This is a genomic window from Rhizobium sp. SL86, from assembly GCF_026672545.1.
GTDB lineage: Bacteria > Pseudomonadota > Alphaproteobacteria > Rhizobiales > Rhizobiaceae > Neorhizobium.
On sequence record NZ_JAPPRJ010000002.1, the window covers coordinates 902,936 to 959,960 of the forward strand.

At 63.2% G+C, this 57,025-nt stretch carries 51 protein-coding genes (2 of these 51 cut by a window edge); 17 read left to right on the plus strand and 34 right to left on the minus strand.

Annotation, left to right across the window (positions count from 1 at the left end; genetic code table 11):
• The 7 genes from OU993_RS16320 to OU993_RS16350 form a co-directional block, all read right to left on the minus strand.
• Positions 1-873 carry the beginning of an ABC transporter ATP-binding protein gene (locus tag OU993_RS16320; protein WP_268159155.1) on the minus strand. It extends 936 nt beyond the left edge of the window, so 873 of the gene's 1,809 nt are visible here — the first part of the coding sequence; it begins with the start codon at positions 871-873; its stop codon lies off the left edge, out of view.
• Entirely contained in the window at positions 870-1,628 is a 759-nt protein-coding gene (locus tag OU993_RS16325) for a DUF1028 domain-containing protein (RefSeq protein WP_268159157.1), read from the minus strand. Before OU993_RS16325 ends, OU993_RS16320 begins: the two co-directional genes overlap by 4 nt.
• Positions 1,629-1,631: 3 nt before the next feature.
• Positions 1,632-3,416, minus strand: a complete 1,785-nt coding sequence (locus OU993_RS16330; protein WP_268159159.1) for a gamma-glutamyltransferase family protein — start codon at positions 3,414-3,416, stop codon at positions 1,632-1,634.
• A gap of 24 nt (positions 3,417-3,440) precedes the next feature.
• Positions 3,441-4,310 carry an ABC transporter permease gene (locus OU993_RS16335; RefSeq protein WP_268159160.1) on the minus strand — a complete coding sequence of 290 codons (870 nt, stop codon included), beginning with the start codon at positions 4,308-4,310 and terminating at the stop codon, positions 3,441-3,443.
• A complete protein-coding gene (locus tag OU993_RS16340; RefSeq protein WP_268159162.1) occupies positions 4,307-5,254 on the minus strand; it encodes an ABC transporter permease in 948 nt (315 codons plus the stop codon). The genes OU993_RS16335 and OU993_RS16340 overlap by 4 nt, the downstream gene beginning before the upstream one ends.
• A gap of 68 nt (positions 5,255-5,322) precedes the next feature.
• Positions 5,323-6,834: an ABC transporter substrate-binding protein gene (locus OU993_RS16345; protein WP_268159164.1), complete on the minus strand. Its 1,512-nt coding sequence runs from the start codon at positions 6,832-6,834 to the stop codon at positions 5,323-5,325.
• A gap of 93 nt (positions 6,835-6,927) precedes the next feature.
• Positions 6,928-7,671, minus strand: a complete 744-nt coding sequence (locus OU993_RS16350) for a FadR/GntR family transcriptional regulator (protein ID WP_268159166.1) — start codon at positions 7,669-7,671, stop codon at positions 6,928-6,930.
• A gap of 265 nt (positions 7,672-7,936) precedes the next feature.
• Here OU993_RS16350 and OU993_RS16355 point away from each other — a divergent pair, with 265 nt between their 5' ends.
• Positions 7,937-9,199, plus strand: a complete 1,263-nt coding sequence (locus OU993_RS16355; RefSeq protein ID WP_268159168.1) for an adenylate/guanylate cyclase domain-containing protein — start codon at positions 7,937-7,939, stop codon at positions 9,197-9,199.
• On the opposite strand, the gene OU993_RS16360 is transcribed toward OU993_RS16355, so the two are convergent.
• The 13 genes from OU993_RS16360 to ltnD form a co-directional block, all read right to left on the minus strand.
• Positions 9,139-9,762 (minus strand): biliverdin-producing heme oxygenase, encoded by a 624-nt coding sequence (locus tag OU993_RS16360; protein ID WP_268159174.1) that lies wholly within the window; start codon positions 9,760-9,762, stop codon positions 9,139-9,141. The genes OU993_RS16355 and OU993_RS16360 overlap by 61 nt on opposite strands.
• 67 nt (positions 9,763-9,829) lie before the next feature.
• Positions 9,830-10,576: an SDR family NAD(P)-dependent oxidoreductase gene (locus OU993_RS16365; protein WP_268159175.1), complete on the minus strand. Its 747-nt coding sequence runs from the start codon at positions 10,574-10,576 to the stop codon at positions 9,830-9,832.
• Between the two features lie 4 nt (positions 10,577-10,580).
• Complete coding sequence (locus OU993_RS16370; RefSeq protein ID WP_268159177.1) at positions 10,581-11,480, minus strand: carbohydrate ABC transporter permease; 900 nt, start codon at positions 11,478-11,480, stop codon at positions 10,581-10,583.
• A 13-nt stretch (positions 11,481-11,493) separates the two neighbouring features.
• Positions 11,494-12,432 carry a carbohydrate ABC transporter permease gene (locus OU993_RS16375; protein ID WP_442792989.1) on the minus strand — a complete coding sequence of 313 codons (939 nt, stop codon included), beginning with the start codon at positions 12,430-12,432 and terminating at the stop codon, positions 11,494-11,496.
• An 84-nt stretch (positions 12,433-12,516) separates the two neighbouring features.
• On the minus strand, positions 12,517-13,827 hold the full coding sequence (locus OU993_RS16380; RefSeq protein ID WP_268159179.1) for an ABC transporter substrate-binding protein: 1,311 nt from the start codon (positions 13,825-13,827) through the stop codon (positions 12,517-12,519).
• Between the two features lie 133 nt (positions 13,828-13,960).
• Positions 13,961-15,028: an ABC transporter ATP-binding protein gene (locus tag OU993_RS16385; protein ID WP_268159181.1), complete on the minus strand. Its 1,068-nt coding sequence runs from the start codon at positions 15,026-15,028 to the stop codon at positions 13,961-13,963.
• 105 nt (positions 15,029-15,133) lie between these two features.
• Positions 15,134-15,907, minus strand: a complete 774-nt coding sequence (locus OU993_RS16390) for an SDR family oxidoreductase (RefSeq protein WP_268159183.1) — start codon at positions 15,905-15,907, stop codon at positions 15,134-15,136.
• Positions 15,904-16,890: a D-erythronate dehydrogenase gene (gene denD, locus OU993_RS16395; RefSeq protein ID WP_268159185.1), complete on the minus strand. Its 987-nt coding sequence runs from the start codon at positions 16,888-16,890 to the stop codon at positions 15,904-15,906. Before denD ends, OU993_RS16390 begins: the two co-directional genes overlap by 4 nt.
• 49 nt (positions 16,891-16,939) lie before the next feature.
• Positions 16,940-17,710, minus strand: a complete 771-nt coding sequence (locus OU993_RS16400) for a FadR/GntR family transcriptional regulator (protein WP_268159186.1) — start codon at positions 17,708-17,710, stop codon at positions 16,940-16,942.
• Between the two features lie 143 nt (positions 17,711-17,853).
• Complete coding sequence (locus tag OU993_RS16405) at positions 17,854-18,618, minus strand: hydroxypyruvate isomerase family protein (protein ID WP_268159187.1); 765 nt, start codon at positions 18,616-18,618, stop codon at positions 17,854-17,856.
• Between the two features lies 1 nt (position 18,619).
• Complete coding sequence (gene otnC / locus OU993_RS16410) at positions 18,620-19,270, minus strand: 3-oxo-tetronate 4-phosphate decarboxylase (protein WP_268159190.1); 651 nt, start codon at positions 19,268-19,270, stop codon at positions 18,620-18,622.
• Positions 19,267-20,541: a 3-oxo-tetronate kinase gene (gene otnK, locus OU993_RS16415; RefSeq protein ID WP_268159192.1), complete on the minus strand. Its 1,275-nt coding sequence runs from the start codon at positions 20,539-20,541 to the stop codon at positions 19,267-19,269. Before otnK ends, otnC begins: the two co-directional genes overlap by 4 nt.
• A 3-nt stretch (positions 20,542-20,544) precedes the next feature.
• Entirely contained in the window at positions 20,545-21,447 is a 903-nt protein-coding gene (ltnD, locus tag OU993_RS16420) for an L-threonate dehydrogenase (protein WP_442792973.1), read from the minus strand.
• A gap of 147 nt (positions 21,448-21,594) precedes the next feature.
• On the opposite strand from ltnD, the gene OU993_RS16425 reads away from it, so the two are divergent.
• The 9 genes from OU993_RS16425 to OU993_RS16465 all read left to right on the plus strand — a co-directional run bounded on the left by OU993_RS16425 (position 21,595) and on the right by OU993_RS16465 (position 32,084).
• Positions 21,595-22,593 carry a LacI family DNA-binding transcriptional regulator gene (locus OU993_RS16425; protein ID WP_268159195.1) on the plus strand — a complete coding sequence of 333 codons (999 nt, stop codon included), beginning with the start codon at positions 21,595-21,597 and terminating at the stop codon, positions 22,591-22,593.
• 150 nt (positions 22,594-22,743) lie between these two features.
• Positions 22,744-23,697, plus strand: coding sequence for a sugar-binding transcriptional regulator (locus tag OU993_RS16430; protein WP_268159197.1), 954 nt, complete (start codon positions 22,744-22,746; stop codon positions 23,695-23,697).
• A 148-nt stretch (positions 23,698-23,845) separates the two neighbouring features.
• Positions 23,846-25,165 carry an ABC transporter substrate-binding protein gene (locus OU993_RS16435; protein ID WP_268159199.1) on the plus strand — a complete coding sequence of 440 codons (1,320 nt, stop codon included), beginning with the start codon at positions 23,846-23,848 and terminating at the stop codon, positions 25,163-25,165.
• A gap of 259 nt (positions 25,166-25,424) precedes the next feature.
• Positions 25,425-26,297, plus strand: coding sequence for a carbohydrate ABC transporter permease (locus OU993_RS16440; protein WP_268159201.1), 873 nt, complete (start codon positions 25,425-25,427; stop codon positions 26,295-26,297).
• A 4-nt stretch (positions 26,298-26,301) separates the two neighbouring features.
• Positions 26,302-27,132 carry a carbohydrate ABC transporter permease gene (locus OU993_RS16445; RefSeq protein ID WP_268159202.1) on the plus strand — a complete coding sequence of 277 codons (831 nt, stop codon included), beginning with the start codon at positions 26,302-26,304 and terminating at the stop codon, positions 27,130-27,132.
• Positions 27,133-27,155: 23 nt separating this feature from the next.
• Positions 27,156-28,172, plus strand: coding sequence for an ABC transporter ATP-binding protein (locus tag OU993_RS16450; protein ID WP_268159203.1), 1,017 nt, complete (start codon positions 27,156-27,158; stop codon positions 28,170-28,172).
• Positions 28,173-28,246: 74 nt separating this feature from the next.
• Positions 28,247-29,728: a mannitol dehydrogenase family protein gene (locus OU993_RS16455; protein WP_268159205.1), complete on the plus strand. Its 1,482-nt coding sequence runs from the start codon at positions 28,247-28,249 to the stop codon at positions 29,726-29,728.
• 9 nt (positions 29,729-29,737) lie between these two features.
• A complete protein-coding gene (locus tag OU993_RS16460) occupies positions 29,738-30,448 on the plus strand; it encodes an HAD family hydrolase (RefSeq protein WP_268159206.1) in 711 nt (236 codons plus the stop codon).
• A 55-nt stretch (positions 30,449-30,503) separates the two neighbouring features.
• Complete coding sequence (locus OU993_RS16465; RefSeq protein WP_268159207.1) at positions 30,504-32,084, plus strand: FGGY-family carbohydrate kinase; 1,581 nt, start codon at positions 30,504-30,506, stop codon at positions 32,082-32,084.
• A gap of 22 nt (positions 32,085-32,106) precedes the next feature.
• Here the strand turns inward: OU993_RS16465 and OU993_RS16470 are convergent, their stop codons facing one another.
• Complete coding sequence (locus OU993_RS16470; RefSeq protein WP_268159209.1) at positions 32,107-34,188, minus strand: putative bifunctional diguanylate cyclase/phosphodiesterase; 2,082 nt, start codon at positions 34,186-34,188, stop codon at positions 32,107-32,109.
• A 301-nt stretch (positions 34,189-34,489) separates the two neighbouring features.
• On the opposite strand from OU993_RS16470, the gene OU993_RS16475 reads away from it, so the two are divergent.
• The 7 genes from OU993_RS16475 (at position 34,490) to OU993_RS16505 (ending at position 42,126) form a co-directional block, all read left to right on the plus strand.
• Positions 34,490-35,569: a LacI family DNA-binding transcriptional regulator gene (locus OU993_RS16475; RefSeq protein ID WP_268159210.1), complete on the plus strand. Its 1,080-nt coding sequence runs from the start codon at positions 34,490-34,492 to the stop codon at positions 35,567-35,569.
• Positions 35,566-36,588, plus strand: a complete 1,023-nt coding sequence (locus tag OU993_RS16480; protein WP_268159212.1) for an ABC transporter substrate-binding protein — start codon at positions 35,566-35,568, stop codon at positions 36,586-36,588. The genes OU993_RS16475 and OU993_RS16480 overlap by 4 nt, the downstream gene beginning before the upstream one ends.
• A gap of 209 nt (positions 36,589-36,797) precedes the next feature.
• Positions 36,798-37,628, plus strand: coding sequence for an ABC transporter permease (locus OU993_RS16485; protein WP_268159213.1), 831 nt, complete (start codon positions 36,798-36,800; stop codon positions 37,626-37,628).
• Positions 37,625-38,404 carry an ABC transporter permease gene (locus tag OU993_RS16490; RefSeq protein WP_268159215.1) on the plus strand — a complete coding sequence of 260 codons (780 nt, stop codon included), beginning with the start codon at positions 37,625-37,627 and terminating at the stop codon, positions 38,402-38,404. The genes OU993_RS16485 and OU993_RS16490 overlap by 4 nt, the downstream gene beginning before the upstream one ends.
• The gene (locus OU993_RS16495; protein WP_268159217.1) at positions 38,397-39,422 is read left to right on the plus strand and encodes an ABC transporter ATP-binding protein; all 1,026 of its coding nucleotides are present in this window, start codon (positions 38,397-38,399) and stop codon (positions 39,420-39,422) included. Before OU993_RS16490 ends, OU993_RS16495 begins: the two co-directional genes overlap by 8 nt.
• 5 nt (positions 39,423-39,427) lie before the next feature.
• A complete protein-coding gene (locus OU993_RS16500) occupies positions 39,428-40,351 on the plus strand; it encodes a nucleoside hydrolase (RefSeq protein WP_268159219.1) in 924 nt (307 codons plus the stop codon).
• On the plus strand, positions 40,348-42,126 hold the full coding sequence (locus OU993_RS16505; RefSeq protein ID WP_268159221.1) for an adenine deaminase: 1,779 nt from the start codon (positions 40,348-40,350) through the stop codon (positions 42,124-42,126). The genes OU993_RS16500 and OU993_RS16505 overlap by 4 nt, the downstream gene beginning before the upstream one ends.
• On the opposite strand, the gene OU993_RS16510 is transcribed toward OU993_RS16505, so the two are convergent.
• The 13 genes from OU993_RS16510 to OU993_RS16570 all read right to left on the minus strand — a co-directional run.
• Entirely contained in the window at positions 42,127-43,164 is a 1,038-nt protein-coding gene (locus tag OU993_RS16510) for an enoyl-CoA hydratase/isomerase family protein (protein WP_268159223.1), read from the minus strand. It abuts the gene before it with no gap.
• Positions 43,165-43,186: 22 nt separating this feature from the next.
• On the minus strand, positions 43,187-43,975 hold the full coding sequence (locus OU993_RS16515; RefSeq protein WP_268159225.1) for a crotonase/enoyl-CoA hydratase family protein: 789 nt from the start codon (positions 43,973-43,975) through the stop codon (positions 43,187-43,189).
• The gene (locus OU993_RS16520; protein ID WP_268159226.1) at positions 43,972-44,829 is read right to left on the minus strand and encodes a hydroxymethylglutaryl-CoA lyase; all 858 of its coding nucleotides are present in this window, start codon (positions 44,827-44,829) and stop codon (positions 43,972-43,974) included. Before OU993_RS16520 ends, OU993_RS16515 begins: the two co-directional genes overlap by 4 nt.
• Positions 44,822-46,774, minus strand: a complete 1,953-nt coding sequence (locus tag OU993_RS16525; protein ID WP_268159228.1) for an acetyl/propionyl/methylcrotonyl-CoA carboxylase subunit alpha — start codon at positions 46,772-46,774, stop codon at positions 44,822-44,824. The genes OU993_RS16520 and OU993_RS16525 overlap by 8 nt, the downstream gene beginning before the upstream one ends.
• A 21-nt stretch (positions 46,775-46,795) precedes the next feature.
• Positions 46,796-48,400 carry a carboxyl transferase domain-containing protein gene (locus OU993_RS16530; RefSeq protein ID WP_268159230.1) on the minus strand — a complete coding sequence of 535 codons (1,605 nt, stop codon included), beginning with the start codon at positions 48,398-48,400 and terminating at the stop codon, positions 46,796-46,798.
• A 42-nt stretch (positions 48,401-48,442) separates the two neighbouring features.
• Positions 48,443-49,606, minus strand: coding sequence for an isovaleryl-CoA dehydrogenase (locus OU993_RS16535; RefSeq protein WP_268159231.1), 1,164 nt, complete (start codon positions 49,604-49,606; stop codon positions 48,443-48,445).
• 10 nt (positions 49,607-49,616) lie between these two features.
• A complete protein-coding gene (locus OU993_RS16540) occupies positions 49,617-50,384 on the minus strand; it encodes a 3-hydroxyacyl-CoA dehydrogenase (RefSeq protein ID WP_268159233.1) in 768 nt (255 codons plus the stop codon).
• A gap of 3 nt (positions 50,385-50,387) precedes the next feature.
• Positions 50,388-51,161 carry an enoyl-CoA hydratase gene (locus OU993_RS16545; protein ID WP_268159234.1) on the minus strand — a complete coding sequence of 258 codons (774 nt, stop codon included), beginning with the start codon at positions 51,159-51,161 and terminating at the stop codon, positions 50,388-50,390.
• A gap of 24 nt (positions 51,162-51,185) precedes the next feature.
• Positions 51,186-52,328, minus strand: coding sequence for an acyl-CoA dehydrogenase family protein (locus OU993_RS16550; RefSeq protein WP_268159236.1), 1,143 nt, complete (start codon positions 52,326-52,328; stop codon positions 51,186-51,188).
• A gap of 4 nt (positions 52,329-52,332) precedes the next feature.
• Entirely contained in the window at positions 52,333-53,517 is a 1,185-nt protein-coding gene (locus tag OU993_RS16555) for an acetyl-CoA C-acyltransferase (RefSeq protein WP_442792990.1), read from the minus strand.
• Positions 53,518-53,646: 129 nt separating this feature from the next.
• Positions 53,647-54,816 (minus strand): phenylacetate--CoA ligase family protein, encoded by a 1,170-nt coding sequence (locus OU993_RS16560; RefSeq protein ID WP_268159240.1) that lies wholly within the window; start codon positions 54,814-54,816, stop codon positions 53,647-53,649.
• A gap of 26 nt (positions 54,817-54,842) precedes the next feature.
• A complete protein-coding gene (locus OU993_RS16565) occupies positions 54,843-55,667 on the minus strand; it encodes an ABC transporter ATP-binding protein (protein ID WP_268159242.1) in 825 nt (274 codons plus the stop codon).
• A 75-nt stretch (positions 55,668-55,742) separates the two neighbouring features.
• A protein-coding gene (locus OU993_RS16570; protein ID WP_268159244.1) for an ABC transporter substrate-binding protein crosses the window boundary here: on the minus strand, positions 55,743-57,025 show its 3' portion. The gene runs 4 nt beyond the window's last position; the window shows 1,283 of its 1,287 coding nt (coding positions 5-1,287); the start codon falls outside the window, past its right edge; it ends in the stop codon at positions 55,743-55,745.

A 57,025-nucleotide genomic window follows, 5' to 3' on the forward strand; every position in this document is an offset into this window, starting at 1 on the left:
CGACGCTGCCGGCTGGACAGTGATGCCGGTTGCCGTGTCGACGACCGGAAACCGAAGCGGGTTCTCCTCACCCGCCATTGAGCCGAGTTTCGGCACGGCCGACAGGAGTGCGCGCGTATAGGGATGCGCGCCCCTATGAAAGATCTCCTCCGTCAGGCCGGCCTCCACCGCATCGCCGCGGAACATCACGACGGTGCGGTCGGCGATTTCGGCGACGACGCCCATGTCGTGGGTGATGAAGAGAACAGCCATGTTCTCCTCTTCCTGCAGGCTCTTGATGAGTTCGAGGATCTGGCCCTGGATGGTGACATCGAGCGCCGTGGTCGGTTCGTCGGCGATCAGCAGTTTCGGGCGCGAGGCAAGCGCCATGGCGATCATCACGCGCTGGCGCATGCCGCCGGAAAACTGGTGCGGATATTCATCGAAGCGGCTGGCGGCATTCGGGATACGCACACGCTCCAGCATGCGGATCGTCTCGGCACGCGCCTCTGACTGGCTCATCCCCTTGTGGCGGGTCAGGACCTCGGAGATCTGCCGACCGATCGTAAAGATCGGGTTGAGGCTCGTCATCGGCTCCTGGAAGATCATCGCGACCTCATTGCCGCGCACGCCCCGCATCTCCTTTTCCGAAAGCGCCAGAAGGTTGCGGCCGTTGAGGCGGATATCGCCCTCGATCCGGCTGCTGCCTTCGGCAAGCAGGCGCATGATCGAAAGCGACGTGACACTCTTACCGGAACCGGATTCGCCGACGATGGCGACCGTTTCGCCGGCCGCCACGTCAAAGGAGACGTTGCGGACGACGGATTTCCAACCGCCATCAGCGCGGAAGGACGTGGTGAGGTTGCGGACGGAGAGGACGGGCATATCTGTCATGTCGGGATCCACGGCGTGGCGAAGGAGGCACTCTTGCGACCGCTGGCGATGCGCTCGGCCTCCAGGCTGGCGATTTTCTTGTCAATCTCGCGGCGGTCGATCAGCCCATGCGGATTGGCGCGCGTCGGCATGGTTTCCGCGACATGCAGGTATCGCTCCTGCGCCACCTGATAAAGCCGCCACAGTTCCTGCAGCGGGTCGGTGTGGTCATCGGCGCGAATGTTGAGCCAGGCGTAATCCTGGTCGCGGTAGATCACGAGTGCCGCCGACTGCTTGCCGCGCTTGTCGCCGCCGGCGGCTTCTCCGGCTTCCATTGCCGCCAGAAGCCGCTCTGCGAACGGCGCTTTCAACAGGCTTTTGTAGGTCGCGAGCGTTTCTTCCAGAACCTGCGGACCGGCGAGCATATTGCCGGCGACCGATACCTGGTCATCAATCAGATGGCCGGCCCAGTCGATGCATTTGGCGCCGGTGAAGGCGGCATTGCGGCCATTCGCATCGATCAGATGCATCTGCCGCTGCTCGGCGCCGTCATCGCGGGCGGTCAGGGCGTTGATGATCTCGTCCGGCGCCCTGCCCTCACCCAGCATAACCAGCCCATCGACACCATAAAGCGGACTGACAAAAGCCTGGGTGGCAACAGCACCGACGCCGCCGCGCATGTAAGGAACGGCGGAGCCGACAGCAAAGAACCGGCTGGCGACTGCGATGGCCAGATGGCCGGTGTCGGGATCACGGGCGACGATGGACCAGGTCATGGATCAGCGCCCCACCGCATAGGCCTGCATCAGGCGTGGGGTGGCTGCGGCCCGGAGCAGGCCGTCCGCGTCACGCCGCGCTGCCGTCAGGCGCCCGACGGTCCAATTGTCCGCCACCGTCACCTGATGGCCGCGGCGGCGCAGATCCGCAATGGTTGCCTCGCCGAAGCTCGCTTCTACCATGATATGGCCGGGCTCCGACGTGCGCGGATAAAACGACCCGGGGAAATGCGTCGTGTGGAACAGCGGCGCGTCGATGGCCGCCTGCAGGTTCTTGCCGTGATGCACATACCGCAGGAAGAAGGGCAGCTGCCACTGGTCCTGCTGGTCGCCGCCCGGCGTGCCGAAGGCCAGAGTGGGTCGGCCCTGGTAGAGCGCCAGCGACGGCGTGAGCGTGGTACGCGGACGTTTTCCAGGTGCGAGCGACGTCGGCAGCCCGTCCTTCAGCCAGAACATCTGCGCACGGGAATTGAGCGCAAAGCCGAGCCCCGGCACCACCGGCGAGGACTGCAGCCAGCCGCCGGACGGCGTGGTCGAAACCATGTTGCCCCAGCGGTCGATGACATCGATATGGACGGTATCGCCCTTCTTTTCGGTCAAATGCGCCATGGTCGGCTCATAGACGGAGCCCTTGCCGGAAAACTCGGCAAGCATGGCCATCGTCGCATCGACCTGGCGCTCGTAGCCCGGAATGGTGCCGGGCCGCAGCTCCATCGAGGCGTCCGCGCCGATCAGCTTGCGGCGCTCGGCATTGTAGCTTTCAGACAGCAGGATCTCGGTCGGGATCTGGCCGAATTCCGGATCGCCGTAATAGACCTCGCGGTCGGCATAGGCGAGTTTCATCGCCTCGACGACATGGTGGATGAAATCGGGGCCGGCCTGATCCATGGCGCCGAGATCGAAACCCTTCAAGAGCGCCAGGGATTGCAGGAGGACCGGCCCCTGACCCCAGGCGGGCGTCTTGGCAACAGTCCAGTCGTGGTAGTCGAAGGTCTGCGGCGCCTCGATGGTGGCGCTCCAGTTCGCCATGTCCTCGGCGGTCAGCACGCCCTTGTGGCGCAGGCCGCTCGCGTCCATCACCTCTGCGGTCTTGAGGTAGCGGTCAATCGCCTCGGCAACAAAGCCGCGATAGAATTCATCGCGCGCAGCCTGCACCTGGTTGTCGCGGCCGGTGGCGGCTTCCGCCTCGGCAATGATGCGTTTCCAGGTTTCGGCCAGAACCGGATTGCGGAAGTTGGAATGCGGTTCCGGCGCAGCGCCGCCCGGCAGCCAGGTCTCGTGCGAGGTCGGCCATTCCCGGGCGAAGAAATCCGCGAGCCCCTTGATGGTGGCAGAAACCCGCGGCAGTACCGGATGCCCATGCTCGGCATAATAGATGGCCGGTTCCAGAACCTCGCGCACCGACATCGTGCCGTAGTCGCGCAGCATCAGCATCCAGCCGTCGAAGGCGCCGGGGATGACGGTGGAGAGAAGCCCGTCGCCGGGGATCAGCTTCAGGCCCTCAGCGGTGTAGCGCTCGATGGTGGCGCCGGCGGGCGCCGGCCCCTGGGCACAGATCACCTCCACCTTGTCGGTCTTTTTCGAATAGATGATCGCCGGCATGTCGCCGCCGGGACCGCACAGATGCGGTTCCACGACCTGCAGAACGAACCCGGTGGCAACGGCTGCATCAAAGGCGTTGCCGCCCTTTTCGAGGATGCTCATGCCAACGGCAGAGGCGATCCAGTGGGTGGAGGTGACGACGCCGAAAGTGCCAAGAATTTCGGGACGTGTGGTGAAGTCAGTCATGGGGCAGGCCTTTGTCAAATCAGTCTAGTGTTCGCGCGGATCGAGCGCATCGCGCAGGCCGTCGCCGAGAAGGTTGAATCCGATCACCACAAGGAAGATCGCTGCACCCGGCCACATGGCCATCCAGGGTGCCTGGGAGAGGAAATTCTTCGCCACGTTGAGCATGGAACCCCAGCTGGCGGCCGGCGGTTGCTGTCCGAGGCCGAGAAAGGAGAGGCTGGCTTCCGCGATGATGGCGGTCGCCACGGTCAGCGTCGCCTGGACGATGATCGGTGCCGTGACATTTGGCAGGATGTAGCGGACCATGATGTCGAGATGGCCGAGCCCGACCGAGCGGGCACCTTCGACATAGTCCTCCTGTTTGACCGCAAGCACCTGGCCGCGCGTCAGCCGCACGAAGATCGGCATGGCGGACAGTCCGATGGCGATCATCGCATTGGTGAGGCTTGGCCCCAGAAAGGCAGCCAGTGCGATCGCCATGATCAGGAAGGGCATGGCGAGAAGCGCCTCGGTGATGCGCGAGATGACGAGATCCACCCAGCCACCGAAATAACCGGCGAGGATGCCGAAGGGAACGCCGATAATGATGGCGATCGCCACGGAGAAGATGCCGGCCATCAGGGAAGCCTGCGCCCCCCAGATCATCCGCGAGAGAATGTCGCGGCCGAGATCATCGGTTCCCAGCCAATGGGCGGCGGACGGCGCCTTGCGGATCGCCGACCAGCTGGTCGCCACCGGATCCGGGATCGGCAGGATCGGCGCGGCAACCGCCAGCAGGGTAAAAAAGAGGATGATGGCAAGTCCGGCGAGCGCGCTGCGGCTCTTTTTCAGCTTGCCCCAGGCGCGGCTTTTTTCGCGCTTTTCAACGCCTGCGGTCTGTTCGATGACAGTCATAGGCTGGCCCTCAGACGCGGGTTGAGGAGAACATAGAGGATATCGGCAATCAGGTTCATCAGGATGAAGCCGACCGCCGTGCACATGACGACGCCCTGTACCACCGCATAATCCCGGTTGAAGACGGCATCGACGATCAGCTTGCCGAAGCCCGGAATGGTAAAGATCTGCTCGGTGAGAACCGCACCGGCCAGAAGCTCGCCGAACAGAAGCGCACTCAACGTCACGACCGGGAGCAGCGCGTTGCGGAAACTGTGGCTGAGGATGACTTCGCGGGGAGAAAGCCCCTTGGCACGGGCCGTGCGGATATAATCCGCCGACAGCACGCTCAGCATCGCCGAACGGGTATGGCGCATCAAGGTGGCGGCAAGGGCGGTGCCGAGCACGAAGGACGGCATGATCATGGTCTGCAGCGAGCGCACCGGATCGACGAAGATCGACTCGTAACCGGAGGCCGGCAGCCAGCCAAGATTGACCGACACCAGCAAGATCAACATGATCCCGAGCCAGAAATTGGGCACTGAGAGCCCTGAGAGCGCCACGATGCTCGCGACATAATCCAGCACCGTGTTCTTCTTGACCGCGGCCAGGATGCCCATCGGCACACCGATCACGAAGGCGAAGATCATCGACATGATGGCAAGCTGGATGGTGACCGGGAGCTTTTCACCGATCAGTTCCAGCACCGGCTGATTGGTGCGCAGCGAAATGCCGAGATCGCCCTTGAGCACGCCGCCCAGCCAGTTCACGTACTGGATCGGGATCGGATCGTTGAGGCGGTATTTTTCCCGCAGCATTTCGAGGACCGCAGGGTCGCGCTCCTCGCCGGCCATGGCCAGCACGGGATCGCCGGGCAAGAGCTTCTGCAGCGAAAAGACGAAGATCGAGATGATCAAAAGCGTCGGGATCGCGACCAGCAGACGCTTTCCGATGAATACAGGCATTGCGCCATCCTTTTCGGGGACTGAGCGAGGAGGCGCCGCAGGCCGAACTCTGCGGCGCCCGGACGGCGTCAGCCGCCCTTCTTCATTCCAACCAGGCGGATCATGCCATCCGGCGATGGTACAAAGCCGGTGACCGACTTGTTGAGCGCCCAGATCCAGGACTGATGGCCGAGATAGATGATCGGCATGTCGTCGTTGAGGATCACGCTTGCCGCGTCATACTTCTGCTTGCGGACCGCATCATCCGTCGAGGCGCGCGCTTCGTTGAGCAGCTTGTCGACGTTCGGGTTGCAGTACTTTGTGTCGTTGATGCCGCCCTTGCAGGTAATGAACTGATGGATGTTCCCATCCGGGTCGACACGGCCGGACCAGTCGGAGCGGCTGAGCTGGTAGTTGCCGCGCGTCTGTTCATCCAGCAGAGTGGCAAATTCCGTCGATTTCAGGCTGACATCGAAACCGGCTTCGGCCACCATCGACTGGACGATCTGCATCATCTGCTGGGCGACCGGGTTGTTGGGGATCTGCATCTCGACCGGCACGCGATCAAAACCGGCTTCCTTCACCAGCGCCTTTGCCTTTTCGACATCACGCGCCGGAACGGGGATCGCCTTGTTGAACCACGGGCTGTTCGGCGGGAAGGGCTGGTTGCCGCCGACGGCCGTGCCTTCATAGACGATCTGGTTCAGCGCATCGCGGTCGATGGCGAGCGAGAAGGCCTGGCGCAGGCGCTTGTCCTTGCCGAAGGGGTTGTCCGCCCGCGGACCGTTGGCGATATTGGCGTAAAGCGCCATATAACCAATGTTGACGACCGCTTCATATTTCAGCTTGGAATCCGACTTCACCGCGTCCGCATCGGTGGCGGCGAGCCGCTCGATCATGTCGAGATCGCCGGAGCGCAGGTTGGCGAGACGCACCGTCGAATCCGGGATCGGCAGGTACGTCACCTTGTCGATGAAGACATTGTCCTTGTTCCAGTAGTCATTGAACTTCTCAAGCACGATGCGATCCTGCTGGACGCGTTCGACGAACTTGAACGGGCCGGCGCAGACGGGCTTCGAGCCGAAATTCGCGCCGAGTTCCTTGGCGGCCTTCGGCGAGACGATCATGCCGGCGCGGTCGGAGAGCTGCGCCAGAAGCGTTACGTCCGGCTTCTTCAGCGTGAAGGTGACTTCCAGCGGACCGGTGGCCTCAACTTTTTCGACCGATGACAATTCGCTCTTGCGGCGCGATTCCGCCATCGTCATGTTGCGTTCGATCGTCGCGACGACGGCTGCCGCATCCATGGTGGTTTCATCGTGGAACTTGACGCCGTCCCTCAACGTCATCGTCAGCTTTAGCCCATCATCGGACCATTTCCAGGCGGTTGCCAGCTGCGGCACGATCTTCAGCTCGGGCGAGACATCGACCAGCTTATCGCACATGGCCGTATAGACGATACGGCCGACGAAGGTACGCGACTGGGCGGGATCAAGCACATCGGCATCATCCTGCAGGCCGATCTTCAGATCGGCCGCCAGGGCGGGCATGGCGGCGAGCGCGCCAAAGGCAAGCGCCGTGGTGAGGCGCAGCAAACGGTTCATGATCATTCTCCTCTGATCTTTGGGTTTTCGTTGACGGGTGCCGGCTTGTGACCTCCGGCTTTCCCTGACGGGCACGAATGCCCGTCCGCATCGTCAGGCCGGTTGGACGTCCTCCTCCGGCATCGCTGTGATCTGCGGGCCATCATGCGAGGTCTCGCGGATCAGCCGTTCCTGCAACATCAGCAGGTGACGGCGCATGGCTTCGGCGGCACGTGCGGGATCGCGCGCAGCAATGGCATCGATGATGTCTTCATGCTGGGCGTAAGCGACGGAAACGCCGTTGCCGCTTCGTGCGCGTTCGCGGATCGCCTGCCAGGCCTCGTCCTGCCGCACATGGTTGATGACATCGAAAATGGTAAGAAACAGCTGGTTGCGGGCACTCTGGGCGATCTGGCGGTGCAACGCGCCATCCCACAATTCGCGTGCATCCGCATCGACACTCTCGCGAATCTTGCGGGCCAGCTCGCGCATGCGAACCAATTCAGACGGCTTGGCCCGCAGAGCGGCAAGCTGCGCGAGCTGCGGCTCGATGCGAAGGCGCACCTCCATGATTTCCATAAAATCCGTGCCGGCAACAATCGCGCCAACATCAGCCGCAAGGCCGCCGGGACGCTGCCCCAGAAAGGTTCCAGCACCCTGCCGGCGCCAGACTTCGCCCTCGGCCTCCAGAACTTCCAGCGCCCGGCGAACGGCACGACGACCGACACCGAGACGCTCGGCCAGCTCCCGCTCCGTCGGCAGCTTGCCATCGGCGCCGAAGCCGCCCTTGCGCAGCATCTCGCGCAGCTTTTCGAGCGCGTAATTGGCATTGTCCGGGTGGGTGGCGTCAGGAACCATAAGCGAACCAATGTGAATATTGGTTCATCTTTTCCGCAAAAACCGACACTGTCAAGCTGAAGTGATGAGCAATTTTTGCGCTGCACAAAAGTTATGCACATGCCGTCTTCGCGCCCGCCCGATTGCCGTCCATGTGGGCGGCGTCTTGAGCCGAGCAGGATCCGGTCGCAGGTGCATTGCAACCACACGCGCGAAGACACATCTAAGGCGCTAGCGCAGCTGAGAGGTGGCGCGAAGGGGGGGGGGGGGACGAAGGAGAGGCACCATGGACGACAGCACATATCCGCCCGAGAACACTCTGCAGTCGGTCTTCGATGCAATCCGGCACTGGCTGATCGAGGAGACGCACGAACAGCGGTATATCGACAATATTCTGGTCGACCTCTGCGAACGCCTGCGGGCGAATGGCGTGCGGCTTGGCCGATGCTCGCTGCATTTCCGCATCAACCACCCGCAATGGCTGGGTGCCCGGCTTCTCTGGCAATCCGGCCTGGCGGAAGCCGATATCGAAATGTTCGAACATGGCATCGAGGACACCCAGTCGTACCGGTCGAGCCCGATGTATGACATCATGAACGGCGCGGCCGAGGTGCGGGAGAAACTTGAAGGGCCGACGGATGCCCTAGCCTACCCGATCCTGGTCGATCTGCGCGCGGAGGGTTTTTCCGAATACATCGCCTGGCCGATGCGGCACACGCTCGGCAAGATCCATATCGTGACCTTTGCCAGCGATGCACCGGACGGTTTTTCCGACGAGGAGGTGCTGGGGCTGAAATCGCTCGTGCCGCTGCTGTCCCTGATTACCGAGGTGCGCATCAAGAACGTACTGGCGCGCACCCTGTTGCAGACCTATGTCGGCCCGCATGCGGGCGAAAAAATCCTCGCCGGAGCTACGCGGCGCGGCAGCGGCGTGACGCTCTCTGCCGTCGTGATGATCTTCGACGTGCGCGATTTCACCGCAATCTCGGATCTGTGGCCGCGCGACGATGTGATCGAGATGCTGAACCAGTGTTTTGACGCACTTGCCGATCCGATCGAGAGCCATGGCGGTGAGATCCTGAAATTCATGGGCGACGGGCTCTTGGCGGTGTTTCCGATGGAAAACGAAAAGGCGCCGGCCGAAGCCTTCGACGCGATCGTCGAAGTCGAACGGGCGATGACGAAGCTCAACGCGCAGCGGCGCGCGGGCAGCCAACCCGAGCTCGGGTATGGCGTCGGCGTGCATTGCGGCGACGTCATGTACGGCAATATCGGCTCGACGAAGCGGCTGGACTTCACCGTCATCGGCCCGACGGTCAACATCGCCTCGCGGCTGGAAGCCCTGACAAAGACCGTGCATCAACCGGTATTGCTGTCGGAAGCCTTTGTGCGCTCCGGCGGTTTTGAAGACCGGGTGGCACGGGCGGGCAGTTTTCCGCTGAGAGGCCTGTCTCAATCGATCGATGTCTTCACACCGATCGGGCTCACTCAGATACCGCGAGCAGAGGTGGCCGGGAGCCCGGCGGCCGAGGCTTCCATCTCCACCTGAACCCGGACGAAGGCGAAGGCCTTTTTCGCACCGTCAACGACCACCTCTTCGTCCGTCGGTGCAAGATCTGCGGCATCGAGGGCCGCAGTAAACTGACGCCAATGCAAAGCCCTACCTTCCGGATGGCCCGCCAGATGGCGGGCGCCGAAGCTTTCGCCAAGATCGAGCGATTTCTGCGCCGCCTTGAACAGAAAGGCCGCGCCGAGATTGGAGCCTTCCGCCACGTAGAGCCAGCCGAGCGCTTCTGCAGGCTCGACCGAAATGGTGCCGGGCGCCTCTGGCTTTGCAAAGCCCAAGTCGGTCAGATCGGCCTCGATTAACGAGAGACGGCAACGCGCGGCAAGATCCGGGAACAAGCGGGCGAGGCCCTCATCGGCATAAAGCGGTGCGATCCTGACGTGGAAGGCCCACTGGATCCGCAGAAACCGGGCATAATGATCGCGGCTGCGGAAGGGATCGAGCGCCATGATCGCCTGGTCCAGCTGTTCATGCACCTGCCGGGTCTCTGCCTTCAGGCGCGCCGCGCGATCGGTTGCGGGGTGAACGGCGGCGGGCATCGGCATGGCTTCTTCTTCAATGACTGGACCTTCGGGCGACCACAGATAGAGCGGCCGCCCGGCGGCGTCCAGATCAGTAGGTCGCCCGTCCTCCGGAGAGATCGAAGACGGCGTCGGTGGTAAAACTGTTTTCTGCCGAAACGAGCCAGGCGACCATGGAGGCGGCCTCCTCCACCTTCAGAAAGCGGCCGCGCGGAATTTTCCCGCGCATATAGTCGATGAATTCCTGCGACAGCTGTTCGAGGATGCGGGTCTGGGCGGTCGCCGGCGTGATGCAGTTGACGGCGATGTCGAAACCGGCCAGTTCCTTGCCGAGCGACTTGGTGAGCCCGATGACGCCCGCCTTGGAGGCCGAATAGGCGGAGGCGTTCGGATTGCCTTCCTTGCCGGCGATCGAGGCGATGTTGACGATTCGGCCGTAATTCTCAGCCTTCATGCCGGGCACCACCACGCGGTTCACATGGAAGGTACCGATCAGGTTGATGTCGATGATCTGGCGGAACATGGCGATGTCATAGGTGTCGAGCGGTGCGGCCGGCCCCGCAATGCCCGCAGAGTTGACAAGGATCGACACCGGCCCGCTCTCGGCGACCGTTGCCGCATAAGCGGCTTCCACGGCGGCATAATCGGTGATGTCGACCGCCGCAACGCGGGCGGCCTCGCCGAGCGCCGAACGCGCCTCCTCCAGCAGGGCTGCATTCATGTCCCACAGGGTGACGGTGGCGCCGGATTCGACGAACCGTTTTGCCATGGCAAAACCGAGGCCTTGCGCGCCGCCGGTGACGACGGCGTGCTGACCCGACAGATCATAGTGATTCATATTGCTATTCCTTCACCGCACCCGTCATCGACGAGACGTAATAATCCACAAAGAACGAGTAGAGGATGACCACCGGCAGCGAGCCGAAGAGAGCGCCGGCCATCAGCGATCCCCATTCGAAAATGTCGCCGCGCACCAGTTCGGTCAGCACGCCGACGGGAACGGTCTTGTTCTCCGACGACTGGATGAAGGTGAGCGCATAGATGAACTCGTTCCAGGACAGCGTGAAGGCAAAGATGCCGGCGGAAATCAGGCCCGGAACCGCGAGCGGCAGGATGATCTTCGTCAGAATCTGCAGCCGGCTTGCGCCATCCACCAGCGCGCTTTCCTCAAGCTCGAAGGGGATCGAGCGGAAATAGCCCATCAGCAGCCAGGTGCAGAAGGGAATGAGGAAGGTCGGATAGGTGAAGATCAACGCCATGCGGCTGTCATAGATGCCGATCTTGAAGACGATGAAGGCGAGCGGAATGAAGAGGATCGACGGCGGCACCAGATAGGCGAGGAAGATCAGAAGGCCGACCGAGCGAGACCCGGTGAAGCGGATACGCTCGATGGCATAGGCGCCGAGCACGGAGGCAAACAGCGACAGGAAGGTCGAGGCGACCGCCACCAGCATCGTGTTCCACAGCCAGCCCGCATAAGAGGTTTCGAACAGCAGGTACTTGATGTGGTCGAGCGTGGCGCCCACCACCCAGAACGGGCTGTAGTTGTCGTAATCCGTCAGCTGGGAATTCGGCTTCACCGCGGTGATCGCCATCCAGTAGAAGGGAAACAAAAGCACGAAGACGAAGACCGCCATCGGCAGGTAGATCGTCACCACCTGGCGCGGCAGGCTGTTGAGATAGGACATGCCCTGGCTGTCATCGGTCAGGACGGAAGGATCGGTTTTGATCTTCGAGGTCATGGTCGTCTCCATCTCAATCCCCTCCGCCCTGCTGCCACTTGCGGCGCTGCAGCCCGAAGAAGGAGAACATGATTGCGGCGAGCAGGAAGGGGATCATGGCAACGGCAATCGCGGCACCTTCGCCCAACTGGCCGCCGGGAATGGCGCGCTGGAAGGAAAGGGTCGCCATCAGATGTGTGGCATTGACCGGCCCGCCCTTGGTCAGGACGTAGATCAGCTGGAAATCGGTGAAGGTGAACAGCACCGAAAAGGTCATGACGACGGCGATGATCGGGGTGAGCATCGGCAGCGTCACGTAGCGGAACCGCTGCCAGCTGGTGGCGCCGTCGAGCGAGGCGGCTTCCTGCAGCGAGGCCGGAATGGTCTGCAGGCCGGCGAGCAGCGAGATTGCCACGAAGGGAATACCGCGCCAGACATTGGCGGCGATGACGGAGGCGCGCGCCGTGTTCGGGTCGCCGAGGAAATTGATCGGCGTATCGATCAGGCCCATCTGGATCAGTGACCAGGAGACGATCGAAAACTGCGAATCGTAGATCCACCAGAAGGCGAGCGCCGATAGCACGGTCGGAACGACCCAGGGGAGAAGCACGATGGCGCGGAAGAAGGACTTGAACGGCAGATGCTGGTTGAGCAGCAGCGCCAGCCAGAGGCCGAGTGCGAACTTCGCCACCGAGGCGACCGTCGTGTAGAGGATGGTGTTGAACACCGAGAGCCAGAAGACCTGATCGCTCCACAGGAAACCGTAGTTCTCCAGCCCGACAAACACACCATCGCGGCCGATCGTCGTATCGGTAAAGCCGAGCCAGACGCCAAGCCCGAGCGGATAGGTGAGGAAACACAAAAGGAAGACGGCTGCCGGCAGCATGAACAGAAAGCCGAGCACGTCGCGGTTGTTGGTCAGCCGGGACCAGAGCGACCGCTCCGGCAGGGCAGAATCCGTCATGGGTGTCATCGTCATGGACATCCGAACTCCAAGAATGAAGGGCCTGAAGGGGTTGCGCGAGCATTTGCCCGCGCAACCCTGATTGCGGCGATGTCAGACGCGGTAGTAGCGGTTGGCGCGCTTTTCCGCCTGGGCCATCGCATCTTCCGGCGTGGCAGCACCGGTCACGGCGGCGGCGAACATGTCGACGAGCACGTAATCGGCCATCACGGCGGCAGAGGCATAACCCAGCGGGCCGGCATACCCGTTCGGACGCAGAGTCTCGGAGGCTTTTGCATAGGGCGCGTGGATCGGGTTTTCCGTCCAGATCGGGTTGCTGGCAAACGCCTTCAGCGGCTGGCAGCAATAGGCGCTCGACCCCTTGATCCAGGCATTCATCTGGTCGGCTTCCATCATGAACTTGATGTAGGCCTTGGCGGCTTCCGGATATTTCGTATGCTTGAAGAGCAGCAGAGAACTGGTCTGGTGCAGTTCGATGCTCTTGCCCACCGGGCCGACGGGGAAGTTGGTGCTGCGCATGTCGGCCGCGATTTCCGCCAGCTTCGGATCATTCTTCGCCGCATAGTAGATCGAGACGCCGTTGGCCGTCAGCGACACCTGGCCGGCGAGGAACGCGCGGTTGTTGTTGATGTCGAGCCAGCTTTCGGTGCCCGGAATGAAGGTGGCGTAGAGTTCCTTGGCGTATTTGATGGCGGCCAGCGTTTCCGGCGAATTGATCGTCACCTTGCCGCTTTCATCCACCATCTTGCCGCCATGGCTCCAGAGCAGCCAGTGGGCGTAGTTGTTGCCATCGCCCACGGCCTTGCCATGCGGGAAGCCGGCCGGCGTGCCCTTGGCCTTCATCGCCTTGGCAAGTTCCAGGAAACCCGCCGTATCCTTCGGGAATTCGCTGAAACCGGCGGCCTTCATGTGGCTGTCACGGTAGACGACGGCATTGCCAATCGCCGTCAGCGGCATGGCAATGAACTTGCCTTCGCGGGTCGCATAACCCTTCACGCCGTCATAAAAGCCGCCATATTTTCCGTCGAGATAGGTGCCGAGTTCAGTGAGATCGACCAGCTTGTCCGGATACTGGTGCGCATCGTCGAACCAGCACATGACAAGATCCGGACCGGAGCCGACGTTTGCGGCCACGGCAGCCTTCGGACGGATATCCTCCCAGCTTTCCTTGTCGACACGCACTTCGACGCCCGTCGCTTCGGTGAACTTCTTCGTGTTGGCAAGCCAGGCTTCTTCGTCACCCTTCACGAAAGGCGACCAGCGCAGCAAGCGAAGGCTGGCGCCGGCCTCCGGCTTGTAGGTCGGCTCTGCCGCATGGACCGGCGACAGACCAAGGCCGGTGAGGCCGCTTGCGCCGACAAGACCGGCGGTGCCGGCCAGGAATGTTCTTCTCTTGATGGTCATGATTTTCCTCCTCCAAAATCGGGACCCTCCTTCGAAGCATCCGCTGTCCCGAGCGGCGAATGCCGGTTCACGCACTGCACTTGAAGCTGGTGCACCGGCGGCTCCTCTTCCGCCGGCGCACTTGCGTTTTTCGTCACCCGGAGATCCGCTCCCCGCTCTTCTGATCGAAGAGGTGGACGTTCACCGGGTCGATGGCGATGGTGATCGCCTCACCCGGGCGGACATCGACGCGCTCGCGGAAAACGCAAGTGACTTCCGCGCCGCCGAAATTGACAACGATCTGCGTCTCGTAACCGGTCGGCTCTATGACGACGACCTCCGCCTGATAGCCGGTGCCATCCAGCCGGATGTATTCGGGCCTGAGCCCATAGATCAGGTCTTTGCCGACCGCGCCCGGAAAACCCCTGGCAAGCGGCAGGCGGTTACCGTCTTCGGCTATGAAGACCCGGTGATTGTCCGGATCGATGCGGCCCTTGATCATGTTCATGGCCGGCGAGCCGATGAAGCCCGCAACGAAGAGATTGTTCGGATTGTCGTAGAGTTCGAGCGGCGTACCCACCTGTTCGACGCGGCCATCATGCATGACGACGATCTTGTCGGCCATGGTCATGGCCTCGATCTGGTCGTGTGTCACGTAGACGGTGGTGGTCTTCAGGCGGTGATGCAGTTCCTTGATCTCGGCACGCATGGCAACGCGCAGCTTCGCATCGAGGTTCGACAGCGGTTCGTCGAACAGGAAGACCTGCGGATCGCGCACGATGGCACGCCCCATGGCGACACGCTGGCGCTGGCCGCCGGAGAGTTGCCGCGGATAACGATCGAGAAGATTGGTCAGCCCCAGGATGCCGGCCGCATAGTTCACCCGCTTGTCGATCTCCGCCTGCGAGGCGGAGGCCAACATCAACGAAAAGGCCATGTTTTTGGCAACCGTCATATGCGGATAAAGCGCATAGTTCTGGAACACCATGGCGATGTCGCGTTCCTTCGGCGGCAGGTGGTTGACCGTCTTGCCGCCGATGCGGATTTCGCCGCCGGAGATGTTTTCCAGTCCCGCCAGCATGCGCAGAAGGGTCGATTTTCCGCAGCCGGACGGGCCGACGAGAATGACGAACTCGCCATCCTGGATATCGATATTCACGCCCTTGATGACGGGAAAGGCGCCGAAGGACTTTTTCACCTCGGCAAATTGTACAGTGGCCATGCGTCTCCTCCCAGAGTGCAATGCAGTAAATCTGTTGGCCCGCCCTTCCCTGGCCTTGCGGGCTCCTCAACACCGCAATGCCGGGACCGGGCGGAAAACCGGCCGCTAACCGCGGCCGACAAAGGGCATCTTGGTCGCCATCACCGTCATGGTCAGCACATTCGCATCGAGTGGCAGGCTGGCCATGTAGACGACGGCATTGGCGATATGCACCGGATCGATCGTCGGCTCGGCGGCAATCGAGCCGTTCGCCTGGATCACCCCGGTCGCGATCCTCTGCGTCATCTCGGTGCCGGCATTACCGATATCGATCTGGCCGCAGGCGATGTCGAAGGGACGGCCATCGAGCGCGGTGGATTTGGTCAGACCCGTGATCGCATGTTTCGTCGCGGTATAGGGGGCCGAATTCGGCCGCGGCGTGGTGGCCGAGATCGAGCCGTTGTTGATGATGCGCCCGCCGCGCGGGGTCTGCGCCTTCATGATGCGCAAGGCCTGCTGGGTGCAGAGGAAGGCGCCGGTGAGATTGGCGCCGACCACCGCATTCCACTGTTCGAAGGTCAGCTCTTCCATCGGCACGCCCGGCGCACTGATGCCGGCATTGTTGACGAGCAGATCCAGGCGGCCGAATTTTTCGACCACGGCATCGAACAGCGCCCTGACCGAGGCCGGATCGCCGACATCGGCGGCCACCGCCTCGACCCGCCCGCCGGTTGCGGCGGCGATCTCCTGTGCCGCTTTCTCCAGCACATCCGCACGGCGGCCGGAAATCACCACCTGATGGCCGGCGGCAGACAGCGCCTGCGCAATCGCCTTTCCGACGCCGGTTCCGCCGCCTGTAACGACGGCGACGCTTTTTGCCTTGTCGGTCGAACCGGTCATCTCAGCGACCCTCCGAGTTCGTCTTCGATGTGGATGCGGATGATCTCGTCAAAGGTTTTTTCCGCCTTGAAGCCGAGGCCTTCGGCACGGCGGGCATCGAAATTCGTCGGCCAGCCGGCGACGATCTTCTCGATCACCGGATCGGACTGGCGGCGGATCAGCGAGACCGCCTTCTCACCGGCGACACGCCGCAAGGCCTCGATTTCTTCGCCAACCAGCGCCGAAAGTCCGGGCATGGTGAGGTTGCGCCGCGGGCCGATGAGGTTCGTATCCATGGTGGCCGCATGCACGAAGAAACCGACAGCCGCGCGCGGGCTGGCAAACCAGTGGCGGACGTTTTCGCTGACCGGCAGCACCGCTTCCTTGCCGGAGAGCGGCTCACGCAGGATGTTGGAGAAGAAGCCGGAGGCCGCTTTGTTCGGCGTGCCGGGACGAATGCAGATGGTGGGCAGGCGAATGCCGACGCCATCAAAAATGCCGCGGCGCGAATAATCCGCCAGCAGCAGTTCGGCAATCGCCTTCTGCGTGCCGTAGCTGGTGAGCGGGGTGGTGAAGAATTCCTCCCCGATCACCTCGTGGAACGGTGCGCCGAAGACGGCAATCGACGAGGCGAAGATGACGCGCGGCACATAGGGTTCGCGCAGACCTTCCTGGCGGATGGCCTCGAAGAGGGCGCGGGTACCGTCGAGGTTGACGGCATAACCTTTGTCGAAATCGGCTTCCGCCTCGCCCGAGACGATGGCGGCGAGATGAATGATGACATCCGGCCGACCGGCCACCAGCTTGTCCGCCGTGCCGGGGGCTGCGAGATCGATGGTCAGCGCGGTGGAGACCGCCTGCAGGCTTTGCGGCACGGCAGGCTCGAAGGCATCCGCCAGCGTCAGGCGGTGAATCTCGCCCCCCAGGATCGCAGGCTCTGCCGCGATTTTTTCCACCAGCTTGCGGCCCACCATTCCGGCGGCACCGATGACCAATACATGCATCTGCGGCTGTCCTCCCTGCCGATCATCTTTTCCCGCCTGCGCGGGTATTTCAAAGTCCGTTCTGCACCGTGCGCCGCTCCTCCAGCGACGGTCTTGCCCGCATCTCCCGTGTCGTCTCGTAAATGCGGGTCAGATGCCCGCGGAAGGCTTCGACCACTGCCTGGCGATCGCGGCGACGCAGCGCATCGACGATCGCGACGTGGTCGTCATAACTGTTTTGCGTGGCTCCCGGGACCGCCATGGCGTGGCGGCGTTGCTCCATCAGGTAGCCGTAGAGATCGACGACAAAATCCGTCAGAAGCGGGTTGCCGCAGGCGCGGTAGATCGCAAGATGAAATTCGCGGTCGCAGATCAGGAAACGCATCGTATCTTCGCCGACCTGCCGCTGTGCCTCCAGCAGTGCATCGAGCTTGGCGAGCAGTTCATCCGTCACGTTATCGACGGCCTGATCAACCACATGCAGTTCAACGAGCAGGCGCGCGCCATGCACGGCCTCGAGATCATAGCGGTCAATGGCACTCGGAGCGGCAATCGTAATCGGCAGATGGCTGAGATCGACCGCCGCCACGCGGCTGCGGCTCCCTTGCGAGACTTCGATGAACCCCTTGGCGGCGAGGATCTGGATCGCGCCGCGGACCGTCTCGCGGCTGACATGCAGCACGTTTGCCAGTTCGCGCTCGCCGGGCAGTTCGTCGCCCGGCCGCAGCATGCCCGTCGCAATCAGCGTCGTCAGCTTATCGGCCACGGCATCACGCGCTGTCTGGCGGGTGATCGATCCGCCAAGCTTCGGGACCTCAGTCAGAATGCCGTCGGTCTTCATGCCCCGCCATCCTCCGTGTGTCCGTCGCCCGACAGCCATTGCCCTCTCGCAACTGGTCTGCTGGACGGACCAGCGGATATGTTGGTAACCAGCCTTCCACCCAGCGTCAATGGCAATTCGTCGCTGCATTGCGGCAGACGCTCTCATCGCAGCACCTCCATCCAGCCGAGGCCGGCATTCGTAGTGCTGCGCGGACGGTATTCGGCACCGATCGGCTTTACATAACCGAGGCCTTCCAGCGCCTTCAGCACGTAACGGTAATCGACTTCGCCCTGGTCCGGCTCGCCCCGATCCGGCACGGCGGCGATCTGGATATGGCCGATGACGGACAGTAGCCGCTCCAGCCGGCGGGTCAGATCGCCCTCCATGATCTGCAGATGGTAACAGTCGAACATCAGCTTGAGATTGTTGCGGCCAACCGCTTCGATGATGCTCAGGGCCTGCGCAGACGTGTTGAGGAAATAACCGGGCGCATCGCGCGTATTGAGCGGTTCGATAAGGATGGTTTTTCCATGCTCGGTCGCCAGCCCGCAGGCAAAATCGAGGTTCTCGATAAAGGTTTGATGCGCCGTCTCCCCTTCCGTCTTCCCGGCCATCACATGGATGTTCGGCGTGCCGATCGCCACCGCGTAATCGACCGCCTGGCGGATCGCCGTGCGCGCCTCGTCCACCCGCTCCGGAATCGCCGCAAGACCATTGTCGCCGGCGGACGGATTGCCGCGGGAGGTGTTGAGTCCCAGCATGACGAGACCCGTTTCCTGCAGGGCGAGGCACAGATCATCGACCGGCACGGCATAGGGCCAATGGCATTCGACCGCATCGAAACCCGCGGCCTTGGCGGCGCGCACAGCATCCGGCAGGGACAGGTCCTGCCACAGAAAGCCGAGATTGGCGGAAAACAGCGTCATCTCAGTCCCACTCCACATCAAAGCTGCGCACGATCTCGCCGATCTGGTTTTCGGTCAGCAGTTTCGGCCTGCGGCCATGGGTGAGAAGCGCAAGTTTTGCCGTCTCCTCCAGCTCCTCCACCGCATAAACCGCCGCTTCGAGGTCCTTGCCTGCCACGACCGGCCCATGATTGGCGAGCATGACCGCCGAGCGTTTGCCGGCGAGACCGCGGATGGCGTCCCCCGTCGCCGGGTCGCCGGGCATGAAATAGGGCAGAAGCTTCACCTTGCCGAGCTTCATGATCGAATAGGCGGTGAGCGGCGGCAGCATGTTGTCCGGATCCACCTCCGGCAGCATGGAGAGCGCCACCGAATGGCAGGAATGCAGGTGCACGACGGCGCCGGTCTTGACCGGCCGGGTTTCGTAGAAAGCGAGATGCAGCGGCATCTCCTTGGTCGGTTTGTCGCCGCCAATCAGCCGACCGTCACGATCGAAAAGCGACAGACGCGCCGGATCGAGCGTGCCGAAGGAGGTGCCGGTGGGCGTCACCAGCAGCCGGCCATCGGACAGAAGCGCCGAAATATTGCCGGACGAACCGCCTGTGAGACCTCGGTCGAAGATCGACTTCGCCATGCGGCAAATGTCCTCGCGCAGTCTTGCCTCTTCGCTCATGCGCCCTCCAACTGCCGGAAGGCATCGCCGAAGAAGGTTTCACCGCCAAAATTGCCGGACTTTAGCGCCAGTGCCACCGGCTGACCCTCGATCGACGCAAAGGTCCACGGCACGCCTGGCGCAATCTCGCGCCCGACCGACAACCGGTTGACGCCAAATGCGCTGGTGACTGCACCGGAAGTTTCGCCGCCGGCGACGACAAACCGGCGGGTGCCGAGATCGAAGGCCTGGCGCGCTAAAGCCGCCAGCGCCTGTTCCACCACCTCGCCAGCCTGCTGGATACCGAGCACCTCCTGCGCGCGGCGCACATCCTCCGGTTCGGCGGTGGCATAGATCAGTTTTGGCGCATCCGGCGCCTGCGCCTTCAGCCAGGCGCTGGCTTCCGCAATCCCCTCCGACGCGAGCCGCAGCGGGTCGAGGCGGAAGCACGCGGCTGCCTGGCTATAAGACGCCACCTGCTTGCGTGTCATGGCCGAGCAGCTGCCGGAGAGCACGATCTGTCCGCCCGTCACGCGGGGAAGTGAAAATCCTCCGCTTGCGGCAGCCAACAGACCGGCAGCAGCCAGAAAGCGTGGCAACGGCATGGCAAGCGCACTGCCGCCGGTGATCAGCGGCAGGTGAAGTGTTGCCTCGGCGATGACGGCAAGATCTTCGTCCGCCACGGCATCAACCACCACATGCGCCACGCCCTGGTGCCTGAGGTCGGCAAGCCGCGCCGTCAGCGCCTCGACGCCGCGCGCAACGACCAGCCGGTTGGCAAGACCAACCTTGCCGCGCACCTGTGGCGAAAGCAGCCGTACGAGGCTTGAATCGCGCATCGGGGTGAGCGGATGGTCCTTCATCGGGCTTTCGTCGAGCGGCTGTTCACCGACGAAAAGATGGCCCATAAAGATACTGCGGCCATTTTCCGGAAAGGCGGGGCAATAGATGGTCTGGTCCGTTCCGAGATCCGCCATCAGCGCTTCCGCCACCGGGCCGATATTGCCATTTGGCGTGCTGTCGAAGGTGGAGCAGTATTTCCAGTAGATGCGCTCGCCCCCCTGCCCGCGCAGCCAGGCGAGCGCCTGCCGGGTTTCCGAGACGGCGGCGTCGACGGGATTCGTGCGGCACTTGAGCGCGATGATCTCGAAGGGAGAAATTTCGCCGGAATCCTCGCCCTCGCGCGGCAGGCCAATGCGCAGCGATACCGGATAACCGCTGCGGGCCAGAAGCCCGGCAAGATCGGTCGCGCCGGTAAAATCGTCGGCAATGGCGCCGAACACGATCCCCATTGCCTACTCCATGCCGGGCAGCACGAGGCCGCTTTTCTGTGCCAGGATTTTTGCCACCGCCGCATCGTCTTCGAGGCCAAGGCCTGCGGCAGACGCCTCCTTGAACAGGGCCAGTGCCGCCGCGCTCAAGGGCGTTTCTCCGCCTTCCCTTTTCGCCTCGTCGGTGACGATGCCGAGATCCTTGACGAAGATGTTGACGGCAGAGCGCGGTGTGTAATCGCCCTCAACGATGTGCGGGCCACGGTTCTCGAACATCCAGGAGGACCCGGCGGAGACGCGGATCACATCGAACACCGTCTGCAGGTCGAGCCCGGCTTTCGCCGCCAGCGTCAGCGCCTCCGCGGCCGCGGCGATATGCACGCCGGCAAGCAGCTGGTTGATCATCTTGACCTTGGAGCCGAGACCGATCTCCTCGCCGAGGCGAAACACCTTGGCGGAAACGGCATCGAGTGCTGCAGCGGCGGCTTCGAAGGCAGCGCTCGGACCCGACCCCATCACGGTGATCTCACCGGAGAGCGCCTTCAGGTGGCCGCCGGAAACCGGCGCGTCAATGACCTGCATGCCGGCGGCCTTGAGCCGGTCGGCAATCTCGACGGTCACGCTTGGGGCCATGGTCACGCAGAGCAGGAAGACCGTACCGGGCCTTGCGGTTGCCACGGCTCCGTCCTCGCCGAACAGCACCTGCTTGGCCTGATCGGAATTGACGACGAAGACGAAAACGACATCGCTTTCGGGTGCATCCTTGGCGCGGGCAAAGGCTTGGCCGCCCTCCCCTTCGAAGCGCGTCAGGACGTCCGGGCGGATATCGATGCCGCTGACACGGAAGCCGGCGCGCAGCAGCGAGACCGCCGCGCCCCACCCCATCGAACCGAGCCCGATGACCGTTGCCGATTGTTGTAACGCCACTCCCATTCCTCCCTCTGGTCGCCGCGCTGAAAATCCGGTATCGATACCGGTATCGGTAACGTAGAAGGGTGAAGCCGCGTTTGTCAACTGGTCCTCGGAAGGATACACCGGTTGAAAGACGCCATGCCCCAGCAGGATAAAAGAGCCATGCGCCGCCCCACGCTTGAAGAAGTCGCTACCGCCGCCGGCGTCAGCAAGATGACGGCGTCACGCGCCCTGCGCGGCGCGCGGGATGTGTCAAAGGACAATATCCTCAAGGTGCGCGAAGCGGCCGAACGCATTGGTTATGTCGGCAACCAGCTGGCGCTCTCGCTCTCGGCGCAGCATACGAACCTGATCGGGGTCGTGGTGCCGACCATGTCGAACGTGGTGTTTCCGGAAGTCCTGTCCGGCATCAGCGCGGTCCTGGAAGGCACCGGCATGCAGGCGGTTTTCGGGCTTTCCGAATACGATGCGACCAAGGAGCGTGAGATCATCCGCAACATGCTCTCCTGGCGTCCGGCCGCGATGATCGTGACCGGCCTCGATCAGCCGGACGACACGACGCGCCTCCTCCGGCAGGCCGGCGTGCCGATCGTCCAGGTGATGGATCTTGACGGCGAGCCGGTGGATTTCAGTGTCGGCCTGTCGCACACGGCGGCCGGCGAGGAGATGGCCGGCGCGCTGATCGCTTCCGGACGGCAGCGTTTCGGGTATGTCGGCAGCGGCCTGGGCCGCGACCTGCGAGCCGCCAAGCGCAAGGCGGGTTTTGAGGCAGGCCTTGCCCGGACGGGGCTGCGGTTCCTGGCGGAGGAGACGGCGCCGGAGCTTTCCTCGCTCGGGCTTGGCAAACGGCTGACGCAGGCACTGTTGGAACGCGAACCGGAAATCGACTGCCTTTATTATTCCAATGACGACATGGCGGCAGGCGGCGCCTTTGCCTGCATGGAACTGGGCATCGCGGTTCCAAGCCGCATCCTGATCGCCGGTTTCAACGGGCTTGACATAGCCCAGGCCCTGCCTTTCAGCATCGCGACCTCCTATTCGCCACGCCGGCAGATGGGTGAGACCGCGGCGCGCCTCGCCCTGCAGGCGATGACGGATGACCGCAAGACCCTTGAGAGGGTCGTCGCTTTCACACCCCGCATCTCGCTGGCCGGCGAATGAGGGGCCGGAACGGGCGGTTCTTCGACTTCAGGGGCGGCAAATTGTATCGGCGAACCGGAAAGCTGATGAAGAGCCTTTCCAGTCCCTTCAATTGACAGCACAATTCCATTCATGTCAGCGACCGTGGTGGCGCAGCATTCAGGAAACGACATGGCAAGACGGTCTGATTCGCAGGGAAGACTTGATGACGCAGCGCGGGCCGGGTGGCTCTACTACGTGGCCGGCCGGACGCAGGACGAAATTGCCGCCGCCATGGGCATTTCCCGCCAGTCGGCCCAGCGGCTTGTCTCGCTTGCCGTCGCCGAACGCCTGATCAAGGTCCGGCTCGACCATCCGATCTCCGCCTGTCTTGAGCTGTCCAACGCGCTGCGCGACAAGTTCAACCTGCGTTATATCGATGTCGTGCCCTCCGATCCGGTCGGTACATCAACGACGGTTGGCATTGCCGAAGCCGCTGCCGCGGAAATCGAACGCTGGCTGAAGAAGCCGGAGCCCATCGTGCTGGCGATCGGGACCGGGCGAACCCTGAAGGCCGCGGTCGACCAGTTGCCGTCGATGGAGTGCCCGCAGCATCGAATCGTGTCGCTGACCGGCAATATCACGCCGGACGGCTCAGCCGCCTATTACAACGTCATCTTCTCGATGGCGGATGCCATCAAGGCCCGGCATTTTCCGATGCCGCTTCCGGTCCTCTGCTCGTCGGCGGAAGAGCGCGTTCTGCTGCATGGCCAGCCGATCGTTCAGTCCACGCTCACGCTGGGTGCTGCCGCCGATGTCACCTTCGTCGGAATCGGCGAACTCGGCGAGGATGCGCCGCTCTGCGTCGACGGGTTCCTGGCACCGGACGACATGGCAGCACTGATGAGCCGCGGCGCCGTTGGCGAGATCTGCGGCTGGATGTTCGACCAGAACGGCAAGCTTCTCGCCGACCCGATCAATGACCGGGTGGCCAGCGTGCCCATCCCGCCGCGCGAGCGGGGAACCGTGATCGGCGTGGCGCTTGGCCGCCGCAAGGAACGCTCCATGGCCGCCGCATTGCGGGGCGGCATGATCAACGGCCTGATCACCGACGAGAAGACCGCTGAGCATATGCTCTCCGCCTGAGCAAAATATTTTCTATTGAAATTCAATGATGTACGCGCCCGTCGCTGCGTTGCAGCGACGAATGGCGCTTGACATCTGTTGTCATAAAATGAGTAATTGCCCATGAGCAAGGCGAATGCTCGTTTTAAAGTTCTTCTGGGAGGAAGACATGACATTAAAAACCATTCTGCTCGGCGCGGTCTCTGCGCTGGCGTTCTCCGGCGCGGCCTCCGCCGAGACCCTTACCATCGCCACCGTCAACAACGGCGACATGATCCGCATGCAGAAGCTGACGGATGACTTCAAGGCGAAGAACCCGGGCATTGACCTCGAATGGGTGACGCTGGAAGAAAACGTCCTGCGTCAGCGCGTCACCACCGACATCGCCACCAAGAGCGGCCAGTACGACGTGATGACCATCGGCATCTACGAGACGCCGATCTGGGGCAAGCAGGGCTGGCTCGCACCGCTGGACAAGCTGACCAGCGACGCAAAATACGACGCCAACGACCTTCTGCCGCCGATCCGGTCCGGCCTGACGGTGGACGGCAAGCTCTACGCCGCCCCCTTCTACGGCGAAAGCTCGATGGTGATGTACCGCAAGGATCTGTTCGACAAGGCCGGCCTGAAGATGCCGGAAAAGCCGACCTGGGACTTCATTGCGGACGCGGCCCGCAAGATCACCAACAAGGGTTCCGAAACCTACGGCATCTGCCTGCGCGGCAAGGCCGGCTGGGGCGAGAACATGGCCTTCCTGACGGCGACCGCCAATTCCTTCGGCGCCCGCTGGTTCGACGAGAACTGGAAACCGCAGTTCGACCAGCCGGAATGGAAGAACACGCTCGACTTCTACGTCAAGCTGATGAAGGACGCCGGCCCTCCGGGTGCTTCATCCAACGGCTTCAACGAAAACCTGGCGCTCTTCCAGACCGGCAAATGCGGCATGTGGATCGACGCGACCGTTGCCGCCTCCTTCGTCACCAATCCGAAGGAAAGCAAGGTTGCCGATCAGGTCGGTTTTGCACTCGCCCCGGACAATGGGCTTGGCAAGCGCGGCAACTGGCTGTGGTCTTGGAACCTCGCCATCCCGGCCGGTTCCAAGAAGGTGGAAGCGGCGGAAAAGTTCATCGCCTGGGCAACCAGCAAGGACTATCTGAACCTCGTTGCGGAAAAGGAAGGCTGGGCGAACGTTCCTCCGGGCACGCGCACCTCGCTTTACCAGAACCCGGAATACCAGAAGGCCGCCGCCTTCGCCAAGATGACGCTCGACTCGATCAACGCGGCAGACCCGAAGAAGCCGACGGTGAAGCCGGTTCCCTATGAAGGCGTCCAGTACGTGGCGATCCCGGAATTCCAGGGCATCGGCACGGCGGTCGGCCAGCAGTTCTCCGCAGCCCTTGCCGGCCAGGTTTCGGTCGATCAGGCGCTGAAGAACGCCCAGCAACTGACCGAACGCGAAATGGCCAAGGCGGGTTATCCGAAGAAGTGAGGTTTCTGGGCGTTTGCCCCTCACCCTAGCCCTCTCCCCGTGAACGGGGAGAGGGGACCGGCAAAGATCCTGGTTTTGCAGATAAGACCCCTCCCCAACCCCTCCCCACAAGGGGGAGGGGCTTAACCCGCAGCACTCACCGCACTCCTCCGTTTGGGGCAGGTGAATGCCGCGAGGTTTCTCCCCCCTTGTGGGGGAGACGGCGGCAGCCAGAGGGGGAGGTTCTGACTAAGTTCAACAGAACAAGAGGCGGGCTTCCATGGCGACGACCCACACCCGTTCGGCAGCACGCCTGATGATGGCGCCGTCCGTCATCCTGCTGTTTGCCTGGATGATCGTGCCGCTCGGCATGACCATCTATTTCTCCTTCCTGCGCTACAACCTGCTGATGCCGGGCATGGAGGAGTTCACCGGTTTCCTGAACTACCAGTTCTTTCTCAGCGACCCGGCCTTCTTTGCGGCGCTGAGCAATACACTCCTCTTGGTTCTCGGTGTCCTGCTGATCACCGTCATCGGCGGGATTGCCTTTGCGCTTCTGCTCGACCAGCCGATGTTCGGCCAGGGGATCGTGCGCATCCTGGTGATCGCGCCCTTCTTCGTGATGCCGACGGTGTCCGCGCTCGTCTGGAAGAACATGTTCATGAACCCGGTGAACGGCCTGTTCGCCTGGATCGCGCGCAGCCTCGGTTTTGCACCAATCGATTTTCTCGCGACCATTCCGCTGCTCTCGGTCATCATCATCGTCGCATGGCAATGGTTGCCCTTTGCGACGCTGATCATGCTGACCGCCCTTCAGTCTCTGGACGAGGAGCAGAAGGAAGCCGCGGAAATGGATGGCGCCGGGTTCGTCTCGCGTTTCATCTACATTGTCCTGCCGCACATGGCCCGCGCGATCACCGTCGTCATCCTGATCGAGACGATCTTCCTGCTGTCGGTGTTTGCCGAGATCCTGGTGACCACCAATGGCGGGCCGGGCACGGAGAGCACCAACCTCACCTACCTCGTCTATGCGCAGGCGCTGTTGCAGTTCGATATCGGCGGAGCCTCGGCTGGCGGCATCGTTGCGGTCATCCTCGCCAATATCGTCGCGATCTTCCTCGTGCGCCTCATCGGCAAGAATCTGGAGGCCTGACACAATGGCACGCAAGGTTTCCACAAAACGAAAACTCGTCATGACGGCGATCGCCTGGACGCTCGGTTTCCTGATCTTCTTCCCGATCCTCTGGACCTTCCTCACCAGCTTCAAATCGGAAGGTGACGCGATCGCCTCGCCGCCCGTCTTCCTGTTCTTCCACTGGACGACGGAGAACTACACAGAGGTGCAGAGCCGCTCCGATTATGTGCTGCATTTCTGGAACTCGGTGATCATGTCGGTCGGTTCGACACTGCTCGGGCTTCTGATCGCCATTCCGTCTGCCTGGGCCATGGCCTTTTCGCCGACCAAGCGGACCAAGGACGTCCTGATGTGGATGCTCTCCACCAAGATGATGCCGCCGGTCGGTGCGCTGATCCCGGTCTACCTGATTTTCCGCGACATGGGCCTGCTCGACAGCCGCATCGGCCTCGTGATCGTGCTGACGCTCATCAACCTGCCGATCATCGTGTGGATGCTCTACACCTACTTCAAGGAAATCCCCGGCGAGATCCTTGAGGCAGCCCGCATGGACGGGGCCTCGCTTGCCAAGGAGATCGTCTACGTGCTGACGCCGATGGCGATCCCCGGCATCGCCTCGACGCTGTTGCTCAACATCATCCTCGCCTGGAACGAGGCCTTCTGGACGCTGAACCTCACGACCTCGAGGGCCGCACCGCTCACCACCTTCATCGCCTCGTATTCGAGCCCGGAAGGTCTTTTCTACGCAAAACTCTCGGCCGCCTCGACCATGGCGATCGCCCCCATCCTGATCCTCGGCTGGTTCAGCCAGAAGCAGCTGGTGCGCGGTCTCACCTTCGGCGCCGTGAAATAACGGGCTTATAAAGGAACACGAAAATGGGCAGCATTACCCTGCGCAAGGTTTCCAAGGTTTTCGGCGAAGCCAAGGTCATCCCCTCGATCGACCTCGACATCAACGACGGTGAATTCGTTGTCTTCGTCGGCCCCTCCGGCTGCGGAAAATCCACGCTGCTGCGACTGATCGCCGGGCTGGAGGACGTCTCCGGCGGCGAGATCGTCATTGACGGCAAGGATGCGACCGAAGCGGCGCCCGCGCAGCGCGGGCTCGCGATGGTCTTCCAGTCCTATGCGCTTTATCCGCATATGAGCGTGCGTTCCAACATCGCCTTCCCGCTGAAGATGGCGAACCTCGACAGGGCGGAGATCGACCGCAAGGTGGCGGATGCGGCGCGTGTGCTGAACCTCACCGATTATCTCGACCGCAAACCACGCCAGTTGTCGGGCGGCCAGAGACAGCGCGTGGCGATCGGCCGGGCGATTGTGCGCCAGCCGAAAGCCTTCCTGTTCGACGAACCGCTGTCGAACCTCGACGCGGCGCTGCGCGTCAACATGCGCCTTGAAATCAGCGAACTGCACCAGACGCTGAAGACCACGATGATCTATGTGACACACGACCAAGTGGAGGCCATGACCATGGCCGACAAGATCGTGGTCCTGAACCGTGGCCGCATCGAGCAGGTGGGCTCGCCGCTCGAGCTTTACCGCCGGCCCGCCAACCTGTTCGTCGCGGGGTTCATCGGCTCGCCGCGCATGAACCTGATCGAGGGCGAATTTGCCCGGTCGAAGGGGGCAAAGACCGTAGGCATACGGCCGGAACACATGACGCTGTCGCGCGAAGCGGGCAGCTGGGAAGGCGTCGTCACCGTCGCCGAGCATCTCGGCTCCGATACCTTCCTGCATGTGGAGGTGAAGGGCATCGGCTCGCTCACCGCACGGGCCGGCGGCGAGTTTTCCTGCCGGCATGGCGACCGGGTGTTCCTGACACCGGACGAGGACAAGCTGCACCGCTTCGACGACAGCGGCCTGGCGATTACCAGCGACCGCGCCGCCTGAACGGTAGGGCGGCCCGTGGGGCGGCCCAGCCAAGACACACTTCAATGACCTGGACCCTCCGAGGACCTCAGACCATGACGATCAAACTCTCGCGCTCCCACCTTTCGGATGTGGCCAAAACGGCGGCCGTGCCGCAATACGATCCGCAGCGCCTGATGGCGGGCATCCTGCATTTCGGCGTCGGGAATTTTCACCGCGCGCACCAGGCCGTTTATCTGGACGACCTGTTCAACGAAGGGCTCGACCACGACTGGGGCATCATCGGCGCGGGCGTCCTGCCTTCCGACCAGGCGATGCGTGAGAAACTCGCCGCCCAGGATTTCCTGACCACCGTCGTGGAACAGGACAACAACCGGACGGCCGCGCGCGTCACCGCGCCGATGATCGATATCCTGCCGGTCGGCGAGACGACGGCGATCATCGAAGCGCTCGCCAATCCAAAAATCCGCATCGTCTCGATGACGATCACGGAAGGCGGTTATTTCATCGATGCGAACGGCCACTTCAATCCGACGCATCCGGCGATCCAGGCCGACGCGGCCAATCCGTCCGATCCGAAGACGGTCTTCGGCCTCATCATCGCCGGCCTCAGGCTTCGCCGCGAGAAGGGCATTGCCCCCTTCACGGTGATGTCGTGCGACAACATTCCCGGCAACGGGCATGTGACGGAAAACACCATCTGCGGCCTTGCCCGCCTCTCCGATCCGGACTTTGCCGACTGGATCCACGACGAAGTTGCCTTCCCGAACTCCATGGTCGACCGCATTACGCCGGCGACGGGCAGCCGCGAGATCGGCATTCTCGCGGATGACTTCGGCATCGAGGACAACTGGCCGGTCTTCTGCGAGGAGTTCAAGCAGTGGGTGATGGAGGATCGTTTTCCCGCCGGCCGGCCGCTGCTCGAGCGGGTGGGCGTTCAGTTCGTACCCGATGTGGCGCCCTATGAACTGATGAAGATCCGCATCCTGAACGGCGGCCATGCGGCGATCGCCTATCCGGCTGCCCTTCTCGACATCCATTTCGTGCATGAGGCGATGGAGCATCCGCTGATCCGGGCTTTCCTCGCCAAGCTGGAGCGGGACGAGATCATCCCCATCGTGCCACCCGTGCCGGACACCGATCTCGACAACTATTTCCAGCTGATCGAGCGCCGGTTCCTCAACCCGAAGATCGGCGACACGATCCCGCGGCTGGCACAGGACGGTTCGAACCGGCAGCCGAAATTCATCCTGCCGTCCACCGCCGACCGGCTGGCCAGGGGCGAGGATGTGATCGGCCTGTCACTTGTCTCGGCGCTCTGGTGCCGCTATTTCGCCGGCACATCCGACAGCGGCAAGGCAATCACCTTCAACGATGCAAGCGCCGACAAACTGCATGCGGCGGCCCTCAGGGCCAAGCAGGACCCGATGGCCTTCCTTGCCTTCGACGAAATTTTTGACGCGGTGTCCGGCTCCGAGCATTTCCGCAGGCGTTTTGCCCATGCGCTGCAAAGCCTGTGGACGGAGGGGACGGCAAAGACCTTGCAGCTCTATCTTGACGACCGTCTGGCGGTTTAGACTGATGCGATGGAACAGGCTCCCGACCCTCTGGTGATCTTCGACTGCGACGGCGTTCTGGTGGACAGCGAGCCTTTGTCCATCCGTGTGCTGATCGATGTCGCACGGGCGCATGGGGCAGAGCTTGACGAAGCGGAAGCCTACCGGAAATTCCTGGGCCGCAGCCTGTCCAATCTGATCAGCGTGCTCGACACCGATTTCGGCATTGCCGCCGATGCCGGTTTTCTGGAGAGAATGCGCAGCGATCTCTACCGACGGTTCGAAACGGAGCTTCAGCCGGTGAGCGGGGTCGCGGATGCGCTTGCGACCTTGCCGTTTCGCCGCTGCGTTGCCTCGTCCAGCCAGCCGGAGCGCATCCGGTTGTCGCTGAGACTGACGGGATTGCTGGCCTTCTTCGAGCCGCATATCTTCAGCGCCACCATGGTGGACAATGGCAAGCCAGCACCGGATCTGTTCCTGCATGCGGCGCAAGTGATGCAGACTGAGCCGGTCGACTGCATCGTCATCGAGGACAGCCCGGCCGGCATCCTGGCAGCCAAACGTGCGGGCATGACCGTTTTCGCCTTTACCGGCGGTTCGCATGCAGACCGGGCGGAATACCGCCGGGAGGTTGCGGCACTTTCTCCTGACGTTACGTTTGACGCGATGTCCGATTTGCTCCACCTTATTCAAAAATACAGCAGGGAACCGGCTGCCCGCTCGTCTCTTCCGGCGCCATGAGCGCCGGTCGACGCGGAGGCGCGGCAGGATTCGACAGGATGGGAAGACGGACCTGATGCGCAAGCTTGTGGTGGCGGTCGATGTGGGAACGGCCAGCGCACGCGCAGGCGTCTTCACCGCCGAGGGAGAACTGCTCGCCAAGGACAGTCAGCCGATCCTCATGCGCCGCGATGGCGATGTGGTTGCCGAGCACGATTCCGAAAACATCTGGCGGGCCACCTGCCATGCGGTGAAGGCGGCCATGGCAGAGGCGAAAGCCCGGCCGGAGGAGGTAGCCGGCCTTGGCTTCGACGCAACCTGCTCAATCGTACTGCGTGACCGAGAAGGGCAGCCGCTGACGCTTGGCATGGCCGGCGACGCGCGCTTCGACACCATGGTGTGGCTCGATCACCGGGCCGTGGACGAGGCGGAAGCGCTGAACGCCACCGGACATCCCGTCCTCGACTTCTGCGGCGGCAGCGTCTCGCCGGAAATGCAGATGCCGAAACTCATGTGGCTCAAGCGGCACAGGCCCGATCTCTGGCAGGTGATGGGCCATGCTTTCGACCTTGCGGACTTCATGACCTGGCGCGCGACCGGATCTCCCGCGCGCTCACGATCGACGCTGACGGCCAAGTGGAACTACCTGGCGCATGAGGACGACGGCTGGCGGCAGGATTTCCTGACCGCAGCCGGCCTTGACGACCTTCTCGAACGGGCAGGTTTGCCGACCGCTTCGCTGCCGGTCGGCGCGCATCTCGGGCGGCTGACGAAAAGAGCGGCCGACGATCTCGGTCTGACGGAAGACTGCATCGTCTCGCCGGGCATCATCGATGCCTATGCCGGCGCGCTGGGGGCACTCGGCGCAACCGTTGGGGATGCGGGTCAATCCGGCGATCTCGCGCTTATCGGCGGCACATCGGGCTGCATCGTGGCGCTTTCGTCCGCCCCCATTATTGCGAGAAGCCTCTGGGGGCCCTTTTCCGGCGCGCTTCTGCCGGATGTCTGGCTGGTCGAGGGCAGCCAGTCCGCTGCAGGTGCGCTGCTCGACCATGTGGTTCGTATGCATGCGGCAGGCGGCGAACCGCTCCCGGCGCTTCACCAACGCATCATCGAGCGCATCGGCATGCTGCGCAAGGACGCGCCCTACACGCTGGGGGAAGGGCTGAACATCCTGCCGGATTTTCACGGCAACCGCGCCCCGCTTGCCGATCCGCGCGCAACGGGCACGATCGCGGGTCTCACGCTCGACACCTCGTTCGACGGCCTCTGCCGCCTTTACTGGCGCGCCTGCGTGGCGCTAGCTCTTGGCATCCGGCAGATTCTTGAAACGATGCAGGCGAGCGGCTACCCAATCCGCACCCTGCATGCGGCGGGCGGCCATGTGCGCAACCCGCTTCTGGTGGAGCTATATGCCGACGTGACCGGCCTGCCGGTCCGGCTTCCGACGGCCCGCGATGCGGTTCTGCTCGGAACCGCGATTGCGGCGGCAACCGGTGCCGGTCTTCATCCCGATCTTCTAACGGCGGCAAAGGCTATGGATCAGGGTTGCGTGCAGCTTTCGCCCAATCTCGAAGCCCGGCCTCATTACGAGCGGGACTACCGGCGCTTCCTCATGATGCAGCGGCACCGTGCCGAGCTTGGTGCGGTTGGCTAGGCGGTCTGGACGAAGGCGGTCTTCATCCCGCTTTTGCCTGCGGCGCGTCGTCGAGCGGTTGGCCGATATCGGCGCTCGGTTTGCCAAACAGATACCCCTGCAGGGAGTTGATCCCCAACTCCTCCAATTGTGCGGCCTGTCGTTCCGTCTCGACACCTTCCGCAATGATCTCGATGCCGAGATCCCGTGCAATCACCGTGGTGCCGCTGATGATTGCCCGCCCATGGGTGTCGAGCGCCTGAACAAAGGACTTGTCGATCTTCAACGCGCTGATCGGCATCTCGTGCAGTCGAGAGAGCGACGAATAACCCGTGCCGAAATCATCCACATGGATCTCGATGCCAAGCCCTTTCAATGCCGTGAGAACGGTCAGGATCACCGTTCTGTTGCGCGGGTCGAAGACGGATTCCGTCACTTCCAGCACCAGAGAACGCGGTGGCACCCTTTGGGCCGAGAGGGCGGACCGGACCTGCTCGACGAAACCCGGCGCGACCAGCTGGCGGACGGAAACGTTGACGGCAACCTTCACCCCATGGCGCAACAGGTCCTCGGACGCGAGCCGGGCCAGCGCCTCGTTGAGGACGAAGGCGCCAAGCTTGACGATGTCGCCCGTTTCTTCCGCAACAGCGATGAATTCGTCCGGGCTGACACGGCCGAGCTTGGGGCTGACCCAGCGACAGAGAGCCTCATAACATTCCACCCGGTGGGAACCCGCCTTGACGATCGGCTGGAATGCGACGGTAAACTCGCGGCGTTCGAGGGCGCTCTTGAACGACTGGGCGATGGTGAGATTGCGCTCCTGCTCGGTCAGCAGCGCGCAATTGTAGCTTTCGGTCACGCCGCGGCCCTTGCGTTTGGCGGCCCCGGCGGCCAGATCCGCACAATGGATCGCTTCGCTGATATCGTCGTCAGTTCGGATCGCAAAGGCGATACCCGCGCTGAAACTGATGCTCAGGTCGTGGCCGGCAATTTCCATCGGCTGCTCGACGAGGCTGCGGATGTGTTCTGCGAGCGCGATCGTTTTGTCGTGCAAGCTATCCTGGGGTCCGCTCAGCACGATGACGAATTCATCGCCGCCCCAGCGGCAAAGGGCTGCGTCGGGCGCGACACCGTCAGAGAGCCTACCGGCGGTCTCGGCCAGAACGCGGTCGCCGAACGTATGCCCAAGCCCGTCATTGATCTGCTTGAAGCGGTCGAGATCGATGAAGATCGCCGCGAAGGCGTCGTCATGGCCCAGCTGATCCTTGCGCTGTTCGCACCAGCGCAGCAGGCCGGTGCGGTTCAAGACATCGGTCAGCGCATCGTGTTCGGCCAGCGTCTTCAGCTCCGTCGTGCGCTGGCTGACCCGCGCTTCCAGAGTGGCATTGAGCTCCGCAAGCGCCTGCTGTTCCGCCTGGAGGTTGAGGACCAGATCCTGATTGGCAAAACGCAGCATCAGCGACTTTGCGAGAACCTGGTGATTGTTGCGATGGACGACCAGCATGGCAAGGGTGAAGACGACGCCGAGCAGCGCAATCACCGGATCGGGCCGCGTCGTCAGCATCAGGGCCACCGACCCCTGCAACAGCATGCCACTGATATAGAGGCGGCCCACCAGGATTTCCGCCGCAAGCGTGCCCGTGGCACCGGCGGCCAGCGCCGAAATGATGATCAGACCAGTGTGGCGAATTGTATCCGTTCCATGGATCACCGCCCAGAAGGTGAAGCTTGCCCAGACCAGGCAGACAATCAGCTGGCCGGCCCCATTGTAAATCCGCAATCGCCGGATGACATGCAGCGGCAGGACCGCGCTTGCGCGGAAGATCGGCCGGCTGCGTGCGACCTGGGCAAGCCGTGCAGCACACAGAACAAGCTGTGCCGACAGCCACAGGATCAGGAGGGCTTGGACCTCCACAATCGGCCAGGCGAGATAGGCCGCTCCGAGCGAGGCAAACAGGTGGACGAAAACACTGGCGGTGGTGTTCTTGTAGGCGATGCGCAGAAGCGCGGTCTGCAGCCGCGCATCATACACCTGTCGCGGCGGAAGCGCCTGCGGCTGCGGCTGCGCGGATGAAGCATCCGGGGGGCGGCCCCTCTCGTCCGTAGACGAAATACTTGCATCCATACTCAACGTCCCTTCACTCCACCGGTTTCGAACCGTCGACACCCTGCGAGACCTATCCATGATGCCGAATATTAGGCGCCACTGGTTACGTATGTTCTAATGCACCGACGCATATTGACGTCAAAGAGGGATTGTTCAGCCGGTTTTACTTGAACTCAACTTTACGTAGGGGAAACACACCACCTCCTGTGCTCAAAGACTGAGCGAGCACAGAGATTGTGCAATTTGCATCACACCCCCTCGACAAGTGAGCAGTGATGCGTTACCAGATTGCTTAATCGATTAATCAACAAGGCCGCCCATGTCCGTCAGCCGCCCCGGCTCCAGCCTCAACGAGATCGCCACGCTGCTCGGCGTGTCATCGGCGACGGTGTCGAATGCGCTGGCCGGAAAAGGCCGGGTTTCGGCGGAACTGGCGGACAAGATCCGCGCGACGGCCGCTTCGCTCGGCTATACGCCAAGCATGACGGGCCGCGCGCTGCGCACCGGGCGCACCCAGGTTCTGGGTCTCGTTCTGCCGAACATCGCCAATCCGCTTTTCCCGCAGATTGCCCAGGCGATCGAACAGGCAGCCTCAAAGGCCGGTTACGGCGTGCTGATCGCCGACTCGCATGGCGACATCGCCGCGCAGACCGCCGCCATCAACCGGCTGATCGAACGTTCGGTGGATGGCATCGTGGTCGTCCCGCGGCGCGGCACCCGCGTCGCCGACATCGGCAGACCGGTCGCCGTGATCGACAGCCCGTCTACACCCGGAAACACGGTTTCCGCAGACCATTGGCAAGGTGGCCAAGCGGTCGTCGATCATCTGGCAGAACTTGGCCACCGCTCATTTCTCTTGATCGGCAACAACCCGGATTCGAACGTCCAGAACGACCGCATCGGCGGCATGAAATCCCGCCTGCCGGCCAATGGCCGCGCGGAGGTGCTGTGGATCGAAAACCATGAGAAGAACAAGGGCAAAGGCGCCCCATTGGGGCTGAAGGACAAGGTGGCCGAGGGTTTTACCGCCTTCTGTGCCGTCTCCGACCTTCACGCGCTGCGCGCACTGACCGAGTTGCAGGGTGCCGGCATCGCCGTACCCGAACAGGTGAGCGTCACCGGTTTCGACGACCTCGTGTTTTCCTCGGTCATCACGCCGAGCCTCACCACCGTACGCATGGACATGGGCACGATTGCCGAGATCGCGATCGCGGCGCTTTCCCGTGCAATCGAGACCGAGACCAAAGCTTTACCCGAACAACTGCGGACGACATCAGGCACGCTTGTCACCGCGGAGCAAAAAAGCGTGCCGATGGCGCTTGTCGTCCGTCAGACCTCCGGACGCAGAGCGTTGACCCCGCAAAAGATGGATCTGCTTCCAGAAGGAGAACACCGATGAAAAAGACACTGCTGACCACCGCCTCCGTCCTCATGCTGGCGAGTGGCGTTGCGCAGGCTGAGGACAAGACGCTGACGATCTCCGTCTATGCCTTTGCCCAGGACGAGTTCAAGACGATCGTCTACGAACCCTTCGAAAAGAAGTGCGGCTGCAAGCTGGTGGTCGAGACCGGCAACAGCGTCGAGCGGCTCGCCAAGATGGAAGAGCACAAGGCAAGCCCCGTCGTCGACATGGCCGTCGTCTCCATGGCAGACGCGCTGGCCGCCTCCCGCAAGGGTCTGATCGACAAGGTCGATACCGCCAAGCTCTCCAGCTTCAACAAGCTCTATGACATCGCCAAGGATCCGAACGGCGACGGCATGAGCGTCGGTTACACCTTCTACGCCACCTCGATCGTCTACCGCACCGACAAGATGAAGATCGATTCCTGGGGCGATCTCTTGAAGGACGACATCGTTTCACATGTCGCCTTCCCGAACGTAACCACCAACCAGGGCCCGCCGGCGCTCTACATGCTGGGCCAGGCGCTTGGCACCGACGCACCGGACCTGAAGACGCCGATCGAGGCGCTGGGCGCCAAGAAAGACAAAGTCGTCACCTTCTACGTGAAGTCCTCACAGCTCGTGCAGCTGATGCAGCAGGAAGAGATCTGGGCGGCACCCGTCGGCCGTTTCTCCTGGGCACCGTTCACGAAGCTCGGCCTGCCGCTCGCCTGGGCCACTCCGAAGGAAGGCCAGACCGGCGGCATGAACGTCATGGTCGTCACCAAGAATTCGAAGAACCGCGATCTGGCGCTTGAATTCATGGATTTCTGGCTCTCGACCGAGGTGCAGACGAAGCTTGCCGAAAAGCTGATCGACAGCCCGGCCAACGCCGAGGTGAAGGTTTCCGACGAAGTGGCGAACAACATCACCTTTGGGGCAGACACCGCCAAGAGCCTGAAGCTGATCCCGTCTGACGTGGCCCTCGACTACCGCGACAAGTGGCTGTCCGAATGGAACAGCAAGGTCGGTCAATAAGCGGGACGACGTCCCTTTCCGAATGCCTCCCAAGGCTGGGGACGCGGTGACGGGCGCAAATGCCTTCACCGTGTCCCGCAAAGGCTGCGCCTCTGCACTGCTTCACACGCATGCCATCCGCAAGCACTGCGGATGGCAAACCATCAAACCCGATCCGCGCAGCCCGTGACGGTGCGAAAGCCCTCCCCTGCGCCCATTGAGGCACCACCATGTTCCAGAACCGCGCGGAAGGACTGGCGCTGGCATTGCCGGCGGCGCTGTTTGCGGCCCTCGTCTTCCTCGTTCCCGTCGTGCTCCTGCTGTCGGAAGGCTTTCGTAATGCCGACCAGTGGACGCTCTCGGCCTATGTCGACTTCTTCTCGCAGCCGCTGAACCGCACCGTCTTCCTGCGCACGCTGAAGCTATCGGCACTTGTGACCCTCGTTGCGGCCGTGATCGGTTATGCCGCGGCCTATGCGATCGTCTCGCTGCCGCCGGGCGCAAAGGGCCGCATGGTCGGGTTGGTCGTACTGCCGCTGATGATCTCGCCGGTTGCCCGCACCTATGCCTGGATCGTCATTCTCGGCCGCACCGGCATTATCAACCAGGCGCTGCAGGCAATCGGACTGACGGACGAGCCGATCCGCATCCTGTTTTCCGAAACGGCGATCTTCATCGGCCTGCTTCAACTCTTCCTGCCGCTGATGATCATCTCGCTCATCTCCGCCCTGGAAAACCTGCCGCGTGATGTGGTGCCCGCCGCACGCGTGCTCGGCGCCGGCTGGCTCAGCGTCTTCTGGAAGATCATCCTGCCGCTGACCAAGGAGGGCCTCGTGATTGGCGGCACGCTCGTCTTCACCGGGTCTATGACCGCCTATATCACGCCCGCCATTCTCGGCGGCTCGAAGGTGCTGATGCTCGAAACCCTGCTTTACCAGCAGGTGACCGTGTCCAACAATTTCGTCGCCGCCAGCGTCATCGCCTTCATCCTGATCGTCATGAGCTTTGCCGCCAACATTCTGCTGAAACGCATTGCCAGTGCCAGAAGGAGCGGCAAATGATCCGTCGCCTGTTCACGCCTCTCACGCTGTTCCTGATGATGCTTTTCCTCATCGGGCCGTTCCTCATCATCGTCGCGGCCTCTTTCTCCGCCGGCGAGACGCTGGCCTTTCCGCCGCAGGGATTTTCCTTCCGCTGGATTATCAAGGTCTTCACCATCGAGAGCTTTCGCCAGAGTTTTGGCGTCTCGATGTTCCTCGCGATCGGCGGCACGCTCGCGGCCCTCATCCTCGGCATTCCTGCCTCATACGCGATGTCGCGTTATCGGCTCCCATTTGCCGAAACCGTGCGTTTCCTCGTCTCCATGCCGATCATCGTTCCGGGCATCATCGTCGGTCTGGCGCTTCTGCGTTATTTCGTGATCCCGGTCGGCATGTCGGTGACGCTGGCGCTCTTTGTTGCGCATACGGCGCTGATCCTGCCCTATGCGGTGCGGGTCGTTTCGGCGAGCCTCGCCAATCTGCGCGCCGACATCGAGGAGGCGGCCGTGATCCTCGGTTCGTCGCGTCTTGGCGCCTTCTTCCGCGTCGTGCTGCCGAATATCCGCGGCGGCATTCTCTCGGCCTTCATTCTCGGTTTCGTCACCAGCTTCAACCAGGTGCCGGTCTCGCTGTTCCTGTCGGGTCCGGGTGTCCGCACGCTGCCGATCGACATGCTGGGTTACATGGAAAACGTGTTCGACCCGTCGATTGCGGCGCTTTCCTCGCTTCTCGCCTTCCTGTCCATCGGCATCGTTTTTGCCGCAGAACGTTTCCTGGGGTTCTCCCGCTATGTCTGATCAAACCTATCTCTCGCTCGAAAACCTGTCGCTCGCCTATGGCAAGACGACTGCCGTCAAGGATCTCAACCTGACGATCAGGAAGGGCGAACTGCTTGCTCTCCTCGGTCCGTCCGGCTGCGGCAAGACCACCACCATGCGCGCCATTGCCGGGCTGATGAACCCCGTCGGCGGCAAGATCGTTCTCGACGGGCGCGACATCACCCATGTGCCAGCCAACAAGCGCGAGATCGGCCTCGTCTTCCAGTCCTATGCGCTTTTCCCGCACCTGACGGTGTTCGAAAACGTCGCCTTCGGGCTTCGCATGAAGGGCGTGCAGGGCAACGAGCTGCGGCAGAAGGTCGAGGCGGGCCTCAAATCCGTCGGGCTCCTTTCCTTTGCTGAGCGCAAAGCGACCGATCTCTCCGGCGGCCAGCAGCAGCGTGTTTCGCTCGCCCGTTCGATGGTGGTGCAGCCGAAGCTGCTGATGCTCGACGAACCGCTGTCGAACCTCGACGCCCGCCTGAGGCTCGACATGCGCAGCGAGTTGCAGCGCCTGCAGAAGGAAACCGGCATGACGATGATCTTCGTCACGCACGACCAGGTCGAGGCTCTCGCGCTTGCCGACAAGATCGTCGTGATGCGCAATGGGGCCATCGAGCAGATCGGCACGCCGGAGGACATCTACAACCGACCGGCCACCGATTTCGTCGCGGATTTCGTCGGTTTCGAGAACATCTTCAAGCTGCGGGACGGGAAACTGATCGCGGATGGAAAAGAGTTTGCCCTCGGCGCCGAATGCCCGAATGCTCCGGGCCTTGCCTGGCGGCCGGGCATGGTGACGCTGGGCGAAGGACCATTCTCCGGAACGGTGCTGGGCGTCTCCTTTGCCGGCAATATCCGCGGTTATGTTCTGGACACACCGCTCGGCCCCATTCGTGCCGAAGTCGATGCAGCGCGCCCCGCCTATACGCTCGGCGAACAGGTCGCCTTCGATCTGCCGGTCGCCTCCGCTGCGCCTCTCCATCGGGTCGGGTGACGCGCATGGGACTCTGGATCGACACCGACATGGGCTTCGATGACATCGCGGCCATTCTGGTGGTCCGTCATGCCGGCCTCGAGATCGACGGCATTTCCCTGGTCTTCGGCAACACCCCGCTTCCGCAGGTCTGCCGCAATGCCGGCGGCGCGGCACAGACCTTCGGCTGGCGCTACAAAACCTATGTCGGGCGCGAGCGGCCGGTGATGGGCAGACTGGAAACGGCCGAGGCAATCCTTGGTGAGACGGGCATTCCGACTCTTGGCTCCACACTGCCTCACGCCGAATTCGTGTCGGATGGCCCGGCCTTTGCAGCGCTCTGCGACTGGCTGGAAACGACCGAAACACCACGCCGCATCCTGGCGCTCGGCCCGCTCACCAACCTGGCGGCGCTCATGCTGGCACGACCCGATCTCGCCGCCCGCATTGATGACCTGACCTGGATGGGCGGCGGCCTCACCCGCGGTAACCACACCGCCTCCGCCGAGTTCAACGCGCTGGCCGATCCGGAAGCGGTCGCCATCTGCCTTGCCCATGGGCTGCCGCTGCGCATGGTGGATCTCGACCTCTGCCGGAAAGTTCTGGCAGCGCCAGCCGACGTCGTGCCGATCCGCAGTGCCCGTGGGCGCAATGCGGGCCTGATCGCCGACATGCTGGGCGGTTTCATCGATATCGCCATATCGCGTGGCCGCTCCTCGATGGCGCTCTATGATCCCGCGGCTGCCGTCGCCTTTGCTTATCCCGACCTCGTCCGTTTCCAGAAGGCGCGGATCGACATCGAATGCGGCGGCACGCTCACCCGCGGACGCACTGTAGTGGAAACGCGCGAGACACACGGCAGCTTCAACGCCGAATTTGCAGCCGACTGCGATGCGACCGCCGTGCGCGCGACCATCCTTGAGGCTCTCCGCGAAGAGGCATCCCGATGATCGCCGGCAGCCGAACCGAGCCAGCCGATCTCCATGACGCGGATCTGCGCAGCCGCGCTGTTGCCGCTGCGCGTGGCGACACACCTTTCGACCGACTGATCATCAATGGCACGGTCGTCGATATGGTGACCGGCGAATGCCGCAAGGCCGATGTCGGTGTGGTCGGTCCGTTAATAGCAAGCGTGCATGCTCCGGGTAGCCGGACCGATGCGGCCGAGACTTTCGACGCGGCCGGCGGCTTCATTACTCCCGGCCTGATCGACACCCATATGCACATCGAAAGTTCGATGGTGACACCGGCGACCTATGCCGCCGCCGTGCTTTCGCGCGGGGTGACGACCATCGTCTGGGACCCGCATGAATTCGGCAATGTGCATGGCGTCGACGGCGTTCGGTTCGCAGCAGAAGCCGCTCGTTCGCTTCCGCTCAGGATGATCCTGCTTGCGCCCTCCTGCGTGCCCTCCGCACCTGGCCTGGAACTGAACGGCGCCGATTTCGACGCGAGCGTGATTGCCGAGCTTCTCTCCTGGCCGGAGATCGGCGGCATTGCCGAGGTCATGACCATGCAGGGCGTAATTGCCCGGGAGCCGCGCATCAGCGGCATCCTGCAGGCGGGTCTCGCGGCAGAAAAGCTCGTCTGCGGCCATGCGCGCGGATTGGCGGGCGACAGGCTGGCCGCCTTCATGGCGGCAGGCATCACCTCCGACCACGAACTGATCTCCGGCGAGGATCTTCTCGACAAGCTGCGCGCCGGACTGACCATCGAGCTGCGCGGCTCGCACGATCATCTGCTGCCGGACTTCGTCGAGGCACTGAACCGGCTCGGCCACCTGCCGCAGACGGTGACGCTGTGCACCGACGACGTGTTTCCCGATGACCTCCTCGCCGGTGGCGGTCTGGATGATGTGGTGCGCCGGCTGGTGCGCTACGGCTTGAACCCCGTGTGGGCGCTGCAGGCGGCGACCCTGAACGCCGCGCGCCGGCTGGGCCGTGACGATCTTGGCCTGGTGGCGGTCGGCCGGCGTGCCGATCTTGTCATCTTCTCCGATCTGACCGAGTTCGACGCAGCACTGGTGATCGTCAACGGCGAACCGATCGCGAGGGATGGCGTATTGCTGCAACCTTTGACGGAGACTGACACATCCGCGCTCACCGGGTCGATGAAAATCGCCCCGCTGTCGGCCGATGACTTCCGGGTACCGGCCACGGGGACACGGGTTCGGATCGCCACCATCGACCGCCCGCGCTTCACGCAATGGGGCGAGACGGAAGCCTCGGTCGAAGACGGTTTCGTCGTGCCGCCGCAAGAGACGACGCTGATTGCGGTTGCCCATCGGCATGGGCGTGCCGACAGCCGGCCCCGGGTCGGGTTCCTCCGCGGCTGGGGAACATGGCGCGGCGCATTCGCCACTTCCGTTTCGCATGACAGCCACAACCTGACCGTTTTCGGCGGCAATCCGGACGATATGGCCGTGGCGGCGAATGCCGTGATCGAAGCCGGCGGCGGCATGGCGGTCGCCTTCGAGGGCAAGGTTACGGCATGCCTGCCCCTGCCGCTCTCCGGTCTCGTTTCGGGCGCGTCGCTCGACGACATTGCCCGTGGTTTCTCGGCAGTTCGCGCCGCGATGGACGAGATCCTTGACTGGCAGCCGCCCTATCTGGTGTTCAAGGCCTGCTTCGGCGCGACCCTGGCCTGCAATGCCGGGCCGCACCAGACGGATCGCGGCATTGCCGATGTCGTCACAGGCAGTCTTCTCGACAGTCCGGTTCTCTGATCAGCCGAAATCGGGATCGCCACCCTCGGTTTCGGCCACCATCTGGCAAAGCACACACTGGGGTACCGCTTCCAAAGAGGTGTAACGCCACTGCGGATTGCGGTCCTTGTCGATGATCACGGCGCGGATTCCCTCGACGAAATCCCCGTGCTCCAGCACGCGCGAGACAAAACGGTATTCGTTGCGCAGGGCTTCCGGCAGGGTTTTGGCCGCCCGGACCGCCCAGAGTGTGCAGAACAGCGAGATGGGCGACGCCTTGACGATCGCCTCATGCGCTTTCACCGCCCACTCGGCCTCTTCTTCCGCCAGAACGTCGCGGATGGCTTCGACGGTCGGGCCGGAGAAGATACGCGCGACATCCAGGAGCCGGGTTTCCAGGACCGAGGCCGGGGCCGGGATTTCGAAATGGCCGATCGCATCGACATCTCCCGTCTCGATCAGCCGAGCCTTCAACTCGGGAAGTCGCTCCCGCGGCACATAATGATCGGCAAAGCGGGCGTAGACTGCGTCTGCGCCGTTCATCCGGGTGCCGGTGAGGCCGAGATATTCGCCAAGCCGCCCGGGGGCCTGGCGCAGGAGGTAGCTCCCGCCGACGTCCGGGATCAGGCCGATCGCGCATTCGGGCATCGCGACCACCGAATGCTCCGTGACGATGCGGTGCGAGCCATGCGCAGAAATGCCGACGCCGCCGCCCATCACGATGCCGTCCATGAACGGCACATAAGGTTTTGGAAAACGATCGATCATGGCATTCAGGCGGTATTCGTCGCGCCAGAAATCATTGCCTGACTGGTAATCGCCGCTCTTGCCGTAGTGGTACATGGCAGTGAGATCACCGCCGGCGGAAAATGCCTTTTCGCTGTCGGCATCGATCAACACCATGGCAATGGCGGGATCCTCCGCCCAGGCGCCAAGCACCTCCGTCATCCGATCGACGATCGTGCGATTGACGGCGTTCAGAACCTTGCCGCGCGTCAACGTGATGCAGCCCACGCGGCCCTCGACACGGACCCGCAAGTCCTCTTCGTCCACAGCCACCTTGTCCTCCCTGCCTGACCTTTTACGTCGACCTGTCCCATCGGGGCCGGCGCTTTTCGAAAAAAGCCGCAACGCCCTCCCGTGCTTCATCCTGTTCCCAGGTATCGGCGAGCGCAATGATACTTTCTTCGATCTTTCCAGAATTCAGGCTGCGGGACAAGGACCGGATGAGCGCCTTGGCAGATGCCACCGCCCCCGGAGCCGTCGCAAGGTACAGTTCAGCCTCCGCCAGGGCCTCGGCCATCAGGGTTCCGTCGTTCACCACCCGCGAAACGATGCCGAGTTCGACGGCTTCCGGCGCCGCAAACCGTTTGCCGGACATAAAGACGCGCCGCGCCGGCCCCTCCCCCATCCGGGCCACCACATAGGGACCGATCGTGGCCGGGATCAGCCCGAGCCGTGTCTCGGTCAGGCCGAACAGGGTGTCGGGGGTCGCAAGGACCAGATCGCAGATGCAGGCCATGCCGACGCCGCCGCCAAAAGCACTGCCGTGGATCGCGCCGATCAGCGGCTGCGGCAGGCTGTTCAGTGCCCCCAGCATATGGGCGAGCTTGCGTGCCTCGGCCATCCTCGTCTCGCGATCCGCCGCCATCTGCTGGCGCATCCAGTCGAGATCACCGCCCGCACAAAACGCAGCACCCTCGCCGGAGAGAATGATCGCCCGCCAGTCGCGACGGCTCTCGGCCATGCCGGCAAACGCGGTCAGGTCAGCGATCATCTGAGCCGACAGTGCGTTGCGTTTTTCCCGCCGGTTCAGCCGAAGCTGAACGATGCCGCGGGAATCGATATCGACCTTGATCGTTTCGCTCATGCTCCCCTCCTCAGGCTTTTGGCAAAGGCGGCCGCCTCATCCAGCGCGTCGAAATCAAGGCCCGTGCCAAACCCCAGTCTTGCCAGATGCCGGGCGACCGCTTCCGTTGCCACGTTGCCGGCCGCACCGGGCGCATAAGGGCAGCCACCCAGCCCGCCGATCGCCGCATCGAAGATACGCAGACCCTTGTCGAGCGCCACATCGATGTTCTGCTGCGCCAGGCCGCCGGTATCGTGGAAATGGCCCGCCAGTCTATCCGCCGGGATCTCCGCCAGCACCGCCTCCAGCATATCGCGCACGGCCTCCGGCGTGCCGCGACCAAGCGTTTCGCCCAGCGAGATTTCATGGCAACCGAGCGCGGCAAGGTCGGACGCCACCTTGGCCACCTGGGCGGGTGCGACCTTTCCGTCAAAGGGGCAATCAGTAACGACGGAGACATAGCCGCGCAGGCGAAGCCCGTCGGCCAGCACCGCTTCCGCGACCGGCGCCAGCCGCTCGAAACTCTCGGCAATCGAGGCATTCAGATTGGCACGGCTGAAGCCTTCCGAAGCGGAAACGAAGATCGCCACCTCGTCGGCGCCGGCGGCACGGGCCGCCTCGTAGCCTTTCAGATTGGGGGCCAGCACGGCGTAAGCGAGACCGGCGCGGCGCGGCAGGCCGGCCATAACCTCTGCCGCGTCGGCCATTTGCGGCACCCATTTCGGGCTGACGAAGCTGGTGGCCTCGATACGGTTGAAACCGCAGGCGGCGAGCTTTTCGATCAGGGCGAGCTTGTCCGCCGTTGCGATCAACTGCTTTTCGTTCTGCAGCCCGTCGCGCGGTCCGACCTCGTAGATTTCCACAGTCTCAGCCATGAGGAGAATCCTGCGGCTCGAGCTGCACGAGCGGATCGCCGGCTGCGATCTGCACACCTTCGCGGACAAACACCTCCGCCACGCGCCCGGCGCGCGCGGCCTTCAGCGTGTGTTCCATCTTCATGGCTTCCAGCACGCAGAGCGGCTGGCCCGCTTCGACCTCCTGTCCGGCCGCCACGAACAGCGCGCGCACCAGCCCTGGCATCGGGGCGAGCGTCACGTCGCTGCCCATACCCGCAGCCGCGTCCCGGTTCAGCGGGTCGTGCCGCTGGAAGCTTGCGGTGGCGCCTTGTGCAAAGACATGGATGCCATCGGCTTCCACCACCTTTAGGCCGCCCTCTCCTGCCAATGTCCAGTGCCATCCATCGAGCGCGGCCCGGAACTCCTGATCGCCCACACGAAGACGGGCGGTCTGCGGACCGTCCAACATCAACTCCACCTCGATCCGCTCACTGCCTTTCTCCAGCGTGATGCGCTGCGTGAGCGGTGCCCAGAGCGAAAAGCCGGTGAGCGGATGCGCGGGCAGCGCCGCGACATGCAGAGCGGCCGCGGCGGCCATGGCAGATACCAGCCGATCATCCTCCGGCTTTTGCACGAGGCTCGCGAGGTCGCGGCCAATCAGGCCGGTATCCACCTCGCCCCGCGTAAAACCTTTATGCCGCGCAAGGGCGGCGAGGAAGGTGAGATTGGTGACGGTGCCCGCCACCTCAGTTTCATCCAGCACCCGGCCGAGTTTCGACAGTGCGATATCCCGTGTCGGACCGTGGGTGATGATCTTGGCGATCATCGGGTCATACCAGGGCGAGATCTCGTCGCCGCTCTGCACACCGGTATCGGCACGGCAGTTTTCCGGGAAGGAAAGATGCGCCAGCCTGCCGGTGGCCGGCAGGAAACCCGCTGCCACATCTTCCGCATAAAGCCTCGCCTCAAACGCATGCCCCATAAGGCGGATATCCTCCTGCCGCAGCGGCAGGGGCTCGCCGCTTGCCACGAGCAACTGCCATTCGACCAGGTCCAGACCCGTGACGGCTTCGGTCACCGGATGTTCCACCTGCAGCCGGGTGTTCATCTCCATGAACCAGAAACGGTCGGGGCGCAGCCCCTCCGAACCATCGAGGATGAACTCGATCGTGCCCGCACCGGAATAACCGATGGCTTTTGCCGCCCGCACCGCAGCCGACCCCATGGCCTCCCGCATCGCAGCCGTCATGCCCGGCGCTGGCGCTTCCTCGATCACCTTCTGGTGACGGCGCTGCAGCGAGCAATCCCGTTCGAACAGATGCACGGCGTCGCGCCCGTCGCCAAACACCTGCACCTCGATGTGACGGGGGGCGGAGACGTATTTTTCGATCAGCACCGCCTCATTGCCGAAGGCGTTCGCCGCTTCGGCCTTGGCGGCCCGCAGTGCATCGGCAAATTCCCCAGCGTTTTCGACACGCCGCATGCCCTTGCCGCCGCCGCCGGCGACTGCCTTGATCAGCACCGGATAACCGATGCGGCCCGCCTGTTCGGCGAGAAAACCGCCGTCTTGGTTGTCGCCGTGATAGCCGGGCACCACGGGCACGCCTGCCTTTTCCATCAGCGCCTTGGCGGCATCCTTCAGCCCCATGGCGCGGATGGCCTTGGCCGAAGGGCCGATAAAGACGAGGCCGGCCTTTTCCACCGCATCGACGAAATCCGGATTTTCCGAAAGAAAACCATAGCCCGGATGAATGGCTTCGGCTCCCGTCTCAAGGGCAACGGCAATAATGGCATCGCCCTTCAGATAGCTGTCCTTCGGGGCCGCACCGCCGATCGCCACCGCCTGATCGGCGAGGGTGACATGCAGCGCGTGGCGATCGGCATCCGAATAGACGGCGACCGTCGCGACACCCAGTTTGCGGGCGGTCTTGATGATGCGGCAGGCGATTTCGCCGCGATTGGCAATCAGGATCTTGCGAAACATGGTCTTGTCCTCCGATCCCGGTTACATGCGGAACAGGCCGAAACGGGTATCCCTGATCGGCGCGTTGAGGCTGGCGGACAAAGACAGCGCGAGAACCTCACGCGTCTTGCGCGGATCGACGATGCCATCATCCCACAACCTGGCGGAGGCGTAGAGCGGGTGGCTCTGGCGCTCGAACATCTCCAGCGTCGGACGCTTGAAGTCCGCTTCCTCGTCGGCGCTCCAGGTGCCGCCCTTGCGTTCGATCCCCTCGCGGCGGACGGTCGCGAGAACACCGGCCGCCTGTTCGCCGCCCATCACGGAAATTCGGGAATTCGGCCAGGTCCAGAGGAAACGCGGCGAAAAGGCACGCCCCGCCATGCCGTAATTGCCGGCGCCGAACGAACCGCCGACCAGCATGGTGATCTTCGGCACCGCGGTGGTCGCCACCGCCGTCACCATCTTGGCGCCGTGCCGGGCAATGCCTTCGTTCTCGTATTTGCGGCCCACCATAAAGCCCGTGATGTTCTGCAGGAAGACAAGCGGAATGCCGCGCTGCGAGCAGAGTTCGACAAAATGCGCACCCTTCTGCGCGCTTTCGGAAAACAGCACGCCGTTGTTGGCGACGATGCCGACCGGGCAGCCCATAATATGCGCGAAACCGCAGACCAACGTTTCGCCGAAGCGCGCCTTGAACTCATCGAACCGGCTGCCATCCACCACGCGGGCAATCACCTCGCGGATATCATAGGGCGTACGCAGATCCGCCGGCACCACGTCCAGCAACTCGTCGGGATCATAGGCCGGCTCTTCCGGCACCTGCCATTGCACCGTCTGCGGTTTGTGCCGGTTGAGATGCGAAACGGCACGGCGGGCGAGCGCCAGTGCATGGGCATCGTCCTCGGCAAGATAATCCGCCACGCCGGAAAGCCTCGTGTGCACGTCGCCGCCGCCGAGATCCTCGGCGCTGACCACCTCTCCGGTCGCCGCTTTCACCAGCGGCGGGCCGGCCAGAAAGATCGTGCCTTGGTCACGCACGATGATCGAGACATCCGACATGGCCGGAACGTAAGCGCCGCCCGCCGTGCAGGAGCCCATGACGACGGCGATCTGGGCAATGCCCTTGGCGCTCATCTGCGCCTGATTGAAGAAGATACGGCCGAAATGATCGCGATCGGGAAACACCTCGTCCTGGTTCGGCAGATTGGCGCCGCCGCTATCCACCAGATACAGGCAGGGCAGATACGAGGCCTCGGCAATCTCCTGGGCACGCAGGTGTTTCTTCACCGTCATCGGGTAATAGGTGCCGCCCTTCACCGTCGCATCATTGGCGACGATCATCACCTCCTGCCCCTCGACACGGCCGATGCCGGCAATCATGCCGGCGGCAGGCGCCGCACCGTCATACATGTCATACGCCGCCGTGGCGCCGATTTCGAGAAACGGCGAGCCAGGATCGATGAGGTTTGCAACGCGCTCGCGCGGCAGCATTTTTCCGCGCGCGGCATGACGGCGTTTTGCCTCTTCGCCACCGCCCTCAGTGGCCAGCGTGGCCGCAGTGCGGATCGTCTCCAGCATGGCCAGATGCGCGGCGCGGTTTTTCCTGGCGCTGTCGGAGCCGGGGATATGGTGGGATATCAGTTTCATGCGGCTCCTCCAGCCGTTGCACGCAAGGACGACGGCGAACCGTCAGGCCATGGCGGCCATCAGTTCCCGGCCGATCAGCATGCGGCGGATCTCGGATGTTCCCGCGCCGATTTCCATCAGCTTGGCATCGCGGAACAGGCGGCTCACCACGCTATCGGCGAGGAAGCCCGCGCCGCCCAGCGCCTGCACCGCCTGATGCGCCTGCACCATGGCCTGTTCGCTGGCATAGAGTACGGCACCCGCCGCATCCTGGCGGGTCACCTCGCCGCGGTCGCAAGCCTTGGCCACCTCGTAGACATAGGCGCGCGCCGTGTTCAGCGCCACATACATATCGGCGATCTTGCCCTGCATGAGCTGGAAACTGCCGACCGGCTGGCCGAACTGCTCGCGGGTCGCCACATAGGGCATCACCTCGTCCAGGCAGGCGGCCATGATGCCGAGCCCGATGCCGGCCAGCACGACCCGCTCGAAATCCAGCCCCGACATCAGTACGCGCACACCCCGGCCCTCTTCGCCCAGCACGTTTTCGAACGGCACTTCCACATCATCGAAGATGAGTTCGGCGGTGTTGGAACCGCGCATGCCGAGCTTGTCGAAATGCGGGCTGGTGGAAAACCCTTTCATGCTTTTTTCGACGATGAAGGCGGTGATGCCCTTGGACCCCGCCTCCGGATCGGTCTTGGCATAGACCACCAGCGTATCGGCATCAGGGCCGTTGGTGATCCAGTATTTGTTGCCCTTCAGCACGTAATAGCCATTGCGCTTGGTGGCCCTCAGCTTCATCGACACGACATCCGAGCCGGCGCCGGGTTCTGACATGGCAAGCGCCCCGACATGGTCTCCAGAAACGAGTCCGGGCAGGTATTTCTGCTTCTGAGCGTCAGACCCGTTCAGCTTGATCTGGTTGACGCAGAGATTGGAATGGGCGCCATAGGACAAGCTGACCGAGGCGGAGGCGCGGGCGAGTTCCTCCACCGCCACCGTGTGGGCGAGATAACCCATGCCGGAACCGCCATAGGTCTCGCTGACCGTGATGCCGAGCAGGCCGAGCTCTCCCATTTCCTTCCACAGACTGTTGGGAAAGCTGTTGGAGCGATCCACCTCGGCGGCGATCGGTTTCAGCCTCTCCTGCGCCCAGGCGTGAACGGTCTCCCGGAGCGCTGCGACATCCTCCCCGAGATCAAAGCGCATCGTGGCGTGAAACATGGGTTCCTCCTCATTTTGGCGCCATGCGGAGCGCTCCATCCAGACGGATGACCTCCCCGTTCAGCATGGCATTTTCGATGATGTGGCGCACAAGCGCTGCATATTCCGAAGGCTCTCCCAGCCGCGACGGAAAGGGCACGGAAGCGCCGAGCGAATCCTGCACCTCCTGCGGCATGCCGGCCATCATCGGCGTCTTAAAGATGCCGGGTGCTATGGTCATGACCCGGATGCCGTGACGGGCAAGCTCGCGCGCCATCGGCAGTGTCAGGCCGGCAACGCCGGCCTTGGACGCCGCATAGGCCGCCTGGCCAACCTGACCGTCAAAGGCGGCAATCGAGGCGGTGTTGATGATGATGCCCCGTTCTCCGCCGGCATTCGGCGCGGACTTTGCAATGGCTTCGGCGGCGAGACGCGCCATGTTGAAGGTGCCAATCAGATTGATGGAAACGGCGCGGGCAAAACTTTCCAGCCGGTGCGGGCCCTCGCGACCCAACACCTTTTCGCCGGGCGCGACACCGGCGCAATTGACGAGCCCGTGCAGGCCGCCGAAGACGCTTTCGGCAAGCGCCACCGCCGCCTTGCCATCCTCCTCGCGCGTCACGTCGGTCAAAGCGAAGCGGACCGCCTCCCCCAGCCGGGCAGCCGCTGCCGCACCGGCCGCTTCATCCCGGTCGGCGATCACCACCCGGGCGCCGGCTGATACCAGCATCTCGGTCGTGGCGGCGCCAAGCCCGGAAGCCGCGCCGGTGACGATGAAACTCCTCCCCGCAATCTCCATGGCTCACCTGTTCTTGAAATCGGCGGGACGACGCTCGACGAAAGCCTTCATGCCTTCCGCCCGGTCTTCCAAGGCGAAGGTGGACTGGAACAGACGGCGCTCCAGCAGCAGGCCTTCGGCAAGCGTGGTCTCGAAGGCGCGGTTGACGGCTTCCTTGGCCATGGCGGCGACCGGTTGCGACATGCCGGCGATCACGGCGGCGACCTTCACCGCCTCCTCAACCAGATCGGCCGCAGGGAAAACGCGGCTGACGAGACCGCAGCGCTCGGCTTCCGACGCATCCATCATGCGACCGGTCAACACCATGTCCATTGCCTTCGACTTGCCGACGAAACGGGTCAGCCGCTGCGAACCACCCATGCCCGGAATGGTGCCGAGCTTGATTTCCGGCTGGCCGAATTTGGCGGTGTCGCCGGCCAGGATGAAATCGCACATCATGGCGAGTTCGCAACCGCCGCCAAGCGCAAAACCGGCGACGGCTGCGATGATCGGCTTGCGGCGGCCGGTAAACAGCGACCATTCGGCAAACCGGTCCGCCACCGCCACGTCCTGGAAGGTCAGCGCCTGCATTTCCTTGATGTCGGCGCCGGCGGCAAAGGCCTTTTCCGAACCGGTCAGCACAAGGCAGCCGATCTCCGGATCGGCATCGGCCTCCGCCGTCACGGCAATCAGTTCGCGGGTGACCGTGGCATTCAGCGCATTCAGCGCTTCCGGCCGGTTGAGGCGGATCAGCAGGACGCGGTCGCGCCGTTCGGTCAAAATGGTCTCATAGCTCATGGGGATCTCCTCTGCCGGCCTCGCTCACACCTCGGAGAGAACCGAGCGCGCGATGATGAGGCGCATGATTTCGTTCGTGCCTTCCAGGATCTGGTGGACGCGCAAGTCGCGGACGATCTTCTCCACGCCGTAATCCGCCAGATAGCCGTAACCACCGTGCAATTGCAGCGCGCGGTTCGCAACCTCGAAACCGGCATCCGTCACATGCTTTTTGGCCATGGCGCAAAGCCGCGTTGCCTCCGGCAGTTTTGCGTCGAGCGCGGCTGCCGCCCGCCACAGAAAGGTGCGCGACACCTCAAGCTCGGTCGCCATTTCGGCGATTGCGAACTGCAGGGCCTGGAACTCGTTGAGCTTCTGGCCGAAGGCCTTGCGTTCGGCGGTATAGGCAACTGCCTTGTCGAAGGCCGATTGTGCACCACCCAGCGAGCAGGCGGCAATCGAGGTGCGTCCGCCGTCGAGCGCCTCCATGGCGAGCTTGAAGCCAGCGCCCTCCGGCCCGAGCATGGCATCCGCTTTCACCCGCACGCGGTCGAGCATCACGGTACGGGTCGGCTGGGCATTCCAGCCCATCTTCTTTTCGTTCGCCCCGAAAGTGAGGCCGTCTGCGCCCTTCTCGACCAGGAAGGCCGAGATGCCCTTGGGCCCCGGCCCGCCGCTGCGGACCATCACCACGTAGAGATCGGTGGCGCCGGCGCCGGAGATGAACATCTTCTGGCCGGTCAGCAGATAGTCGTCGCCATCGCGTTCGGCACGCGTGGTGAGGGCCGCGGCATCCGAGCCGCAGGCGGGTTCGGTCAGGCAATAGGAGGCGAGGATCTCGCCGGCGCAAAGACGCGGCAGATAGCTTGTCTTCTGCGCTGCGCTGCCATGTTTATCGATCATGGTGGCGACCATGTTGTGGATCGACAGATAAGCGGAAATCGCCGCGCAGCCAGTTGCCAGCGCCTCATAGATCAGCACGGCCTCGACCCGACCAAGACCGGAGCCGCCATGCTCTTCCGAGACCATGATGCCGCCGAGCCCAAGGGCCGCGGCGTTACGGATCACATCGACGGGGAAATGCCTTGCCTGGTCCCACTCCAGCGCCTGAGGTGCGATCTCGTCGCGGGCGAAATTTTCGGCCATCTCGCGGATGGCGGCCTGTTCTTCGGTCAGTGAAAAATCCATGGGCTCAATCCATTGTCTCAAGCGCAAGTGCGGTCGCTTCGCCGCCGCCGATGCAGACACTTGCCACGCCGCGCCGGCCACCACGGGCCTTCAGCGCGGCCAGTAGCGTCACGAGGATGCGCGCACCAGACGCGCCGATTGGGTGGCCGAGCGCGCAGGCGCCGCCGTTGACGTTGACCTTGTCGGCGGGCAGATCGAGATCGCGCATGGCGGCCATGGCCACCACCGCAAAGGCCTCGTTGATCTCGAACAGGTCCACCGTGCCCGCCGACCAGCCTGTCCGTTCGAAGAGTTTTGTCATGGCGCCGATGGGCGCGGTCGGGAAAAGCCGCGGTTCGTTGGCGTAACTGGCATGGCCGATGATGCGGGCGAGCGGCGAAAGCCCCCGCCGCTCCGCCTCGTCTGCGGTCATCAGGACAAGGGCCGCCGCGCCATCGCTAATCGAAGATGAATTGGCGGCCGTGACCGTGCCATCCGCACGAAAGGCCGGCTTCAGCTGCGGGATCTTGTCGGGCCGTGCATTGCCGGGTTGTTCGTCAATGGAAACAGTCGTGGCGCCGCCCTTGCCGGCAACAGGAACGGCGGCGATCTCGCCGGCGAACCGGCCTTCGCTAATGGCGGCCTTTGCGCGCGACAGAGACTGCAGCGCATAGGCATCCTGCGCCTCGCGGGTGAACTGATAGTCCTCGGCGCAATCCTCCGCAAACGTGCCCATCAGCCGGCCACGGTCATAGGCATCCTCCAGACCGTCCAGGAACATGTGGTCGATCACCCGGCCATGGCCCATGCGATAGCCACCGCGTGCTCGGTCGAGCAGGTACGGCGCATTCGACATGCTCTCCATGCCACCGGCGACCATCACATCCGCCTGACCGGCGAGGATCGCATCATGCGCCATCATCACCGTCTTCATGCCGGAACCGCACATCTTGTTGACGGTGGAGGCGGGTGTGGAAACCGGCAGGCCCGCACCGAGCGCTGCCTGACGCGCCGGCGCCTGGCCCTGACCGGCCGGCAGAACGCAGCCCATCAGGACCTCGTCGACGCCGGAAGTCTCGAGCCCAGCCCGTTCCAACGCCGCTGAGATCGCGACCGCGCCGAGTTCCGCCGCCGTCTTGGTGCCCAAAGCGCCCTGAAACCCGCCCATCGGCGTTCTTGCCGCACCGACAATGACCACGTCATGCCGCATCATCTTCTCCTCCTGCCATGAGGGCCGCAGCCCCCATGCCTCATCTCCCGATGACAGATCTAAGCCTCTCTGCGCGAGGCGAACAGGGGGGCGACGCTTCGCCGCTCCCTTATCCGACGAAAGCCGGGCTCAATCATAGCTGCGGCGATCCTCAATCACCTTGCCGTCGTTCGGCAAGGCACCCGGCGGCAGAAGCTCCACCTGACCGCGCATCTTGAGGGTCGCCACGATGCTTTGTTCGTAGAGCGCCGGGTTCGTCGCGCGCGTCTCGATCTGCACCGTCATGACGTCCATCTCGCCCTCGCGGCTCGCCACCACCCGGGCTCGGGCGATCTCATCGTGGCGGGCAACCAGTTGCGCCACCTGTTCAGGACGTACGAACATGCCCTTGATCTTCGTTGTCTGGTCGGCGCGGCCCATCCAGCCCTTGATCCGGCGGTTGGTGCGCCCGCAGGGGCTTGATCCGGGCAGGATGGCCGAGAGATCGCCGGTGGCGAAGCGCACCAGCGGATAATCAGGGTTGAGCGAGGTGACGACCACCTCGCCCACCTCGCCATCCGGCACGGGGCGGTCGGAACCGGGCCGCACAATCTCGACGATGACGCCCTCATCCAGGATAAGCCCTTCCATGGCCGGCGATTCATAGGCGATATTGCCGAGATCCGCCGTTGCGTAGACCTGCAGGCAGTGGATGCCGCGCTCAGCGTAATATTGCCTGAGGCTCGGGAAAAGCGCACCCCCGGAGACCGCCGCCCGGCGGATCTTCAGCTGTTCGCCCATATCCTCCGCCTTTTCTAGGATCACCTTCAGGTAATCCGGCGTGCCCGCATAGACCGTGGTGCCGATATCGGCGGCGGCGCGCACTTGCAGTTCCGTCTGGCCGGTGCCAGCCGGCAGAATAGCCGCGCCAACGGCCCGCGCGCCGTTTTCGAAGATCATGCCGGCCGGGGTGAGGTGATAACCGAAGCAGTTGTGGACGATATCACCGGGACCGACGCCGAGCGCATGCAGGAAGCGGCCCATGCGCCACCAGTCATGGCTCACGCCGCCCGGCTCATAGATTGGCCCTGGCGACTGGAAATAATGAACAATGTTGCCCACCGGCAGGTTGCCGAACGGCGGCTTGACCTTCTGACGTTCGGAAATATCCGCCTTACGCAGAACCGGCAGGTTGGAGAGTTCCGACAGCACTTCCAGCGGCGCCTGCCCATGCCGGGCCAAAAGGCTGTTGAGCGCTTTCAACTGGTCGGCTTCGCGCTCGTCCTGCGAACGGGTTTCGAGGTGATCGAAATGGCTCATGGTCGATGTCCTTGCCTCTGCCGCGCTCATGCCAGCCACCGTTTGCGGCGACGATAACTTCGGACATCACGGAAGCTGTTGCGCCCCTTGTCCGACATGCCGAGATAAAATTCCTTGACGTCCGGGTTCTCGCGCAGGTCCTTGGCCGGTCCGTCCATCACCACACGCCCGCTTTCCAGGATGTAGCCGTAATGGGCGTAGCGGAGCGCGACATTGGTGTTCTGCTCGGCGAGAAGGAAGGTCACCCCCTCCCCTTCATTGACCGCCTTGACGATCTCGAAGATCTGCTCGACCAGTTGCGGGGCAAGCCCCATGCTGGGTTCGTCGAGCAGGATGGTTTCCGGCCGGCTCATCAAAGCCCGGCCGATCGCGGTCATCTGCTGCTCACCGCCGGAGGTATACCCGGCCTGCGATTTGCGCCGCTCCTTCAGCCGCGGGAAATAGGTGTAGACCATGTCGAGGTCGCGCCGGATCTCGGCGCTGCTGCTGCGGCGCGTATAGGCGCCGGTCATCAGGTTCTCCTCGACTGTCAAATGCTCGAAGCAGTGGCGCCCTTCCATGACCTGGATGACGCCGCGGCTGACGAGATCGGCCGGCGACAGGTCCTGCACGCGGTCGCCGCGATAGACGATCGAGCCCTTGGTCACCTCGCCGCGTTCGGATTTCAGGAGATTGGAGATCGCCTTCAGCGTCGTCGTCTTGCCGGCGCCATTGCCGCCGAGCAGCGCCGTGATGCCGCGCTTGGGCACGGACAGGCTGACGCCCTTCAGCACGAGGATGACGTGGTTGTAGATCACCTCGATATTGTTGACCTCCAGAAGCGTCTGGTCGGTGGTTGTGGCATTCAGCATGGGTATCGTCCCGGCGAGAGGTTTTTGGGGCTGCCCCGGCGGATCATCCGGGGCAGCCGAAGGCTCATGTGCGGCTTACTTGCAGCGTTCGGCGATGTTATTTTCCTTCGCGTAAGCCGCGGAATCCTCCATGATCAGCGGCGTCAGCACGTCGTCATCCGGCGCGATGAAATCGGTGACGAGGCTCCATTTCTTCGCCTTGGCATCCCATTGTTGGATCAGGGCCGCACCCGGTCCGCCGTGATCGGCGCAGGTGGCCTTGAAGGGCTGGCCGAATTTCGGCAGGCCAAGCTCGGCCATGCGCGCCTCGGTGATTTCCAGCTGTTCGAAACCGTTGCGCAGATCGGCCGCGGTAATCGCCGCCTTGCCGGAGATCGCCTGTGCCTTGCGGATCGCTTCAGAGATCACCAGCGCCGCATACATGCCGCGCGAATAGAGAACCGAACCGACCTGATCGCCAGCACCGCTCGCCTTGCCGGCGTCGATCACGTATTTCTTGATGTCCTGGTAGACGGGGTAGTCCATGCCCGTGCCGTGCATGGCGAGCGACTTGTAGCCATCTGCGCCCATCCCGGCCGGTAGAACGTCGTTTTCCGAACCCGACCACCAGACACCGATGAAGTTCTTCATCGGATAGTTGATGTTGGCCGCCTCCTGGATGGCCACGGCATTCATCACGCCCCAGCCCCACATCACCACGTAATCCGGTTTTTCGCGACGGATCTGCAGCCACTGGCTCTTCTGCTCCTGACCCGGATGATCAACCGGCACCTGTACGAGGGTAAAGCCGTGTTTCTTTGAGAGTTCCGTCAGGGTGCGGATCGGCTCCTTGCCATAGGCCGAGTTGTGGTAGACGAGCGCGATCTTCTTGCCCTTCAGGTCACCCTTGTTCTCGTTGAGCAGGTAACGGATGGCGACGCTCGCTGCGTCCCAGTAGTTGGAAGGATAGTTGAACACCCATTCGAAGACCTTGCCATTGGCGGCCGAGGTACGGCCATAACCCGGCGTGTAGAGCGGGATGCCGTCGGCTGCGGTCTTCGGGATCAGCTGATAGGTGATGCCGGTCGACAGCGGGTTATAGACGAGCGCGCCGCCGCCCTTGGTCGCCTCATAGCATTCGACGCCCTTTTCGGTGTTATAGGCCGTTTCGCATTCGCGGATCACAACCTTTTCCCCGCCAATGCCGCCATCGCGCTGGTTGAGCAGGGTGAAATAGTCGTTGAAGCCATCGGCATAAGGAATGCCGCCGGGCGCATAGGGCCCCGTGCGGTAGGACAGGTTGGGGACAATCAGATCCGCGGAAGCCGGCATGCTGGTCATCAGCATGGTGGCGGCCGCCAGGGCTGCAAGCGCTTTCT

What these genes read in the sequence shown, in the direction of transcription:
- OU993_RS16325 (WP_268159157.1), bottom strand. Translation starts at nt 1,628, where the DNA reads ATGACCTGGTCCATCGTCGCCCGTGATCCCGACACCGGCCATCTGGCC.
- OU993_RS16330 (WP_268159159.1), bottom strand. Translation starts at nt 3,416, where the DNA reads ATGACTGACTTCACCACACGTCCCGAAATTCTTGGCACTTTCGGCGTC.
- OU993_RS16335 (WP_268159160.1), bottom strand. Translation starts at nt 4,310, where the DNA reads ATGACTGTCATCGAACAGACCGCAGGCGTTGAAAAGCGCGAAAAAAGC.
- OU993_RS16340 (WP_268159162.1), bottom strand. Translation starts at nt 5,254, where the DNA reads ATGCCTGTATTCATCGGAAAGCGTCTGCTGGTCGCGATCCCGACGCTT.
- OU993_RS16345 (WP_268159164.1), bottom strand. Translation starts at nt 6,834, where the DNA reads ATGAACCGTTTGCTGCGCCTCACCACGGCGCTTGCCTTTGGCGCGCTC.
- OU993_RS16350 (WP_268159166.1), bottom strand. Translation starts at nt 7,671, where the DNA reads ATGGTTCCTGACGCCACCCACCCGGACAATGCCAATTACGCGCTCGAA.
- OU993_RS16355 (WP_268159168.1), top strand. Translation starts at nt 7,937, where the DNA reads ATGGACGACAGCACATATCCGCCCGAGAACACTCTGCAGTCGGTCTTC.
- OU993_RS16360 (WP_268159174.1), bottom strand. Translation starts at nt 9,762, where the DNA reads ATGCCGATGCCCGCCGCCGTTCACCCCGCAACCGATCGCGCGGCGCGC.
- OU993_RS16365 (WP_268159175.1), bottom strand. Translation starts at nt 10,576, where the DNA reads ATGAATCACTATGATCTGTCGGGTCAGCACGCCGTCGTCACCGGCGGC.
- OU993_RS16370 (WP_268159177.1), bottom strand. Translation starts at nt 11,480, where the DNA reads ATGACCTCGAAGATCAAAACCGATCCTTCCGTCCTGACCGATGACAGC.
- OU993_RS16375 (WP_442792989.1), bottom strand. Translation starts at nt 12,432, where the DNA reads ATGACACCCATGACGGATTCTGCCCTGCCGGAGCGGTCGCTCTGGTCC.
- OU993_RS16380 (WP_268159179.1), bottom strand. Translation starts at nt 13,827, where the DNA reads ATGACCATCAAGAGAAGAACATTCCTGGCCGGCACCGCCGGTCTTGTC.
- OU993_RS16385 (WP_268159181.1), bottom strand. Translation starts at nt 15,028, where the DNA reads ATGGCCACTGTACAATTTGCCGAGGTGAAAAAGTCCTTCGGCGCCTTT.
- OU993_RS16390 (WP_268159183.1), bottom strand. Translation starts at nt 15,907, where the DNA reads ATGACCGGTTCGACCGACAAGGCAAAAAGCGTCGCCGTCGTTACAGGC.
- denD (WP_268159185.1), bottom strand. Translation starts at nt 16,890, where the DNA reads ATGCATGTATTGGTCATCGGTGCCGCCGGAATGGTGGGCCGCAAGCTG.
- OU993_RS16400 (WP_268159186.1), bottom strand. Translation starts at nt 17,710, where the DNA reads ATGAAGACCGACGGCATTCTGACTGAGGTCCCGAAGCTTGGCGGATCG.
- OU993_RS16405 (WP_268159187.1), bottom strand. Translation starts at nt 18,618, where the DNA reads ATGACGCTGTTTTCCGCCAATCTCGGCTTTCTGTGGCAGGACCTGTCC.
- otnC (WP_268159190.1), bottom strand. Translation starts at nt 19,270, where the DNA reads ATGAGCGAAGAGGCAAGACTGCGCGAGGACATTTGCCGCATGGCGAAG.
- otnK (WP_268159192.1), bottom strand. Translation starts at nt 20,541, where the DNA reads ATGGGGATCGTGTTCGGCGCCATTGCCGACGATTTTACCGGCGCGACC.
- OU993_RS16425 (WP_268159195.1), top strand. Translation starts at nt 21,595, where the DNA reads ATGCGCCGCCCCACGCTTGAAGAAGTCGCTACCGCCGCCGGCGTCAGC.
- OU993_RS16430 (WP_268159197.1), top strand. Translation starts at nt 22,744, where the DNA reads ATGGCAAGACGGTCTGATTCGCAGGGAAGACTTGATGACGCAGCGCGG.
- OU993_RS16435 (WP_268159199.1), top strand. Translation starts at nt 23,846, where the DNA reads ATGACATTAAAAACCATTCTGCTCGGCGCGGTCTCTGCGCTGGCGTTC.
- OU993_RS16440 (WP_268159201.1), top strand. Translation starts at nt 25,425, where the DNA reads ATGGCGACGACCCACACCCGTTCGGCAGCACGCCTGATGATGGCGCCG.
- OU993_RS16445 (WP_268159202.1), top strand. Translation starts at nt 26,302, where the DNA reads ATGGCACGCAAGGTTTCCACAAAACGAAAACTCGTCATGACGGCGATC.
- OU993_RS16450 (WP_268159203.1), top strand. Translation starts at nt 27,156, where the DNA reads ATGGGCAGCATTACCCTGCGCAAGGTTTCCAAGGTTTTCGGCGAAGCC.
- OU993_RS16455 (WP_268159205.1), top strand. Translation starts at nt 28,247, where the DNA reads ATGACGATCAAACTCTCGCGCTCCCACCTTTCGGATGTGGCCAAAACG.
- OU993_RS16460 (WP_268159206.1), top strand. Translation starts at nt 29,738, where the DNA reads ATGGAACAGGCTCCCGACCCTCTGGTGATCTTCGACTGCGACGGCGTT.
- OU993_RS16465 (WP_268159207.1), top strand. Translation starts at nt 30,504, where the DNA reads ATGCGCAAGCTTGTGGTGGCGGTCGATGTGGGAACGGCCAGCGCACGC.
- OU993_RS16470 (WP_268159209.1), bottom strand. Translation starts at nt 34,188, where the DNA reads ATGGATGCAAGTATTTCGTCTACGGACGAGAGGGGCCGCCCCCCGGAT.
- OU993_RS16475 (WP_268159210.1), top strand. Translation starts at nt 34,490, where the DNA reads ATGTCCGTCAGCCGCCCCGGCTCCAGCCTCAACGAGATCGCCACGCTG.
- OU993_RS16480 (WP_268159212.1), top strand. Translation starts at nt 35,566, where the DNA reads ATGAAAAAGACACTGCTGACCACCGCCTCCGTCCTCATGCTGGCGAGT.
- OU993_RS16485 (WP_268159213.1), top strand. Translation starts at nt 36,798, where the DNA reads ATGTTCCAGAACCGCGCGGAAGGACTGGCGCTGGCATTGCCGGCGGCG.
- OU993_RS16490 (WP_268159215.1), top strand. Translation starts at nt 37,625, where the DNA reads ATGATCCGTCGCCTGTTCACGCCTCTCACGCTGTTCCTGATGATGCTT.
- OU993_RS16495 (WP_268159217.1), top strand. Translation starts at nt 38,397, where the DNA reads ATGTCTGATCAAACCTATCTCTCGCTCGAAAACCTGTCGCTCGCCTAT.
- OU993_RS16500 (WP_268159219.1), top strand. Translation starts at nt 39,428, where the DNA reads ATGGGACTCTGGATCGACACCGACATGGGCTTCGATGACATCGCGGCC.
- OU993_RS16505 (WP_268159221.1), top strand. Translation starts at nt 40,348, where the DNA reads ATGATCGCCGGCAGCCGAACCGAGCCAGCCGATCTCCATGACGCGGAT.
- OU993_RS16515 (WP_268159225.1), bottom strand. Translation starts at nt 43,975, where the DNA reads ATGAGCGAAACGATCAAGGTCGATATCGATTCCCGCGGCATCGTTCAG.
- OU993_RS16520 (WP_268159226.1), bottom strand. Translation starts at nt 44,829, where the DNA reads ATGGCTGAGACTGTGGAAATCTACGAGGTCGGACCGCGCGACGGGCTG.
- OU993_RS16525 (WP_268159228.1), bottom strand. Translation starts at nt 46,774, where the DNA reads ATGTTTCGCAAGATCCTGATTGCCAATCGCGGCGAAATCGCCTGCCGC.
- OU993_RS16530 (WP_268159230.1), bottom strand. Translation starts at nt 48,400, where the DNA reads ATGAAACTGATATCCCACCATATCCCCGGCTCCGACAGCGCCAGGAAA.
- OU993_RS16535 (WP_268159231.1), bottom strand. Translation starts at nt 49,606, where the DNA reads ATGTTTCACGCCACGATGCGCTTTGATCTCGGGGAGGATGTCGCAGCG.
- OU993_RS16540 (WP_268159233.1), bottom strand. Translation starts at nt 50,384, where the DNA reads ATGGAGATTGCGGGGAGGAGTTTCATCGTCACCGGCGCGGCTTCCGGG.
- OU993_RS16545 (WP_268159234.1), bottom strand. Translation starts at nt 51,161, where the DNA reads ATGAGCTATGAGACCATTTTGACCGAACGGCGCGACCGCGTCCTGCTG.
- OU993_RS16550 (WP_268159236.1), bottom strand. Translation starts at nt 52,328, where the DNA reads ATGGATTTTTCACTGACCGAAGAACAGGCCGCCATCCGCGAGATGGCC.
- OU993_RS16555 (WP_442792990.1), bottom strand. Translation starts at nt 53,517, where the DNA reads ATGCGGCATGACGTGGTCATTGTCGGTGCGGCAAGAACGCCGATGGGC.
- OU993_RS16560 (WP_268159240.1), bottom strand. Translation starts at nt 54,816, where the DNA reads ATGAGCCATTTCGATCACCTCGAAACCCGTTCGCAGGACGAGCGCGAA.
- OU993_RS16565 (WP_268159242.1), bottom strand. Translation starts at nt 55,667, where the DNA reads ATGCTGAATGCCACAACCACCGACCAGACGCTTCTGGAGGTCAACAAT.